Below are 57,671 nucleotides of genomic sequence, written 5' to 3'. Positions count from 1 at the left end.
ACGGTCCGAACCACCAGAATGCGGCCATGATGTACGCGGCGATCATGCAGGTCCACTGAACGATCGACGGAACGGTCGTAGTGGCGCCGTACCCGAACGAGAGCTCGAGTGTGACCACGACAGCCATCGACAGAGCTGCAACGGACACGATCCGCCTGACGAGGGTTGTAACAGCAAGCGACGTCATGACGCCCATGCCCCACTGGTAATGCTCGTTGGACCTCGTCAATGTGCGAGTCACAGTTCCCCCTCGTTCCACTTTGCACCCGATTGAAACACAGTTGAACGCGTGCACGGTCGAGTTCGACCGAGTTCGAGCCGACGAACGCTGATACTCAGCTGGTCAGCCGATGTAGCAGCTCGGGCAGTGTTTCGCCGATATCGTGTCGGCTGGCCACCCGGTACCGTGCTGCCTCACCGAGCAGACGTCGCCGGTCGGCGTCGTCCACGATCGCCGACACCGCGGCGGCGAGGGCCGCCGAGTTTCCGGGCTCGACCAGGATGCCGGCACCGTCGGCGAGAAACTCGTGCGTGCCGCCGTGGTCCGTTCCGATCACCGGCAGTCCATGCGACATAGCTTCCAGCACCGACAGCGGACCGGCCTCGGGAGACGTACTCGCCGATACGACGATATCCCACCTGCGCAGTGCGGACTCCGCGTCGGTGTGCCCGAGGAATTCGACGCGGCCGGCGAGATCCGGTTCGGCTGCCCGCGCGTGGAGCTCGTCGACGTACTCGCGATCGCCGGGAAAGCTGCCGCCCGCAAGTTCGACTCGGACGTCGGGGAGCGTGGCGACGGCGTCGAGCAGGACGCGATGACCCTTCCACGGCGTCAGCAGGGCCAACATCCCCACCACGGGCGGGGAATGCAGTGCACCGCCGAATCGCGGAACCGGCCACGGCACACCGTTGTGTGACACCACGACCGGCAGACCGGCTTTGCGGAGAGGCACCGCGGTGGCGTCGGACACGGAGACCGCAACACGCACCGCGGGGCGGGCCAATCGGACCACCGCACGCTGCTTCGTGGACGTCATCGTGTCGTGGACCAGCCACGATGCCCCGCGAGGGGGGCGCGCGAAACGAGCCACAGGGAGGGCGAAAAGTGAGTTGACGACCGTCGCGGTGCCCGGTGCGCGGGCTACGGTGCGCACCGCCCGCGCCGCGCGCAACCACCGAGCGACCATCCGGACGGCCGCGATCCCACGAGCGGCTCCCCGTTGGCCCCCCAACCCGAGCTCGTCGATTTCGATGTGCCGCGCCTCGTCGGGAAGGCGTTCTGCCAGCGGGCCTGCGGGGCAAGCGATCACCGTGGCATGACCTCGACGCGTCGCCTCGCCGATCAAATCCAACAGCACTTTCTCGGCACCGGAAACCTGTCCGGTGTGGGCGAGAAAAAGAACCGTCGACTCCTCGGTCATACGTTTGCCCGTCTGTGCGGTGAAGAAATTCCGGCTTCTCAGTACGCGTCGCGCAGCAGTGCAACGGGGTCGTCGCACATTCTCTGCAGTGCGGCGTCCATGACGGCCTCCTCGATCATCTTGTTGCAGAACGAGGCCGTGTACGTTCTACCCCCGTTGATCTCGGCGATGAGCACGGTGCAGCCGTCCGGACCGTCCGGTTCGAGGGACGCGGCCATCTGTGGGGGTCTGCCGTCGTCGATCCACTCGAGATGATCGAACACTCGGACGCGCCCGAGGTCGCTGATGGCCAGTCGCAACGTCGTCGGAACTTCGACGACCGACTCGGTGTCTCGCGCCCGAGATGAGGGACGAATTCGAGATGCCACGTCGCGCAGGTGCGACATGCCGAGAACCGCTATGGGCCAACCGGATTCGATCACCTCGCGCATGATCGCAGCGATGCCGACGGGCGTGGTGGACGCAGGCAGGTGCAGCGGAATGCCGACGGCAAAGTTGCCGTGCGAACTCTGTTGCGCAGGATCGAGATAACGCCTGCTGTTGAACAGGACCATGATGTGGTCGTCGATGTCGACGGACTCGGCCCGCAGCGCCGCGGACCACAGCGCGATGGAGACCGACGCAGCGGTCGCTCCGGGCATGTTCTCGGCCGTCCAGCGTTTGAGTTCTTCGACTTCGGTTCGGTTCATGTACCCGGCGCGGCTGACTTTCCCGGATTCCCAGTTCTCGATACGACGACGGGGATTGGACGTGCTGTCGGCCTCGACCCGATGGCGTGCGCGTAACTTCCAGAAGTCCGCCAAGGTCCTGGGCTTGCGGGAGTAGTGTCGCCACAGTCCCTTCCAGGTGGTGCTAGACGGTAATCCGGCAGCGAGCCCGGGTACCAAAGCGCCGTCGGCATCATCACAGAAGGCCGCCAGCATCATGACGCCGATCTGGCCGTCTCCGATACCGTGCGAGTAGTCCACCGCGAGGTGGTCGTCGAACACGACCACCTCGAGTGGGCTTCGTGAGCCGTCCCCCGAGCGCATCTCGGTCAGTAGCCGGCCCAGGTCGTCGGTGGGACCGGTGCCCGCCATGACATTCTTGCCGGCGATGTCGTTGCGATACCGCCATTGTCGAGCATCTGCCCGTGGTTCCAGCGCTACATGCGGTGCCTCGTCGATGTGCTCGGCGGCGACGAGCGTCGCTCGTGTGCGCTCGATGTCGAGAGCCTTGATGGGGCCCACGACGGTGACTATTCGAGTATCGGCGAAGACGCGATCCAAGGCAGTCGAGCGGTAGGTGCGCTCAGCGGACGGCATCGACAACCTCCTGCATACGACTGCGAAAGTTGGCCCGGGAGAAGCCCTCTGCCCACGTGCGGATGGCGGATCGATCGAAGTCTGCAGGATCGAACGAACGCATCGCCTCGGCGAACCCGGCAACCACGGCATCGTCCGAGCCCGGGGGTACGTGCACCCCGGTCTTGCCCGGCACCACCGAATCCATGGCACCGCCGTCTCCGAGAGCGATGACCGGTGTTCCCGTGGCCATGGATTCCACCGGAACGATGCCGAAGTCCTCGACTCCCGGCATCAACAGGGCTCGCGTCTTTCGGTGTAGTTCGAGAAGCTTCTCGTGCGAAACACGGCCCAGGAAAGTCGTTTTCGGTCCAGCCAGTGCCCGACATGCATCCATCGCGCGTCCGTCACCAGCCACCACCAGCGGAACGTCGGCCTCGGCGGCGGCGCGCACTGCGATGTCCGGGCGCTTGTAGGGGACCAGACGGCCGGCGAGCAGGAAGAAATCCTCCCGCTCGATCGACGGATCCGGAGTGAAGCCCTCGGTATCGACGGGAGGGTGAACCACCACGGCGTCGTCTCGGCCCCACCAGTCTTCGATCCGACGTGCGACTGCGGTGGAGTTGGCCACCACCGTGGTCAGTTTCGGTGCGGCACCGATCTCGCATCGACGGGCCACCGCCGACAGCGCCGTCAGAATTGCCGCTCCCGCTGCCCCGCCGCCTTCGCCGGCGCGCAGTTCGGGATCCCAGGCCCACCGGGCGGGACTGTGCACGTAGGCAATCACGGGGGAGTCGGTCGCGTGGACGGCCTGGGTCGCGAATGCGTGATGGCTCACGACGACAGCGTCGTAGCCGCGGAGGGGCATGCGACGGAACGCCAGCGGCATCATCGGTAGAACGGGTGCGTACGACCGTTGGCCCAGCGCGTTGTACAGCCGGTTGAGGCCGGATACGTGCGGTCCGCGGCTAATGCCGGCAGGAACCCCGGACGGCCGCGAGATGGGCGCGAACACCTCGGCCTCGGGCCAATGCAGGGCAAGTTGTTCGATGACGTGTTCGGATCCGGCGATCTCGGTGAACCGTTCGTGTACGACGGCAATTCTGTCAGCTGGCATGGCGTTGGCCTTCCGGCGCAATCTGCTGCGCGGTCTGTTCCACGCGTCTGGACGAGTTCTTGTTCTGCAACACCAGGTGAACTGGAATGTCGAAGTCGTCCAGCCGACGTAGTGCCGCAGTTGCTGCCTTCTTGTCTCGTCCACGCTTGGACACCAGCACCACGACCGTTTCGACCTCTCCCACGTCGGTGTACTGCCACCACTGTTCGGACAAGCCGAATTCTGCGGTAGCGCGCCGATGTCCGGTGGCCTGACCCTCGCCGTGTGCCGACTCGAAGGCTGCACCCTCACCCACCAAGAGAAGGACAACGCTGTCGCCCTTGGGTACAGCGTGCCGCGCACCCCGCGAGGCAGGGCGGTCCCCACGCTCGAGCGCGGCGATCCGTGACGCAACGGCGGGCGGAACCGCATCGCCGGTTGCCGGGTCGAAGTGTGCGCCGTATTTGCGGGACACCCGACGGGCCCAGGAGCGGGAAGGCTTGCGGCCGAATCGTCCTCGGAGCAGCACGATCAGTTCGGCGGCGACGATGAGCGCAGCGAGAGCCGCGACGAGGGCTTCGGACACCGGTTTCGGCGATACCGGAGTGCTGCTCTGCTCGGGGTTCGACAACACGACCAGTTGGTCACCGCCGGCAGTGGCCTGGAGTTCGCTCTGGCGCGTGCGCAGTTCGGCCAGCTCGGACAGCGAGGCCGGCCGGCTCGGATCATCGGCAGGCAACGCGTCGACCTGCGACTGCTGCGCGTCGATCGCGGATTGTCCTTCGTCCGTGCGCGCACTCGAGTCGCGGAGTGCGTTGGCAGTCGAGGTGCGTGCCATAGCCGACACCATTGCCTGAGCCAGATCTGCTGCGAGCTGGGGAGATCGGGTCGTCACCGTCACGGTCAGCAGGGCGGGTGACGTACCGGGTGAGAGCTCCACGCTCGATGCCAGTTCGCTCGCGTCCATGTCGGTATCGACTTCGGTGAGGACCTGCTCGAGCACGCCGCTGTCCGTTGCCAACTCGATGAACGGCGCGCGCATCTGCTCGATGAACGCGTCTCCCGGTACCAGAGTCTGGGCCGGCTTGACCTCGGCGACGATCGACGCAGCGTACTGCTTGTCGGTGAGTTCACTCCTGACGTAGAACACGCCTGCACCCACCAACAGTGCAACGATCAGGGCAGGGAGCAGGGCGCGGCCGAGTTCGCGCATGTGACCCGCCAGATCGATCGGTGGTGGCACATCGCCTCGGTGCACGGCATCGTGGACGGACATCAACCGCTTATCCTTCCGTCGTTGATGCGAGCGGACGTACCGCTTCGGTGATTCGTGGAGCCGACGGGATCGATGATAGCCGGGGGAGGGCACGGTTCGCGTAACCGTGCCGGTCGTGAATGAAACTGCACATCAACAACTTTGACAGAACGAGTGAGTCGGTTTGTTATCCCCGCGTAAGCGAACTCCGACTCCTCGAGCCGGGGTCCGAATCGGTCATTGTGTCCGTTCTGCCCGGTGTCTTCACTCGGAGCGTGCACGGTGTCGTCCTTTCTCTGCCGATCCGGGTAGAGGCGACTCGACGAGTCCGATGGCGACGAACGCATACAGCGACGTCGCGACCAGCATCGCCGCCGCTACCGACACGAGCAGCCACAGGTCGGGGTAGTGCTGCACCAGTGACCAACCGCCGACCGTGGTGGCCGCGGTGATCACGACAACGATCGAAAGTGACTGCACCGGAAGCAGTCTGGATACGGGCATGCTGCGTCCGATCACGATCCACAGCAGGACGAGGGTGGTTCCGATTGTCGCGACTGTCGAGATTGCAGCTCCGTCGTACGACAGTCGAGGGATCAAGAAGAGGTTCAATCCGATGTTCAGGGCCAGACCGACCAGCGCGACCACCGGGTAGTGTCGCTGCATTCCGGCCGATGCGAGCAGAAAAATGCCGAGCATCACCAGCGACATCAGTGCCGCACCGATCACGAGTAAACGTGCTGCATGAGCGCCGTCGACGAATGTGTCGCCGTAGAGCAGGCCGATCAACGGCTCCGCCGACGGAACGAATGCCGCGACGGCCATCGCGCCGAAAAGCGCGAACAGCAATGCGGCCGAACGTGAACGCGCGCGGAATGCTGCGGTGTCGTGCGGCCACGATGCCACGAGCAGAGTGCTGATCGGAGCTACCGCTGCCATGACGAAGGTGTCGATCATGTCGGAGAACTTGTAGCCGATCGAATACAGTCCGACGGCCTCGAACGTGTCGAGCAGGCTGAGCATCAGCATGTCGATCTTCAGCATGGCGATGGTGAGGGCGAAGCCGATGGCGAGTGGAATGGCCTCACGCAGGTACGGCCCCCAACGGCGTACCTCGATGTGCCGCGAGGGCCGCAGACCCATCGACCGGTTGCCGATGCCGAAGCCCTTGGTCACCAGTTTGAACACTTCGTTGACCACTGCCGGCAGAACGAAGATCAACAGGGTCGGGGCAAAGACGGCCGCGAGCACGGTCAAGGCCAGTTGGATTGCCTGACCGGCGCTTTCGGCGACGGCCACCAGAATCAGGCGGTGACGACTCTGATAAAGCACGCTCAAAGCGTGACCCGGTGTGGCGAACACGACCACCAGCCCGCCCAGCACCGTCGCGAGGATCACCTCGCTCGGATACTGCAACAACAGAACGTACGCGACGGCCAGTACGTACCCCACCAGTCCGAGGGCGGTGCGCAGGGCCAGGAACGACGATGCAGTGCGACCGATTTCCTCGGGGTCATCGTCCATCAACTTCGCCAGCACGACGCGTCCGACTCCCAGATCGGTCACGACGGACATCAAACCGAGCAGCGCGAAGACGAAGCTGAACTGACCCCAGTCCTCCGCTCCGAGTGACCTTGCGATGATGACGCTGCCGACCCAGCCGAGCGCAGCAATGATCACTCGGCTGATGAGAACGGCGACAGTGGCTTTGGCGGCCGCTTTCGGATCGGCTGCGATCGCGCGGTAGTCCGGGGGTTGTTCGGTGCCGTCGAGCGCGAGCTCGTCGGACATCAGGCCACGCCCGCAGCGCGATACGCGTCGGCAGTGAGCTCCGCAGTGCGGCGCCAACTGATCTCGCGAGAGGCGGCGGCCGCCGCGTCGACCAGAGCGGCCCGCGCATCGGCGTCGAAAGCGATGGGCTTCATGGCGCTTACCCAATCGTCCACGTTCTCGGATCGGACGAGAACGGCACCGTCGCCGACCACGTCGGGAAGAGCGCCGACGGCGCTGGCGACAACCGCTCCGCCCGAAGCCATGGCCTCGACGGGCGGAAGACCGTAGCCCTCGTAACGGGAGGCATACGCGGTGATGGTCGCGGCGGCGTAGAGGGCCGGCAGGTCTTCGACGTCGACGTATCCGAGGCCTCGGGAATTGCGGGGAGCATCGGGCCCGGTCGAGCCTGCTCCGGCCAATAGGCAAGGGATTCCGAGGCTCTCGGCCGCATCGGCCACCAGCTGAACATTCTTTCGGGGCTCGACCGTTCCGACCTGAATGACGAACCGATCCGGTAGGTCGTATTTCGACCGAACGGCTTCGATACGAGCCTCGGTGGGCACGGTGGCCCATGCAGCGGGTGCCAAGCCGACCACGGTGGCGTTGCGTCCGCTGATCGCGTGGATCCGATCGGCGGTGAACTGGGACACCGCCACGAGCAGATCGGCGCGGCGAAGGGCGCGCCGCACCAATCGCTGTTCACCCAGAGCCCGAAACCGGCTCGATGCAGAGGGCATGTCGATGACCGAAAGGTCGTGCACTGTCGCAACGGTGAACGCTTTGGTGAGAAACGGTAGGTCGACGTCGAGGCCGTGCACGACGTCGCACTGCTCGACCGGCAGGGCACCGAGCACCGCACGAGCCGCACCACTGGTGACCGGGCGCTCGATCGCGCGAACCGAGGACGGCAGCTCTCCGACGGCGTCGCGCTGTACCACCGCAGCAAGTTCTGCTCCGGGCAGACAGTGCGGTAGTTCGTTCAGGAGCTCGCGAATGTAGGTCTGTACTCCGCTTCCGCCCGGCCGGAGGGCGAGCGCCCCGAAAACGATTCGTGTTGCGCTGCTGCGCATCCCACCACTCCTAACAAGAGCCAGAAATAGACATCGATCGGAAAGATCTCGAAATACGTGGAGACGAGGCTGGCGAACATGGCGGCGACGATCGAGGCTCCGACACCGAGTGCAAGGGCTCCGTCTCCACCCGGCAGCGCACGAGAGAGGCGCGTGCACCACAGCAGTGCCGTCACGAGCAACGCAACGACTGCCCACAAGCCGATCGGCCCGAGCTCGAGCAGAGCCTTCACGTAGTAGTTGTCGGGTTGATAGTTGGTGGAGAGACCGGATTGGGTGAACGCGGCACCTTCTGCGGTGGAAATGCGGTCTGCCGCCGACCCACTCGATCCCAGCCCGGTTCCGACCGGATGGATCAGGATGCTGGCGATGATGTTGGCCCACCCGTCACCGCGTTGGCCCAGGCTGCTCGACGAGAAGAAGACCGACGTTATCTTCGGCACGAAGGGGACCGCGACCGCCACGACCGATGCCACCAGTGCGAGCGGTGCAGCGAGGTAACGAAAGCGCACCGCGATCAAGTAGATCGCCCCGACCGCGAGCCCGAGAATGGCACCGCGCACGATCGAACTGGACATTGCGACGACCATCATCGGAGTCGCGCAGAGGAACAACATGTTGCGACGACGGCGTGGATCGGCCAGTGCGACGGCACCGCCTACGAGCAACGCCAACATCACGTACAGCCCGAACGGGAACGGCAGGTTGAACGTGCTGAACGTGCGCAGCAGTCCACCCGAGGTTCGGACCTGCGTGCCGTATTCGTAACCCAGCGAGACCAGTGCCGCCGGCCCGGCCACCAACTGTGCGATGCCGACCACCGAGGTGAAGACACCCATACCCATCAGGAGGGACACGAGATTGTCGCGGTCGCCGGCGTCGAACGGCGCGAGCCACATCACGACCACCAGCAGCATGTAGAAGAAGGTCACCTTGATGCCGAACACGCCGACGATTCCGAAGGTGGCGAACGCAGAGACACTGCCGAACACGAGGAAGACCGCGGCTGCCGGCCACCACGGCATGAACACCCGCGGCGTCGAACCCCGGACGTGTCGTGGTCGACGCATCCAGGCACAGAGCACCGTGAAGACGACGAGGCCTTCCTTCCAGCCGGACACCACGCCGGGAAGCGGAACCAGAACGAGCAGTCCGTGCAAGGGAACCAGCGCCGCCAACAGCAACACCCCGCGCTGCGGTCGACGGTAGATCGCCCGTGCCACCACACACCCGAGTACGAGCACCAGCACCCCGCCGAAAGCAAGTGCTGCGTACGCGATCACGGGGTGACTCGGACATGGCCGTGCTCGGCGTCGACCACGATCAGTCCTCGGCGCGCTTCAGAACAGCCAGAACGGTCAGGAACAGAATCTTCACGTCGAGCCAGATCGACCAGTTCTCGATGTAGTAGTTGTCCCACTCCGCGCGGTCGGCAATCGATGTCTGGCCGCGAAGACCGTGAACCTGAGCCCATCCCGTCACGCCGGCCTTCACCCGATGGCGCTCGCCGTACCGGCGGATCTGCATCTCGAACAGATCGACGTATTCCGGGCGCTCGGGACGCGGCCCGACCAAACTCATGTCACCCCGAAGGACGTTGAGCAGCTGGGGTAGCTCGTCCAGGGAGGTCTGACGCATAATCTTGCCGATGCGTGTTCGTCTGTCGACACCCTCCACACCACCGGGCGCGTCCCCGGCCTTGCGCTCGAATTCGGCGTCCGAAGCCCGGGGAGGGCGCATGGACCGAAACTTGAGGCAACCGAAAGGTAGGCCGTCGCGGCCGATCCGCTCCTGCTTGAAGAAGATTGGTCCGGGCGAGCTGAGCCGTACGAGCAGCATCAGAGTCAGGAATACAGGGGAGAGCAAGAGCAGACCGAACGCGGTCAGAACCCGATCGAGAATGCCCTTCACGGCGAACTGCCATCCCTTGGGGTTCACGTGGGGAAGGACCATCAGTGGGAGGCCACCGATGTGCTCGACACGGGTGTTGCCACCGACCGCGTCGTACAGCCGGGGCACCACCCATACGCGCATGCCGAGTCGGTGCGCAATTCTGATGGCACCGACCAGCTCTCGGTCCTCGGTCGGCGCGAATGCGACTATCAATTCCTCGGCACCGGTTCTGCGGGCGACCGTCTCGAAATCGCCGGGTAGTCCGAGGTACGGAAGATCGGGCACTTCACCACTCGGTAGGGCGTCGGCGACCGGGGCCTCGCCGACATAACCGACCGGTGCCAGACCGTACTCGGGGAATTGCCGTGTCCGCGCGACGAGTTGGTGCGCAATCGGATCGTTGCCCAGAACGATGGTCGGTGCCGCGGAGCCGAACTTCGCTCGAATCAAGCGCTGGATAACGACACGAATCAAGCGAGCGAGAGCGATGGTGAACGCGGTCAGCAACCACAGGCGCAGCACGACGGCGCTGGGCCGGTACTCGGTGCCGGCCGAGTACATCACGACCAGCAGGGCGAGCGACGCGAAGGCAACGGCCGTCTCTGCCGGCCCGATCTCGTCGAGAAAATTGCGACGGAGGCTACGGCGGTACATGGCCTTGCCGGCGAGAATGACGATCAACAACGGCAGATACAGCCAGGGCAGCCAACCGGTCTCGGTGAGGCTGCCCGAGTACCACAGCAAAGCGCCTACGAGCGCGACGATGCAGGCGAGCACATCGACGGCGACGGTGACGGCGGTGTTCAGCGGATCGACGCGGAGCCGGTCCACCAAGGTGCGAGCGGCAACAGTGTCGGGCTCGTCAGCCCGCGGGCGAGTGTGCGGTGATTCCAGTGTTTTGGGCACAGCTACTTCCGGTGGCTAGTCAAGATCGGTTGGTCCCGAATATCCCAATTAATGTATACCGCTGGGAAAGGGACAACTCGGTCGACTGACGAAAAAAACCCGAAGTTCGGTAAGTGGTCGATAAAGCTGATATCGGCTGGTCGAATGCGCCTATTCGAATACTCTTTCACGAATTATCCACGCCAAATCCTGCAAAATCTGGATATGCCCGGTGGTCCACTGACGCGGCTTCTGATCCCACACGCAGAGAGTGCCGACGGAGTGGCCGTCGTTGTCGGTCAACGGAACTCCGAGGTAGGAGACCAAGAGGTTGCCCTGGACCGACGGGTGGTCCTTGAGTATGTCGTTGAGCCGAGCATCCTCGACAACGAGGGGTTGACCGAGGTCGATTGCATAGCGGCAGATGGAACCGTCGAGGGGAACTTCCTGCGCGCCATCGAGTTCCACCGGAAGGCCCAATGCGCTTTTGAAGAACTGGCGTTTGTCGTCCAGTAACGAGAATGCTGCCGACGGGGCACTCAAGGCGTCGGCGACCATGGCGACTATTCGGTCGTAGCCGGCGTCCGAGCCGGTGTCCATCAAGCCGGTTCGGGCGACCGCGGCCAGACGGTCGGGGTCGTCGATGGGGGTGCCGAAGGCTCTGGTCACGTCGATCGGATCGACGCCCTTCTCCGCGCCGTCCTGAAGGGCCCGCAACAGAGCGCCCACATCGGAATCCTGATCTTCGGACAGTTCTCGGACGAGCCGATCCACTACCGCCCGCCGAATGAATTCCTCGGTGGAAAGCCCGGATTTCTCCGCCTGCCGGGCGAGTAACTCGTTCAGACGATCGTCGAAACCGGGAAATCCTGTAGTCATTGGGCTTATGGTAGTACAGAGAAAGTTCTCCCAACGATGCAAACTGCGAGCCGACTCCGCCTCGGGGAATTTCCGCTCGACTGTGTCACGGCAGGTGCAACGACGCGATCCGGGTGATCGATCGTCGATAGTTGCTAGCATCTGCAAATGACAGCCAAGGTCGCCCTGCGCACGATCGCGGTTCTGACCGCTCTGATGTTGTCGTGTGCGGCCACACCGGCAGCGGGAGCCACTGACGTCGGGCGGGCGCAGGCCGGTTCGGCGACGTGTGGAGGACAGTCGAACGCAATGCGAATCGGGGTATCGCCCGGGGCAGGAATCGCCACCCTGTCGACCGCGGACCTCGATCGTGAGCTCACCCTCGCGAAGGACGCGGGTTCTTTCGCTGTGCGCCTCGATCTGGACTGGGGATCGATCGAGCCCAACCGGGGCACTTTCGACTGGACACTGAGTGACCGAGTGATCGACGCCGTTGTGGCCCACGGAATGTGCCCGTACGGCATCGTCGGATACACACCGAGGTGGGCTCGGGTTCCTGCGGCAGTGGACAACCCGCACTCCCGTCCTGCCGACCCTGCCGAGTTCGCGTCGTTCGCTGCGACAGTGGTGCAGCGATATCAGAACCGAATGAACCTGTGGGAGGTATGGAACGAGCCGAATCTCGTCTCGTTCTTCGCGCCGGCGCCGGACGTGGCAGCGTATTCGGCTCTGCTGCGTGCCACCTACCAAGCGATCAAACAGGTTCAGCCCGGCTCCACTGTGCTCGCGGGCGGAATGGCACCGGCCGAGACCACCCAGGGCAACATCACCGGAACGACGTTCCTGTCTCGGATGTACGAGCAGGGGGCCAACCAGTATTTCGATGCGTTCAACGTTCACCCGTACACCTGGCCGTATCTGCCCAACGATCCCGGAACGGCGTCCTGGAACACCGCGATGAAGATGTGGTCGATGCGTGACGTCATGGTTGCGGGGGGTGACGCGGACAAACAGATCTGGATCACCGAGTTCGGTGCACCGACCGGAACCAACCCGAACAGCGTCACCGAACAAGTTCAGTCCGACACCATAGGGATAGTGCTCGACGCAGTCCTCGGCACCGACTGGCTCGGTCCGGCGTTCGTGTACTCGCTCCGCGACTCCGGAACCGATACTTCGGACGTCGAGCAGAACTTCGGGTTGCTGCACCGCGATTGGACACCGAAATTGGCGTACGCCCGCGTCGATGCCTATGCCGCCGAGCATTCGGCGCAGTAGACGATCGACTCCGGCACCGGCCTTCGTCGGCTATGGTCTGCTCATGAATTCGCAGCCGGGGGGCGCGGTACCCGACCGTAAGGACATCACCTTCGATTCGAACGGCGTCGACTGCGCCGCGTGGCTGTACCTGCCCGAGAGTGACGCCCCGGCACCGGTGATCGTCATGGCCCACGGGCTCGGGGGAACCCGACGGATGCGACTGGACGCCTATGCAGAACGATTCCGGGCCGAGGGCTACGCGTGTCTGGTGTTCGACTACCGGTACTTCGGAGACAGCGGTGGTACACCCCGTCAACTGCTGGACATCGAATCGCAGTTGCAGGACTGGGCGGCAGCGATTGCGTGCGCTCGGTCTCGACCCGAAGTGGATACATCGCGAATCGTGTTGTGGGGGTCCTCGTTCGGCGGCGGCCACGTCATCGTGGCAGCGGCGAGAGACCAGCGGGTGGCCGCGGTGGTCGCGCAGTGCCCGTTCACCGACGGCATCGCCTCCGGCCTGGCATCGAACACGTGGACGTCGGTCAAATTGTCGGTGCGCGCGGTACGCGATCTGGTGGGATCGGTGATCGGGCGGCCGCCGGTGATGGTCGCGACCGCCGGACGGCCGGGGACGACGGCGCTGATGACCTCACCCGACAGCTACGACGGTTACCTAGCGCTGGCGCCGGACTCGGACGAATCGTTCCACAATCGGGTCGCCGCGCGGTTCGCACTGCAGATCGTGCGGCATCGGCCCGGCCGTCGGGCGAAGGACGTCTCCTGCCCCATCCTGTTCGTCGTGTGCAACACCGACTCCGTTGCCCCGGCGAAGGCGACCTTGCGCTATGCCCGGACCGCGTCACTGGGCGAGATCGAAACCTACGATGCGGGCCACTTCGACATCTATCTAGGTGCTGCGTTCGAGCGAGTGGTGGTGGATCAAATCGACTTTCTCCTGCGTACGGTTCCGCCGCGGGTGCCTGCAGATCAGTAGACGTCGCGGACGTAGCGTTTTTCCGCGGCCAGCGCTTTGACGTAGGCCTCGGCACTGCTCGGGGCCAGTTTTCCGTGTTGAGCGACCACGCCCTTCAGCGCAGAATCCACGTCCTTCGCCATTCTGGACGCGTCGCCGCAGACATAGAAGTGCGCACCTCGGTGAATCCAGCTCCACAGTTCGCTGCCGTGCTCACGCATGCGATCCTGCACGTAGACCTTGTCCTTCTGATCACGGGAGAACGCGACGTCGAGGCGATCGAGCGATCCGTCGCGCAGCATCGCCGTCAATTCGTCCCGGTAGTAGAAGTCGGTGGCCGCATGCTGCTCACCGAAGAACAACCAGTTCGGCCCAGTGTGACCGAGCGCGCGACGCTCGTGCAGAAATGCTCGGAACGGAGCGATTCCGGTCCCCGGCCCGACCATGATCATCGGTGTCGTGGGGTCCTCGGGCGGCTTGAAATGGGCCGACTTCTGGACGAATATCCCGACGTCGTGGTTGGCGGCATGATCGGCCAGGTACGTCGAACACACTCCGCGTCGAGCGACGCCGTGCACGTTGTAGCGCACGGCCGAGACGGTCACCTGTACTTCTTCGGGATTCTCCTTCGGGCTCGACGAGATGGAATACAGCCGCGGCTGCAGGGGCTTCAGGACGTCCAACCAGTCGTCCACGGATGCTCGAACCGGATGGGAGGCGAGTACATCGATCGATTGACGTCCCCACATCCACTCGGACAGCGTGTGCCTGTTGTCCGGATGCAACATGGCTTCGAGGTCGTCGTCTGCCGTGCGTCGGTGCACGAACTTCAACAGATCCGGTGTTGCACGCGCGATCTCGAGATGACCGGTCAACGCTGTGCGAAGCGGCATCGCGCCGTGGTCGGACAGCTCGACGACGGCATCGCCCTCGAGCCCGGTTGCCTCGAGCCACTCCTGCACGAAGCGGTCGCTGTTGCGTGGCCAGACTCCGAGTGCGTCGCCGACTTCGTAATCGATTGTGCCAGAGGGGACGTGGAATCCGAGTTGGCGGACGTCCTTGAGAGAACCGCGTGCGGTCAGTACCCGATTGCGTACGAGCGTCGTCATCAGCGGTGACTTCTTGCTGTATCTCGACCCCTCGGTATCGTTCGATCGAGTGACGGTCCTTGTCACCGGCTCGGCTGACGAACTATCGGAGTGACCGGTGTGCTTCGTCGGCGTGGTGTCTCGAATGAGCGCGGTCACCGAATCGAGCCAATCGGCGGCCTCGTTCTCGTAGTCGGGTTCGAGGTCGACCCTGTCGAGCAGTCGCCGAGCACCGAGTTCTCCGAGTCGTTCGTCGACCTTCCGTCCGTGTCCGCAGAAGTCTGCGTAGCTCGAGTCTCCGAATGCGAGGACGGCGTAACGAATTCCGTTCAGATCGGGTGCGGAGTCGGCGGACACGCTCTCCCAGAACGTGGCTCCGTTGTCGGGCGCTTCGCCGTCGCCGGTGGTGCTGCTGACGATCAAGACATCTGCCTCGCTCGGTAGTCGATCGACGGTGAACGAATCCATCGAATGCTCGGTAACCACCGACCCTGCTGCTCGCAGGTGGGCCACGCACGACTGGGCGAACTCCTCGGCAGTTCCTGTTTGCGAGGCCCACAGTAAGAGCAACGGTCGCCCCGATGACGACGGGTCCCCAGCCGGCGCATCATTGTCCGACGCAGGTCTCCGTGAGAACAGGCCTGCAAGAACACCATCGAGCCAGGCATGCGTCTCGGGACTCAACGGTGTCTGCGAGGGCAGCGTGGGGGTTCCAGGTGCAGACCGGCCCGCCGCGCTGCCCAGACCTTCGAGCAGCCCGGCGATGTAGCTCTGTTCGACCGCGGTCAAGGGTGCCGCTGGGCGGGCGGGTCGGCCGACTATCGCGGCGAGTGCATCGATCGGGTCGTCGTCAGGGTTATCGATCACCGGCGACAGTGGTTTCACTGCAGCAACTTTGGTGAGTGTGACAGCGCATGCCTTGAATTCGGGCTGTCGAGAGTACGGGTCGACGGCGTCGTTGGTCACCGCATTGATGGCCAGAAGTTCGCCGAACTCGTCGCTCCAGTGGAACGGCGCGAAGCATCCTCCTGGTAGTACTCGATCGGTGATCACCGCAGGCAGTACTGCACGGCCGCGTCGGGAGGACACTTCGACGGTATCGACGTCGGACAGATCGAGCCGATCCGCGTCGGACGGGTGAATTTCGACGAACGGGCCGGGATCGAGTTTGTTGAGCTTGGCGACTTTGCCGGTCTTGGTCATGGTGTGCCACTGATGGGGCAGCCGACCGGTATTGAGCACGAACGGGTACTCGTCGTCGGGCATCTCGGCAGGTGCCATGCTCGGCCTGGCGAAGAACTGTGCTCGCCCGCTCGCGGTGGGGAAGGACAGTGCCGGAATCGAACCGTCCTCGCCTACACGCTGCTGTTGGCTGATTCCGTTGTTCAGGTATCGGATCGGGTTTCTGGCGGTGGCTGCATCGGGCGGGCACGGCCACTGGAGGGGGCTCTCGCGCAGGCGCTCGTAGGTGACACCCCGGATGTCGTAGCCGGTGTTGGGGTTCCAGAACTGCTTGATCTCCTCGAACACGTCCTCGGCGCTCGAGTAGGTGAACGCATCGGAATATCCGAGCGCGCAGGCCATGTCGGCGATGATCTTCCAGTCCGGCAGAGCCCCGCCCGGTGCCTGGACTGCTGGTTGGAACAGCGTGAGAGTGCGTTCGGAATTGACCATCACGCCCTCGGCCTCGGTCCACAGCGCCGCGGGAAGTACGACGTCGGCGTACCCGTTGGTTTCCGTATCGGCGAAGGCATCTTGGGTGATCACCAACTCGGCGCGTTCCAGACCGTCGATCACTGTCGTTCGATTGGCAACCGACGCAACCGGATTGGTGCAGATGATCCAGCAGGCCTTGATCTCACCGGCGGCCAGCTTGGTGAACATCTCGATGGTTCCGCCGCCGACGTCGGTGCGCAGAGTGCCGCGGGGTACACCCCACTGTTCCTCGACGAAGTCACGGTCTGCGTCGTCCAGCACCGACCGCTGACCCGGAAGTCCCGGGCCCATGTAGCCCATCTCTCGACCGCCCATGGCGTTCGGCTGTCCGGTCAGAGAGAACGGGCCGCTCCCGGTCCGGCAGAGGGCACCGGTGGCCAGATGAAGGTTGCACAGCGCGTTGGTGTTCCAGGTTCCGTGGGTCGACTGGTTCAGGCCCATGGTCCAACAGCTCATCCAGTTCTTCGCAGTGCCGATCATCGCAGCCGCTGCGCGTAGGTCTCTCTCGTTCAGACCTGTTGCAGCACAGACAGTCTCCGGAGTGTAGTCGCCGAGAAAATCGGGCATCGCGTCCCACCCGTCGGTGAACTCCGCGATGAAACCGGGGTCGGTGTTCCCGTCCTCGACGATGAGCGCCAGCAGTCCGTTGAGCAGGGCCAGATCCGATCCCGGCTCGACCTGCAGGTGTAGGTGGGCCTTGGCTGCGGTGGCAGTACGTCGGGGATCGACGACGATCAACTTCGCACCGGCTTTGACGCGGTCCATCATCCGCAGGAACAGGATGGGGTGGCAGTCGGCCATGTTGGAGCCGATGACGAAGAAGACGTCCGCGTGATCGAAGTCTTCGTAGGACCCGGGCGGGCCGTCGGCACCGAGCGACTGCTTGTATCCGGTGCCCGCGCTTGCCATACACAATCGGGAGTTGGATTCGATCTGATTGGTACCGATGAATCCCTTGGCCAACTTGTTCGACAGATACTGAGCTTCGATCGACATCTGCCCCGAGACGTACAGCGCAACCGAGTCGGGGCCGTGCTCGTCGAGGATCGTGCGGAGTCTGCGAGCAGTGTCGGCGATGGCCACCGATGTGTCCGTACTCTCCGGGCGCTCACCGCGCCGGTGGCGAATCTGCGCTTTGTCCAGCCGCCCGGGCCCGGCCAGCATGTCCGCGGTAGTGCTGCCCTTGGTGCACAAGCGGCCGAAGTTGGCCGGATGCGCCTTGTCTCCGACGGACTTGGTGACTACAGGCAGGATAGGGAGCACGGACGTGGTGGCCGACGGCCCACCGACTTCGAGCACCATCCCGCATCCCACACCGCAATACGCGCAGAGTGTCTTCACCGTCGTGACCATGGGTTCCACAGTGCCCGGTCCAGGGTGCGCGGCCATTACACGTCAGTTAGCCGGATATGACGTTGTCCTCACCGGGCCGAGGCGACAACGGTGATGCGGGGGTTCTCGCCGTTGATCCAGCAGGGAGGTAACACCAACTTTCCGTGGCGCGATTGGTACTCGAACGTTATTCGTCGAACGGGCTGTCGAGTGGAATGTGAGGATTCTCCGCTGGCAGAATCGTCGGCGTCGGGCTCGAAGTGGGAAGTGGTGTGTTCATGAGGGTGTCTCGCGGATTCGTACTCGCCGCGGTGGGAGTTGTCGCTTCGGTGGCGGTCCTGTCCGGATGTGGCTCGTCCACGAACATCTCCGAACCCTCGGTTCCGATCGACTCCAACCCGATGACCGAACTGATGAAGCCGAAACTGACGGCGAACGTGCTCGACGGCGCGGTCGGATTTTCGCCGGCGGACCCGGTGACCGTCTCGGTGGCCGACGGCAAGTTGTCCTCGGTGACGATGCTCAATCCGGCCGGAAAGCCGGTCTCGGGGGCAATCTCGCCCGATGGCTTGTCGTGGACCAACACCGAGCCACTCGGCTACGACCGCGAATATCGCGTACAGGCCGACGCCTACGGGCTCGGGGGAGCGTCGAGCACCATCACCAGCTTCACCACCAGCCAGCCAGGCAACTTCACCAAGCCGTACGTTCTACCGAATCCCGGTGACATCGTGGGAATCGGTCAGCCCGTCGCGGTGCAGTTCGACGAAGCGATCACCGACAAGCTCGCCGCACAGAACGCGATCACGGTGACCACGACGCCGGCCGTCGAAGGCGCGTTCTACTGGGTCAACAACAAAGAGGTTCGCTGGCGACCGCAGAACTACTGGGCACCGGGAACGAAGGTGGACGTGGCGGTGAACGTGTACGGACGCAACCTCGGTGACGACATCTACGGTCAGGAGAACGCCACGACGTCGTTCACGATCGGCGACGCCGTCATCGCCACCGCGGACGACAACACCAAGCAGGTGACATTCAACGTCAACGGCCAGGACGTCATCACGATGCCGACGTCGATGGGTAAGGACTCCACGCCGACGGACAACGGCGTCTACATCATCGGTGATCGTTTCGAGCATCTCGTCATGGATTCGTCGACCTACGGCGTACCGGTCAACTCGTCGACCGGATACCGCACCCCGGTCGACTGGGCGACGCGAATGTCCTACAGCGGCATCTTTTTCCACTCTGCACCGTGGTCGGTGGGGCAGCAGGGTTACTCGAACGCCTCGCACGGTTGCCTGAATCTGAGCCCGACCAATGCCAAGTGGGTCTACGACAACACCAAACGCGGCGACATCGTCGTGGTGAAGAACACCGTGGGCGGAACGCTGTCGGGTACCGACGGCCTCGGTGATTGGAACATCCCGTGGGACGAGTGGAAAGCGGGCAACGCCACCACGGTCTGATCGGATTCGATCAGCTGCGGTCGCGGGTCTGGTACAGCGACGGGTCGATGCCCAGCGTCTTCAGATACGCCACCGGTTCGATACTCGACCCGTTGTTGCGGACCTCGAAGTGCAGATGTGGTCCGGTCGAATTTCCGGTGCTGCCGACCGCGCCGAGTACGTCTCCCGGTGCCACCTCTTCGCCGACGGACACCGCGATGCTGGACTGATGGCCGTAGTAGGTCTCGGTATTACCGCTCTTGATCCGGACGAGCTTGCCGTACCCGTCGCCTGCGTCTCCGGCCTGCACGACTGTTCCGCCGGTCACCGCGTGGATCGGGGTTCCGCTGTCGGCCGCCAGGTCCACGCCCTGGTGATACTGCGCGCCGTTGCCGGTCGGGTTGTTGCGTCCGCCGTAGCCCGAGGTGATGCGGTACTTGCCTGCGTCGATCGGGAGCACCGCGCCGCCGAGTCCCACGGTGGGCGGTGCGGTCGGTAGCTCGATCTCGGGGAGGTCCGACGTACTCGGGGCGTCGGATGTATCCGGCACCGACAGCACGTCACCGTCGAGCACGATGGCCGCGACCTGGTTGATCAGTACGCCGGTGGCGTCGAGTACGGCCGCGAGGATGGCGGCGCGTTGCTGGGCATCGGGCTGGGGGATCGGGATCTGAGGTAGTTCGATCGTGGGTTGAGCGGTGGCCACCGCTGGGCTGAGCAAGCCGGTTGTGCCGATGCACAGTGCTGCCGACAAGATCGAACCCGCTATGACTCTGTGCATTCTTCGACCCACGAAAAGCCTCCTCGTCTGCGTCCTGTGCGCACCGTCGGATGGGTGTGCGCAGGGCGTAAGAACATGTTCGGTGACGCTTCGGGGCACGCTGAACTCACGTAGCAGAAAACACATGAATCACATTGGTACTTTTCTTCCCCAAAAGTGCCAGTAGTAACCGTACGTCACATCAACCCCACAGGAAACCTGAAAAGTGAATTACACCAACGTAATTCGAGGTCAGGGTGGGTGCGTCGCGTCCACGACCACCCCGCAACGGGTGACATGAACGCACGAAAAAGGCCGGTCTCACGAGGAGACCGGCCTTCTTCGTATGGGGTGAGCGACGGGACTCGAACCCGCGACATCCAGGATCACAACCTGGTGCTCTACCAGCTGAACTACGCCCACCATTGCACGCGTCCGCAGAACCGTTTCGGGCTCTGCATCAGCAGCGTCGACAATACTAGCGGGTTGAATCCGCGGTTGCTAATCCGCCCCTGATTGCGTGTCGAGATCCTGAACAACGGCCGCGATGTCGCTGGTAGACGGCCCCGGAGGAGCCACGAAAGCTGTCCGGCGGTAGTACTGCAGCTCTTTGATCGACTCCTTGATGTCCGCCAGGGCGCGGTGCGCAAGGCCCTTGGCCGGCTGTCCGTAGTAGATCCGTGGGTACCACCGTCGGGACAGTTCCTTGATCGAGCTGACGTCGATCATGCGGTAGTGGAGGTAGGTGTCGAGCGCGGTCATGTCGCGAGAGATGAAACCGCGATCGGTCCCGATCGAGTTGCCTGCGAGTGGAACCGTCCCGGCGACCGGGACGTGCTCCTTGATGTACGCCAGTACGCGCTGCTCGGCTTCCTCGAGAGTCACCGTCGATGCGCGTACTTCGTCGGTCAAGCCGGACTTGGCGTGCATGTCCGTGACGACGGGAGGCATGTTCGCCAATGCGTCGTCGTCGGCATGGATGACGATGTCCACACCCTCCCCGAGGATGTTGAGCTCGCTGTCGGTCACCAGCGCCGCAATTTCGATCAGCTTGTCCTTGCTCAGATCCAAGCCGGTCATTTCACAGTCGATCCACACGAGTTTGTCCTGCACGCGCTCCACACTAGTGCGAGCCGCGATGCCACTAGGGTTTGCGGTGGCGATCGAACCAGTTCAGTACCAGCACACGTTCACGAAAGGACGCGGGATGACAGTCGACCCGACGCAGCCGGCACCCACCCTCAGTCCCGCGGAGCGGGCGAAGGCAGCCAAGGCTGCCGCAGTGGAAGCCGCGCGGGTGGCAGCCGAAGCATTGGCTGCAGCCGACGCCGCCGAAGCCGAGGCTCTCGCGGCCGAACAAGGCCAGGCATCGCCGGTAACCGGTAAGGCTGCCGAGATTGCGGCCGGATACGTCTCTTCGGGTGCCGCTTTGGAGCTCGGAACCGTGATCCTGGACGGCGTCACCGACACCGCCGCCCGCATTCGAATTCCGTTGGCGACATTGAACCGGCACGGTCTCGTTGCCGGGGCCACGGGCACCGGCAAGACCAAAACGCTGCAGGGAATTGCCGAACAGCTCTCTGCAGCAGGGGTTCCGGTCGTCATGGCCGATGTGAAAGGTGATTTGTCCGGGCTGTCTCGGCCGGGGGAGGACAACGAGAAGATTCGCAGCCGCGCTGCCGACACCGGCCTCACGGACTGGGGTCCGGCCGGATATCCGGTCGAGTTCCTTTCGCTCGGCACCGAAGGAATCGGGGTACCGGTTCGCGCCACCATCACCGCGTTCGGGCCGATCTTGCTCAGTAAAGTGTTGGGATTGAACAATACTCAGGAGTCCACGCTCGGTCTGATATTTCACTGGGCCGACTCTCAGGGGCTCGCCCTGCTGGACCTCAAAGACCTCCGGTCGGTGATCATGCACCTGACGAGTGACGAGGGGAAAGCGGATCTCAAAGGTATCGGCGGGGTTTCCTCGGCAACCGCGGGCGTCATTCTGCGCGCGCTGGTCAATCTCGAAGCAGACGGGGGCGACACGTTCTTCGGTGAGCCGGAACTCGAGACCGAGGACCTGCTGCGCGTCGGATCCGACGGCCGAGGCGTCATCACTCTGTTCGAACTCGGAGCGCAGGCATCGCGGCCGGTGATGTTCTCGACGTTCTTGATGTGGGTGCTCGCCGACCTGTTTCAGACGCTTCCCGAGGTCGGCGATATCGACAAGCCCAAACTGGTCTTCATCTTCGACGAAGCACACCTGCTGTTCGCCGACGCGTCCAAAGCGTTTCTGCAGCAGGTGGAACAGACCGTCAAGCTCATCCGCTCGAAGGGCGTCGGCGTCTTCTTCTGCACGCAGCTGCCCACCGACGTTCCCAACGACGTGCTCTCGCAATTGGGCGCACGTATTCAGCATGCTCTGCGCGCCTTCACGCCCGATGACCAGAAGGCGTTGAACAAGACGGTGCGCACCTACCCCAAGACCGACGCATACGACCTCGAAAAGGCACTGACGTCGCTGGGGACCGGTGAAGCCATCGTGACGGTGCTCTCGGAGAAGGGCGCGCCGACACCGGTGGCGTGGACGAAGATTCGTCCGCCCCGATCACTGATGGACACCATCGGAAACGACGCCATCACTGCTGCCGCGTCGTCGAGCACCCTGTCCGCGAAGTACCGCGAGACCGTCGATCGCGACTCCGCCTACGAGCGCATGAACGCACGGGTGGCGGATGTGCCTGCTCCGCAGGAAAAGTTCGATATCCCGCCGTTGCCCGCAGGCTTGCCGGACCTGCCTCCGAGTGAGCCGGACGGGCCGTCGGCCGCGGAGCGCATCATGGGCAACCCGGCGGTCAAGAGCTTCCTGCGATCGGCTGCCTCGGCGGCCGGCCGAGAGATCTCACGCAGCATCTTCGGGACCGGACGACGTCGTCGGCGCTGAGCTTGCTCAGTCGGGAGTGGAGCCCGCGGAACGACCAGGATTCGGGTACTAGTTGCCGAGTTTCTTGTAGAAGCTGCCGATGATCGGTGCGGAGAGTGCGCGCGGACTGTACTGCCCGGCAACCGACATGCCTTTGCTCAGCAGGCCCGGTACGACGCGCATCTTGTTTTTCGCCAGGCCGTCCAGCGACAATTTCGCGGTGTAGGCGCTGTCGATCCACAAGAAGTCGGGGACCATCTTGTCCACGATCGACGCGTCGGCCGGGTCCGGAGTCTCGGTACGGACCGGGCCCGGAGCGAGCAGCGTGACGTTGACGCCCGTGCCCTCGAGCTCGCCGCGCAGTGATTCCGAGAACGTGTTGACGAAGGCTTTCGTCGCGGCGTAGGTCGCATTGTTGGGGATGGCCATGTTGCCCGCCGCCGATCCCGTGATCAGGATGCCGCCGGCTCCGCGGCCGATCATGCCTGGCATGACCGCCAACGTGAGGTCATGTACCGCAACGGCATTGAGCTCCACCTGATCGCGCTCGTAGGCGGGATCGAGCCCGGCCAACGGCCCGAATGTGGCAATTCCCGCGTTGTTGCACAGGATGGAGATCTCGCGCTCGGACAGCTCGGTCACCAGCTCCTGGCGCTGCTCGCGATTCGACAGATCGGACTGCCGCACCTCGACGGTGACGCCGTGCTCGGCAGTGAGCTTCGCGGCCAGCGCCTCGAGCAGCTCGCCGCGTCGGGCCACCACGATGAGCGAGTGGCCGCGGGCGGCGAGTTCGGTGGCCAGGGCTTCACCGATACCGGAGGAGGCTCCGGTGACGACGGCGCGGGCATCGGGGTTGGGCTTGGGCAGGCTCACGGTGAGACAGGCTAGCGGACAGATCAGATCGTGGCCGCGAGCCGGGTACCTTGCTCGATCGCCCGTTTGGCGTCCAGCTCGGCTGCGACGTCTGCACCGCCGATGATGTGCGTGGTGGTACCGGCGGCCTTCAGCTCGTCGAGCAGATCGCGAACCGACTCCTGCCCTGCGCAGATCACGATGGTGTCGACCTCGAGCAGACGCGCGCGCTCGTGCTTCTCACCGAACGAAATGTGCAGGCCCGCATCGTCGATACGCTCGTAATTGACGCCCGAAAGTTGCTGCACACCTTTGGCTTTCAGTGCTGCACGGTGCACCCAGCCGGTGGTCTTGGCCAGGCCTGCGCCGATGCGTCCCGGTTTGCGCTGCAGCAGGTACACCTCACGCGGTGACTGCGCGGGCACCGGAGTCGTCAAAGCCCCCGGGGCGGCCTCGGGTTCGGTCACTCCCCACTCCTGCTTCCATTCCTTCAGATCCAGGGTGGGGGAGGCGTCGGTGGTCAGGAACTCGGAGATGTCGATGCCGATTCCGCCGGCTCCGATGACTGCAACCCGATCACCGACCGGCTTGGCGTCTCGAACCAGTTCTGCGTAAGACAGCACCGAGGGGTGTTCGATGCCGGGGATGCTCGGAATGCGAGGAGTGACGCCGGTAGCGAGCACCACCTCGTCGAACTCACCTGCGATCAGCTCGGCGGCCGAGACCCGGCTGCCCAAGTGGACTGTGACGTCGGCGGTGCGGAGGGCGCTGGAGAAATAGCGGATTGTCTCCGCGAACTCCTCCTTGCCGGGAATCAGCCTGGCGATACCGAACTGACCGCCGATTTCTTCCCTGGCCTCGAACAGGCTGACGGCATGGCCGCGTTGCGCAAGGTTGAGGGCTGCCGCCAAGCCTGCGGGCCCGGCTCCGACGACGGCAACCTTCTTCGTCTTCTTCGTCGGCAGCAATTGCAGGTCGATCTCGCGACCTGCGCGGGGATTGACCAGGCAGGAGACCTTCTTGTGGACGAAAGCGTGGTCGAGGCAGGCCTGATTGCAGGCGATGCAGGTGTTGATCAGATCCGCGGAGTCGGTGGCTGCCTTCTCGACCCAGAACGGATCGGCCAGCATCGGCCTGGCCATCGCGATCAGCTGCGCGTCGCCGCGGGCGAGAATGTTCTCGGCGATCTCGGGCATGTTGATGCGGTTGGATGCCGCAACGGGGATGGTGACGTACTTCTCCAGCTTGCCGGTGATGTCCGCAAATGCTGCTCGCGGAACCGAGGTGACGATGGTCGGCACCCGCGATTCGTGCCAGCCGATGTCGGTGTTGATGATGTTCGCGCCTGCGGACTCGACGTCCTCGGCCAGGGCGACGATGTCGTTCCAGCTCTGGCCCTGTTCCACGAGGTCGGCCATCGACAACCGGAACACGATGAGGAAGTCCTGGCCCACCGCCGCCCGCGTCTGTCGCACGATCTTCACGGCCATCCGACGGCGATTCTCCGCCGAACCGCCCCACTCGTCACGCCGTTTGTTGGTGCGCTCGGAGAGGAACTGGTTGATGAAGTATCCCTCGCCGCCCATGATCTCGACGCCGTCGTAGCCGGCGCTCTGAGCGAGACGGGCACAGCGCACGTAGTTTCGGATCTGCCAGCGCACGCCTCTCGACGTCAATCGCCGCGGCCGAAAAGGGTTGATGGGAGCCTTGATCGACGAGGCCGACACGCTCAGCGGTTGATACGAGTAGCGCCCGGCGTGCAGGATCTGCAGCGCGATCTTGCCGCCCTCGCGGTGCACTGCGGTCGTGATCCGGCGGTGCCGACGGGCCTCGAGCCGATTGGTCAGTTTGGCTCCGAACGGCAGGAGCCAACCGGTGCGATTGGGGGCATAGCCGCCGGTGATGATGAGTGCGACGCCGCCGCGGGCTCGTTCGGCGAAGTAGGACGCCAGACGGCCGGTGTCGCGGGCGCGATCTTCGAGGCCGGTGTGGATCGAGCCCATGATCACCCGGTTCTTCAGCGTGGTAGCGCCGACGTCCAACGGCGACAACAGAATCGGATACGGGCCTGCGGTGTGCTCGGTCTTCACAGCTTCTCCAATACTTCGGTGCACCACTCGGTGAATCCTTCTTCGACGCGAATCCCGCCGCGCAGCACCAGGTATTGATGCAGCGCGGTCCCGGAGAGGGCTGCGGGGTCCGGAAAATCCTGCTTTTCGATCAGTCGGTAGACGTCGAGGCGGGAGGCATGAACATCGCGATGGCGGGCGACTTCGACCTTCAGCGCGTCGATGTCACCGTTGGCGGCACCGCGAATCTTGACCGCGAGCTCCTCGCGTAGCTGCGAGGGATCGGTCGGCGCGGCGATCCAGCGATCGAGCTCGGCGCGTCCTGCGGCGCTGACCGAGTAGACCTTCTTGTCGGGACGGCCGTCCTGCGCGACAGCCTCACCGGTGATCCAGCCGGCCTCGTCCATCCGCGTCAGCGTTCGGTAGATCTGCTGATGCGTTGCGCTCCAGAAGAACCCGATCGACTTGTCGAACCGGCGGGCGAGCTCGTACCCCGAGCCACTGAGCTCGGCGAGAGAAACCAGAATTGCGTGTTCCAAAGCCACCACCGCAGTATGTATGCAACGTGGTGACTATGCAACTAGGTGCACCAGAGATATACGGTTCCGCGGTCTAGTCTTGGCAACCATGGGAACCCAGCCGGAGGCCGCTGTCGTCGGAGTCGCAACCACTCGCAAACAGGTCACCGCCTGGGGGTTCTGGGATTGGGGCTCGGCTGCGTTCAACGCCGTGATTCTCACGTTCGTGTTCTCGGTGTATCTCACCGACGCCGTCGGCGACGACCTGCCCGGCTCGATCTCGGCCACCACCTGGTTCAGCTGGTCCATCGCGCTGTCGAGCGTCGTCATCGCGCTGTTGGCACCGGTCTGCGGACAGTATTTCGATGCGCGCGGCAAACGCAGGTGGTTGCTGGGGGTGTTGACCGCACTGACCGTCGTGGCCATGGCCGGCCTGTTCTTCGTGAAGGACGACTACCACTACCTCTGGCTCGGCCTGGTGCTGCTCGGACTCGGCTCCATCATGTTCGAGTTGGCCAGCATCCCGTACAACTCGATGCTGCGACAGGTGTCCACTCCGGAGAACATCGGCCGAGTGTCCGGATTCGGTTGGGCCATGGGCTATTTCGGCGGCATAGTGCTGCTTCTGCTGTGCTACCTGGGCTTCATCGTGGGTGACGGCGACACTCGGGGCGTCCTGGGACTGACCACCGACGGTGGCCTGAACATCAGACTCGTCGCCGTACTCGCGGCGGTATGGTTCGCGGTCTCGGCCATCCCGGTGATGCTGGCAGTTCCCGAAGTGCCCAAGGCCGTTGCCGATCCCCAGGCAGCACAGGCCGGGTTCGCAGAGTCCTATCGCGTTCTCTTCCGCGACGTGCGCGAGTTGTGGAGCGCAGACCGGCGGGCCGTCTACTACTTGATCGCGAGCGCGCTGTTCCGGGACGGGCTGGCGGGTGTCTTCACCTTCGGGGCCGTCCTCGCCGTCAGTGTCTACGGCATCGGCGCGGCGGACGTACTGCTGTTCGGCGTGGCCGCCAACGTCATCGCAGGCCTCGGGGCCATCGTCGCCGGACGGTTCGACGACAGAATCGGCCCCAAGAAGGTCATCGTCTTCTCGCTCACGTCCATGATCGCGGCCGGAACAATTCTGCTGTTCGTGTCGGGACCGACGATGTTCTGGATCTTCGGCCTGATCCTGTGTCTGTTCGTGGGTCCCGCGCAATCGTCCGCGCGTACCTTCCTGGCCCGGCTGGCACCTCCCGGGCGCGAAGGTCAGTTCTTCGGACTGTTCGCGACGACGGGTCGTGCCGCGTCGTTCCTCGCGCCGTCCCTGTTCGGTCTGTTCGTGTGGATGTTCGACGCCGACCGCGCGGGGATCGCCGGGCTGATCATCGTCCTGGCCGCCGGACTGCTGGCGCTGCTGAAGGTGCGGGCTCCCGAACGCGTCTAGACGGACTCGATACGGGCGAGGATCTCCGCTGTCAGTTCCCCCGGGGCTTCCTCCGGAATCCAATGGGAGACGCCGTCGAGTTCGACGAATCGGTACGGCGCATCGACGAATTCGCCGCAACGCTCGGCACCTGCTCGGCCGATGGCGGTGTCGCCGTTGCTCCAGACATAGGTAGTGGGGACGGTGACCGGCGGTAGGTTCGCGAACTCCCTGGTCATGGCGGCGTACCAACTCGATGCAGCCGTCAGCGCCCCGGGGACGGCGAGATGCCGAACGTACTCGTCGTCCAGGCTCTCGGCACCGAACATCGCGCGCAGACGCTGCGCGTCGTTCTCCACCAGGACTCGCTCGGCCTTCTCCGGCTCCCGAAGCAGACCGAAGTACTGCGACCGCTTCTGCTGATCCGGATCCTCGCGGATCGCCCAGTTGAACGCCGCCGAGTGCGAAACCGAGGCGGCCGTGAGCGTACGGACGCGGTCGGGGTGTTCGGCCGCGACATGCCAGGCGACCACCGCGCCCCAATCGTGTCCGACCAGGTGCGCCGACGGTAGATCGAGCGCGTCGAGCAGGCCGAGGACGTCACCGGTGAGATGTTCGATGCGGTAGTGCTCGACGCCGACAGGGCGGGCACCGGGGGAGTAGCCCCGCTGATTCGGGGCGATCACGCGACAACCTGCGTCGACCAAGCCCGGTGTCACCGCGGTCCACGACGCGTTGGTCTGTGGAAAGCCATGCAGCGCAAGCACCGGAATGCCGTCCGCCGGCCCCGACGTCGCAACCTCGAACACGTACTCGCCGATACTCACCTCGGTCATGAACATCCCTTCGTAGTCGTCGTGTCGGCCGGTCAGGCCCGTCGCGGTTCCCATCGGCTCATCCCGAGCATGATCATGCGGATCTGTTTCTCGGTCCGCTCGATCAGATCTTTTTCGTTCTGGCTCCCCGGCCTGTCCACTTCCAGCAGACCGACCACGGCAGTGAGCATCGTCGAGACGAGCAGATCTGCGGTCATTTCCAGATCCACGATGTCCCAGCGTTCGAGTCCCGGCATACGCGAGAGGTCGATGGTCAGTTCGCTGACGAACAGTCGTAGTTCGGTGGCGAAGGCGCGCCGTACCTCGGTGACGCCGCCGTAGCGTTCACGACTGAGAAAGCGGAACTGATCCTCGTGGCTGCGAACCTGCCGCACCAGGATTCCGAAGGATTCGGTGGCCGTCCTGGCGCTCGGATTGCGTCGTGCGTCGCGCAACATCTGCCGCAGCATGCGCATGCTGTCCTCGACGAGCGCGACGCCCAAATCCTCCATCGAGGCGAAGTGGCGGTAGAACGCCGTGGGCACTATGCCGGCCGATCTGGCTACCTCACGCAGGCTGACACTGGCGAAGGATCGTTCACGAAGCAGGTCGAGGGTGCCTTCGATGAGGGCTTGGCGCGTGCGCTCCTTGCGCTCGGCGCGAGTCCCCGGTTCTGTCACGACGTCCAGTTTATGGGCGCGCATTCTGTGACCTTCCTCCCGGTTCCACCCCGGCACCGGTCGTCGGTCGCTTTTGCTCTGTAACGACGGTCACATAAACGTTGACAGGTACCGGTGTCGCTCTGTCACACTCATGTTAGTGCACAATCGTTCACTGAATGGGTCGTTGGTTTCGATCCGGTTAGGGAGGATGGAATGACGCTGCAAGAACGTCCGTCGCGAACCTCGGGTTCACGCAGGTTCTCGCTTCTTTCCCTGTTCGAGGCCATGGCCACGCCCCACGCGCTCGATCGGTATCTCGAACTCGTCGATCCTATGACGACAGTTCGCGACTTGCGCGGAGAAGTGACCGAGATACACCGGTCCACCGAGGACTCGTTGACGCTCACCATCCGCCCGACGCGTCAGTGGAAAGGCTTCAAGGCGGGTCAGTTCGTTCAGGTCGGCGTCGTCATCGACGGAGTTCGTCAGACGCGCTGCTACTCGCCGGCCTGCTCGCAGCACCGCAAGGACGGCCGTATCGAACTGACGATCAAGGCTCATCCCGAGGGCTTGGTGTCGCAGTATCTGCACAAGAACGCGCACGTCGGCCTCGTGGTCAGCCTGTCGCAGGCGGACGGAACCTTCGAGCTTCCCCAGCCCCGTCCGGCCAAGACTCTGCTGATCAGCGGAGGCAGCGGGATCACGCCGGTGCTGTCGATGCTCAGGTCGCTGCTGGACGAGGGGTACAGCAGCGACCTGACCTTCCTGCACTACGCGTTCACCGAGAACGACGTCGCGTACAAGAAGGACCTGGAGAAGATCGCCGCCGAGCACGAGAACGTCAACATCGTGTTCGCGTACACCGAACAGAAGACCGGCGGAGACCTGTACGGGTTCTTCGGTCGAGAACACCTCGAGGCCGTGGCCCCGTGGTTCGAAGACGCAGACACGTTCCTCTGTGGCCCTCCCGGGCTGATGAAGGGCGTGCGGTCCTTCTTCGACGAGGCAGGCCTCGGCGAGCGGTTGCACCTCGAGGAGTTCACGCCGTCGTTCGCCACCGTGGGCGACGACGTCACCGGAACCACTACCTTCTCCGGCAGCGACGTGTCCTCGGAGAACGACGGCGAGACGCTGCTCGAGCAGGCCGAGGCCGCCGGTCTCTCGCCGGCCAACGGCTGCCGCATGGGGATCTGCTTCACCTGCACCTCGGTGAAGAAATCCGGTTGCACCAAGAACATCAAGACCGGTGAGACCGACACCGAGTCAGACAAGAAGATCCAGCTCTGCGTGTCCGTCGCCGTAGGCGACGTCGACATCGACATCTAGGTCCGCTCGACACCTTTCGACACACAGCCATCTCGACCCGATCGAATTGGAGATCATCAGATGCTCGGAACGATTCTCTCGATCCTGCCCACCGCGGTCCTGCCGTTTCGCCGCAACGAGACGTTGCCGGACGAGCCCACCGTGCTGACCTACGAAGAGGTCGAGGAGCTCGGCCGCGAGCTCGACGCCCTGCGTGCCCGCACCGTCGCCAAGCTCGGTGACGAGGACCGCGAATACATCTACAAGATCATCAAGGCGCAGCGCGGCCTGGAAATCACCGGACGCGCCCTGATGTACCTGCCGTTCCTCCCGCCGGCGTGGCTCGCCGGTGTCGGGGCCCTCGGCGTCGCGAAAATTCTCGACAACATGGAAATCGGCCACAACGTCATGCACGGCCAGTACGACTGGATGCGCGAGCCCGGCCTCAACTCCGAGGTGTTCGAGTGGGACACCGTCTGCCCGGCAGATCAGTGGAAGCACTCGCACAACTACATGCACCACACGTTCACCAACATCGTCGGCATGGACCGCGACATCGGTTACGGCGTCCTGCGTATGGACCAGGAACAGAAGTGGAACCCGTACTACCTGGGCAACCCGGTCTACGCATTCCTGCTGATGACGTTCTTCGAGTGGGGCGTCATGCTGCACGACCTCGAGACGGAGAACATCGTCGCGGGCAAGCGAAAGTGGCACGACGTGAAGCCGCTGCTTCAGGGCATGTGGCGCAAGGCCGGCAAGCAGGCGCTCAAGGACTACGTCATCTTCCCCGCGCTGACCGGACCGTTCTTCGCCTCCACCGTGGTCGGTAACGTCGCGGCCAACCTGATCCGCAATGTGTGGACGTACTCGATCATCTTCTGTGGCCACTTCCCGACGGGAGTGCAGACGTTCAGCCAGGAAGAGACCGCCGACGAAAGCCGCGGTGAGTGGTACGTGCGTCAGATGCTGGGGTCGGCAAACATCGAGGGTAGCCCGCTCTTCCACATCATGTCCGGCAACCTCTCGCACCAGATCGAGCATCACCTCTTCCCCGACCTGCCCGCGCACCGCTACCCGCAGATCGCGCCCGAGGTGAAGGCGCTGTGCGAGAAGTACGACCTCCCGTACAACACCGGCGGCTTCTTCCATCAGATCGGCACCGTCTGGGGCAAGATCTTCAAGCTCGCCCTGCCCAACTCGCTCACGGGGTCGGCAGCTCCAGCCCCTGTTATCGTCGAGCGTAAGAAGACCAGCGCAGCGTGACGACTACGAAGGGGGCGGTCCTGTTGGTGGGAAAGTTCGAGCGCAACAAGGACACCGTGCAGGAGTTCACCGAATCCGCCGCCACTCACGTCGGCCGGATCGTGGTGATCATCACCGGAGCCGTCCGCGACGTGACCCGTGAAATCGGAGACCTGATCACCGACGGCATCGAGATGCGCGAAGCCGCGAAGAAGGCAGAACGTGACGCGCCTCTGGGCACCGTGATCAACGGAGAATTCGAGACCCGCGACCGTCGCTGACCGACCGTACGATCGACTACGCCGCCCGAGCAATGCTCGGGCGGCGTAGTCGTGTCTCGGACGTAGAACCTAGCGTCGGCGCAGTCGCCACAGCGACGTGGTCTCGCGAGCGCGAGCCTCGTGCAACACGTCGGAGGCATCGGTCACTCGTGGATGCGACGGCACGGTATCGAGCCGATCGACGACGGTCAGGCCGGCTTTGTCGATCGACGCGAGCAGTTCTGTGCGCGTTGCCAATCCGAGCAACTCGGCGAGGTCCGACAACACCAGCCAGGCCTCGCCGTCGGGCGTGAGGTGTCCGCCGAGGCGGCTGAGAAACGACTTCAGCATGCGAGAACCGGGATCGTAGACGGCATGCTCGATCCCCGACGTCGGCTTGGTGGGGATCCACGGCGGGTTGCAGACGATCAATCCCGCGCGGCCGCTCGGGAAGATGTCGGTCTGGACCACCTCGACGCGATCGGAGTACCCGAGGGCGTCGATGTTCGCCTGTGCGCAGGCGACCGATCGCGGGTCCTTGTCGGTAGCGACCACGGCAGGCACGCCCCGGCGCGCGAGTACCGCCGCGAGCACACCAGAGCCCGTCCCGATGTCGAAAGCCCGGTCCACGGCTGGCAACGGCGCATCGGCGACGAGCTGGATGTACTCGCCGCGGACAGGGGAGAAGACCCCGTAGTGCGGGAGGATCGAGGCGTCCAGAGCCGGTACGAACACGCCCCTGCGGCGCCACTCGTGCGCGCCGATGATGCCGAGCAATTCCCGCAGCGACAGCACACACGGCGACGCGTCCGGACCCAGCGCTTCCGAAACGGCCGCTCGCACATCCGGTGCTCGGCCGAGATTTAGACGCAGATCCGAATCGAGTTGCACCAGAAGCATTCCCAATACCCGGGCACGACGCGCCTGGTACTGACGATGCAGGTGAAACTGTTCGGTGGGAGACGCGTTCTCGGGCGGTGTGGCCGGGGGTAGCCGCCGCGTCATCGCAGACAGGAGCTGCCGCGCGTTGTTGTAATCGCCACGCCACAGCAGTGACTCGCCGATCGTCGCCAGCTTGTAGGCCACATCCGCCGTGGTGGCGTCATCGACGATGCGGACCACGCGCGGTGGTGGTGCACCGTTCTCGGACTGCCATCGCGCGGACCGTTCGGTACCGTCCTCGACCCACGTGACGTTCATGCTGCGACGTGCGGGTACTCCGCACTGCGGTGTTGGAAGGCAAGGATATTGGGGTTGACGATGACGCCCTCCTTGATTTCGATCGATCGCTCGATGGTGGAATCCGCGCTCCACGCCGAGGGGCCGTCGAGCACGATCCGCAGGTACGGCAACAGCGATTCGCTGATCTCCCAGGTGGCCGAATTCCACAGGTAGGACGGACTGTGGTCGACGGCGTAGTACCGGACGTTGTTGCCCACGGTGAACATGGGATCGGCGAACGACGTGGGCTTGGCCCACTCGAATCCCATACCCTCGTCGCAGGAGACATCTACCACGAGGGTGCCGGGTGCGAGGGTGGGTAGGTCCTGGTTCGTCAGGAACGTCAACGGCGAATTGGTATCCTGCAGAACACAATTGACGATTACGTCGTGGTCGGCCAAGAAGCGTGACAGCGGTACTCGACCGTCCGGAGTGAGTGCTCGACTCTGGCGAGGATCGGCGTCGTCGAGATCGAAATTGACGATGTTGGCCGAATGGATCGGAGAACTCACCGCAGTGACTCCGCGTTGCGTGAGCACGTCCACATCGTGAATGCCGTGGGCGTTGAGGGCCGTGACCGCACCGCGAGCGGTGGCACCGAATCCGATGACCGCAGCACGCAACCGGCGGCCGTAGTCCCCGGTGGATCCGATCAATTGCAGCGCGTGCAGCACCGAGCAGTAGCCGGCCAACTCGTTGTTCTTGTGGAAGACATGCAGATTGAACGAGCCCTCGTTGGTCCAGTGGTTCATGGCCTCGAACGCGATCAGTGTCAGCCTGCGATCGACGGCGATCTGGGTGAGCTTTTCGTCCTGTACACAGTGCGGCCAGCCCCAGAGTGTCTGCCCCGGCCGTAAGGATGCAAGATCTTCCGCCTGCGGCTTGGGCAACAGAATCACGTCGCACTCGGCGACGAGTTGGTCGCGGGTGCGAATACCGGCTACCTGCGTAGCCAGCTGATCGTCCGAAATTCCGAACGGTTCACCGTAGCCGGACTCGAGAAACATGCGACCCCGAATATCGGCATCGATTCGATCGAAGTGAAGTGGATGGATCGGAAGTCGACGCTCATCGGGCTTGCGCGAACGTGAGAGGACTCCGAGAGTGAGCTGATGCACGTATGACCCTTCGTTACCTCCAAGTCAACCACAGCGAGCTGGGGCAGATTACGTTCGCGCTGGTCAGCACATGGCTATCGTTCGTGGGTCAGCTCGGGTACCTCGGCTGCCTCGGCAATATGCGCTGATGCCGCACGCAACGTCGGGATGAACCCGGCCAGAACGAGGGAGAGGACGGCGGCACCGGCGGCTACACCCATCGTGACGTGGAAAGCGGCTTCCGACGGAATCTCTCGGCCGCCTGCGCTGACGGTGAGCTGAGCCAGGATGACGCCGGCGACCGCGCTGGCGAACGACGTTCCGAGAGAACGCATGAGCGTGTTGAAGCTGTTGGCCGCTCCGGTTTCCGACGCCGGAACCGCGCCCATGATGAGTGCAGGCATCGCGCCGTACGCAAGGCCGATGCCTGCGCCGATCACCAACGAGATCAAGACCAGTAGCCAGACGGCATCCAAGGTGACGGCACCGATGAGGTAGCCGACCGCAATGACCGCGGCACCCAGCATCAGTGTCGTTTTCGGGCCGCGTGTGGTGGTGATACGGGCCGACAGTGGGGCGACGAACATCATGACGATGCCCGAGGGGGCCATGACCACACCAGCGGCGAGGATCGACTGGCCCAATCCGTATCCGGTCTCGGTGGGCAGTTGCAGAACCTGCGGGAAGACCAAAGACATTGCGAACAAGGCGAATCCGATGGCGATCGAAGAGAGGTTGGTGAACAGGATCTGGCGCCGCATGGTCACTCGAAGGTCCACGAGGGGTAGCGGTGTGCGTAGTTCCCACCAACCCCAGAACAGAAACGCAGCGGCGGACAGCGCCAACAGCCCTATCGTCGTTCCGCCGGTCCAGCCCCAACTCGAACCCTTCGAGATCGCGAGAAGCAACGACACGAGCGCGATCGACAGTGCGGCGGCACCAGGGAAGTCGAAGCTGCCCCCTGCTCGTACCGTCGATTCGGGGACGACGACTACGACGAGCACGGTGACGACGACGCCCAGAGCGGCCGACGTCCAGAAAAGAAAGTGCCAGTCTGCGTACTCGGCGATCAATGCGGCGGCCGGCAGGCCGAGCGCTCCGCCGATTCCGAGCGAGGCACTCATGAGTGCGACGGAACCGGCGAGTTTCTCGCGGGGCAGGACGTCGCGCATCACGCTGATACCGAGGGGGATGACACCCGATGCCAGGCCTTGGAGGACGCGGCCGACGATCAGCGGCATGACGGTGTCACTGAGTGCGCCGACAACGGAACCGAGAATGAGAAGTGCGAGCCCGACCAGGAGTAAGCGTCGTTTGCCGAACATGTCGCCGAGGCGACCCATCACCGGGACGGCAACCGCGCCGGCCAGAAGTGTTGCCGTCACGACCCACGCGGTGTCCGATGCAGGGGCGTTCAGCAGGGTCGGCAACTGCGGGATGATCGGAATGACCAGTGTCTGCATCAATGAGACGACGATGCCGGCGAACGCCAGAACTGCGACGATGCCGTTGGTGCCGAGTGCTTTCGGTGCCGCGCCGTCCGGTGAAAGTGCAGGCATGCCACTCCTCTGGTAATCGGTTGGTAAAGTATTTAAATCGACTGACTTAAACAAGTTAAGTCATATGATTGAACGTGGCAAACGGAGGGTGTAGATGCACAGCGACGACACGCGCGACGTGATCTTGGTGGCCGCTGAACGGCTGTTCGCCGAGCGTGGTGTGCTCGCGGTGTCCAATCGTCAGGTCAGCGAGGGTGCGGGACAGCGAAACAGTTCGGCTGTCGGCTACCACTTCGGCACCAAGAACGACCTGGTACTGGCGATCGTCGAGAAACATGCGCGGCTCATCGAAGATCACCGCACCCGGATGGTGGCGGACGTCGAGGGGTCTACCGATCTCCGTCTCTGGATATCGTGCCTCGTTCTTCCCTACATCGAGCATCTTGCATCGATCGGTGAATCCTCGTCGTACGCCCGGTTCAGTGCGCAGGTCATGACGGATCCCACACTGCGCGGACTGATCTACGAGACGGCTCTGGAATCGCCCGCCCTACGCCGAATTCTGGAGGGAGTGCGCAGTTGCGTCGGCGATCTTCCGGAATCTGTACGCAGGACGCGCGGCGACATGGTTCGGCAGTTGATCGTGCACATGAGCGCCGAGCGAGAAAGACACAATCCCGAGGGTTGGACGGACTTCGGAACGGATCTCGTGGACGCCATGGTCGGGTTGTGGAGTGCGCCGGTCACCCGGTGACATCGCCGGTCTCGGTGAGCGCGAACCTAACGTGCCATGTGCATTGTGCCTGGTCTCGAGTGTGCCCCCGGCAGGATTCGAACCTGCGACCAAGGGATTAGAAGGCCCTTGCTCTATCCCCTGAGCTACGGAGGCTGGCGCGTGCGGGCAAGCCCGCTCGAGCACGGTTGACGAGTGTACCTTTCCTTACACGCCGATCGCGCAGGCATGGGTTGGGCGACGGCACCAGCGGGAAAGCGATGATCTCGAACATCGCTCGTACCCAGGTGAGGGAGATCGAATGCAGGACGTGCTCGACGACGCGCTGCACTCGTGGCGCTCCGGCGACATCGCGGCAGTGGCAACGGTGATCCGGACCTTCGATTCCGCGCCGCGTCCGGTGGGAGCGTCGATGGTGGTCGGCTCGGACGGTGCGGTTGCCGGTTCGGTGTCGGGCGGCTGTGTGGAAGGGGCCGTCTACGAGCTCGCGCAGGACGTCCTGCGCACCGGCCTTCCGGTTCTCACTCGATACGGAGTGTCCGACGACGAGGCGTTCGCCGTGGGGCTCACATGCGGCGGAACGCTCGACGTTTTCGTCGAGGCACTCTCGCAGCACACGTTCCCCGAGTTCGGCTCTGTCGTGGAGGACGTGCGCAACAACGTTCCCGTCGCGGTGGCGACCGTGATTTCGCACACCGATCCGGAACGCATCGGCCGGAGAATGGTCGTCGGAGAAGGAGGTACCCGCGGTTCACTCGGCAGTGCGCGGGCCGACGCGGCCATCGCCGACGACGCGAAAGGGCTTCTGGCAGCCGGCCGTTCGGCGGTCGTGACGTACGGGCCCGACGGTCAGCGACGAGGTGAGGGCATGGAAGTGTTCGTGTCCAGCCACGCACCGCCGGCTCGAATGTTGGTGTTCGGGGCCATCGATTTCGCCGCGGCAGTGGCGCAACAGGGTGCTTTTCTCGGCTATCGCGTCACCGTTTGCGATGCGCGTGCAGTGTTCGCTACCCCGCAGCGATTTCCCGCCGCCGAGCAGGTCGTCGTCGCCTGGCCGCACGACTATCTGGCGGCGCAGTGGTCGGCGGGGGAGTTGGACGAGCGAACTGTCGTCTGTGTGCTCACCCACGACCCGAAATTCGACGTTCCACTGCTCGAGGTGGCATTGCGCCTGCCGACTCTGGCGTTCGTCGGTGCGATGGGCTCCCGCCGTACTCACGACGACCGCACAGCTCGATTGCGGGCAGCGGGGCTGACGGAGATCGAACTCTCCCGGCTCGCCAGCCCGATCGGGCTCGACCTCGGCGCTCGTACCCCTCAGGAGACCGCGGTGTCGATCGCGGCCGAGATCATCGCGAGTCGCTGGGGCGGCACCGGTGAGCCATTACGCGCCCGACCCGGTCGCATCCACCACGACTCCGACGAGAAGGCACACGAGGGCGAGTACGACGCTGTGTAGGACTCGCCTTTCGGGTATTGCCGATCACCTCCTACTCTGGAGGTATGGCCACACCGGATCTCGACAAGACCGAACCGTCGACCGCTGCACCGTCGGCGGACGATGTGCGGACGAACCCGGATCCACGTTCGGCCTCGACGACGGTGTTCGTCACGGCCGGCGTCATCGCCGGTGTGGTTGCCGCCCTCATCGTCATGCTCTCCGCTTCCGACGCATTGGTGTTGCTCGGAATCCCGGACCCGGGCCCGGCCACCACCTACGGTCTGCCCGCCCTGCGGGCGATCGGAGAGATCGCCGCCGTCATAGCCATCGGTTCCTTCCTGCTGGCCGCGTTTCTCGTGCCGCCGCAGAAGAACGGCGTCCTCGACGTCGATGGCTACCGGGCAGTGCGCACGGGCTCGGTCGCATCCATTGTGTGGGCCGTGTGCGCGCTTCTTCTCGTTCCACTGACCTTGTCCGATACCTCCGGTCAGCCGTTCGCAGAGGCCATCAAGCCGGCAAACCTGTGGATCGCGCTCGATCAGGTGGAGATTGCCGGTGCGTGGCGTTGGACGGCGATCATGGCCGTGGTGCTGGCGATAATCTCGCGCACGGTGTTGCGATGGTGCTGGACCCCGGCGCTGCTCGCACTCTCGCTGGCGACGCTGCTGCCGATCGCGTTGAGCGGCCACTCGGCGGCGGGCGGTTCGCACGATGTCGCGACCAACAGCCTGATCCTGCACCTCGGAGCTGCATCACTGTGGGCAGGCGGCCTGTTCGCGCTGCTGGCGCACGTACGCAGGTCGGGCGCGCACACCGACGTCGCGGCGCGCAGGTTCTCCACCATCGCCGGAATCTGCTTCGTCGTCATGGGTATCAGCGGCGTCATCAACGCGTTGGTGCGGGTGTCTCCGGCCGACCTGTTCACCACCACCTACGGCCTGTTGATCGTGGGAAAGATCGTCGCATTGATCGTGCTCGGTGGATTCGGGTGGATGCAGCGACGCAACTCACTGCCGGCCCTGGCCGCCGACCCCACTGCCCGCGGGCCGTTGCTCCGCTTCGCCGGGGCCGAGGTCCTTGTGCTCGCCGCGACCATCGGCCTCGCCGTCGGGCTCGGGCGCACACCTCCGCCGGCCGCGGTCGATCCCGATCTCACACCCGCCGAGGCAGAACTCGGATACGACCTGAGCGGCCCGCCCACCTTTGCGCGCATGGCATTCGACTGGCGCTTCGACCTGATATTCGGCACCGCCGCAATCGTCATGGCCGTGGTGTATCTGATCGGCGTCCGCCGTCTGCGGTTGCGCGGCGACGCGTGGCCGATGGGCCGCACCGTTGCGTGGCTCCTGGGCTGCCTCACGCTGTTGGTCAGCACGTCCTCGGGTATCGGACGTTATTCCACGGCCGTGTTCAGCGTCCACATGACCGGACACATGATGCTCTCGATGCTGGCACCGGTCCTCCTTGCGCTCGGCGGGGCGCTGACGCTGGCGCTGCGAGTTCTACCCGCTGCGGGTAAGAACGGTGTCCCCGGTATGCGGGAATGGTTGTTGATCGGTCTGCACAGTCGCCTCTCGCAGTTCGTCACTCACCCACTCGTCGCGGCACTGATCTTCGTCGGCGGCTTCTACGTGCTGTACCTCGGCGGGATATTCGGTGCCGTGCTGGACAGCCACGGCGCGCACCTGCTGATGAATCTGCATTTCGTGCTCAGCGGCTACCTGTTCTACTGGACCGTCATCGGGGTCGATCCGTCGCCGCGCAAGATCGCCCCGGTCACCAAGTTGGCCGTGGTATTCGGTTCGCTGCCGTTCCACGCATTCTTCGGCGTGGCCCTGATGAGCATGAACACCGTCATGGGTGCGTGGTTCTACAGGACGCTCGGATTGGATTGGAACACCGATCTCCTGGGAGACCAGAAGCTCGGCGGCGGCATCGCGTGGGCAACCGGAGAGGTGCCACTGGTGCTCGTCATGCTCGCACTGCTCATCCAGTGGTCCCGCAGCGACGATCGCGACGCCAGGCGCGGTGACCGAGCTGCCGAACGAGATCACGATGCCGACCTGGCCGCACACAATGCGATGTTCGCCGAGCTGGCCCGCCGGGACCGCGCCGGCGGGCAGTAGAGCCCGCTCAGTCGCTGCCGGCGATCTTGTGCAGAAGCCGAGCCAGCTCGGTGCGTTCGGCAGGCGTGAGGTCGTCGAACATGTCCGCAGACACCTGACGTCGGGCGTCGTCGACGCGGTCGAGCAGGGCGCGGCCGGCATCGGTCAGCTGCACCAGAACTGCGCGTCGGTCGCTCGGGTCGGGAACACGGGTCACCAGATCTACCGCTTCGAGTGAGTCGACGATGTCGGTGGCCGACCGCGCAACGATGCGTAGATGCTCGGCCAGGTCGCGTAATCGAACCGAGTCCCGTTCGCGGGCCAGGACGTGCAGTGCTCGGCTCTGCGACGGGTTGAGTCCGAACGGTTCCAGGGCGGTCATGTGGCTTCGTCGGATTCTTCGGGCGACGGCCATGAACGAATCGCTCAGGTTGGGCGAGTGTCCGGTGTTCATGAGACGGATCATAGCGAGGCTTGCTAGTTACCTCATAGTGAGGTAACCTCTGCATATCGCATCAGCGATCATCACTTCGAATTCTCCGGAGACCTACTTGGAAAGCCGACCCGAACGTTCTCTTCCCGTATCCGATCCAGCACCCGTCAGCCGAGTCCTGGCTCTGTTCACGCCGTATCGGCGCAAGATTGCCCTTGTCAGCGCAATCATCGTGGCCAGCGCGGTCATCGCGCTCGCCTCTCCCTTACTTCTTCGCGAACTCCTCGATCATGCGATCCCCGACCGTGACGTCACCCTCGTCACCCTCATCGCGCTCGGCATGATCGCAGTTGCAGTCGCCACCAACACTCTCGGCGTCGTCCAGACCTGGATGTCCAACGGCGTCGGTCAGCAACTCATGCACGACCTCCGCGTACAGGTCTACTCGCACCTGCAGCGGCAGTCCCTCGGATTTTTCGCACGTACGCGCACCGGCGAGGTGCAGTCACGCATCGCCAACGACATCGGCGGTATGCAATCCGTCGTCACCAACACCGCGACGTCCATCGCGCAGAACGCGACGACCGTCGTAGCTACGGTGATCGCACTCTTTCTGCTGGACTGGAAGCTCGCGATCTTCTCGTTGATCATCCTTCCCGTCTTCGTTCGCGTCGCCCGCCGCATCGGCGACGAGCGCCGCAAGATTTCGACCAAGCGGCAGAAGTTGCTCAGCGACCTCTCTGTTCAGATCGAGGAATCTCTCTCTGTCAGCGGCATTCTGCTCGGCAAGACCACCGGTTCTGCGAAAGTGTTGACCGAGAAGTTCGCCGACCGATCTCACGAAGTGGCCGGGGTCGAACTCGCAGCCATGATGGCCGGAAAGTGGCGGATGGCCACCATCCAGATCAGCTTCGCCGTGATGCCTGCCCTGGTGTACTGGTTCGCCGGCATCACCATCGGGCAGGGGAGTGCCCTGACGATCGGCACGCTGGTCGCCTTCACTGCCCTGCAAACTCAATTGTTCCGCCCCACCATGCAATTGCTCAACACCGGTGTCGAGGTGCAGGCCTCACTCGCCCTGTTCGGGCGGGTGTTCGAGTACCTCGATCTGCCGATCGACGTTGCCGAGCCGGCACATCCGGTAGCGCTGCCTCGCGAGGCCGTACACGGCGACGTCGCCTTTCGTAGCGTCGACTTCACCTACGCCGCGGCAACTGTTCCGACTCTGAGCAATATCGACCTCGAGGTTCCGGCCGGAAGCACTCTGGCTCTGGTCGGAGCCACCGGCTCGGGTAAGACCACTCTCGGTTACCTTGTTGCGCGACTGCATGATCCGACATCCGGATCGGTGACCATCGACGGCATCGACCTGCGAGAGATGGCGTCGGAGAACATCGCCGATCTGGTCGGCGTCGTGTCGCAGGAGACCTACCTGTTCCACGCCACGATTCGAGAGAACCTTCGATTCGCCAAACCCGATGCCACCGACGAGGAGATCGTCGCAGCCGCCCGAACGGCGCAGATTCATGACTTCATCGTCGGACTCGACGAGGGTTACGACACGATGGTCGGTGAGCGAGGATACCGATTCTCCGGTGGCGAGAAGCAACGGATCGCGATCGCGCGAACCGTACTGCGGAACCCGCCGATTCTGGTACTCGACGAAGCGACCAGTGCCCTCGACAACCGCACCGAACGTGCAGTGCAAACGGCGCTGGACGGTCTGATGCACGGCCGTACGACCATCCTCATCGCGCACCGGTTGTCCACGGTGCGCGGCGCGGACCGGATCGCCGTACTCGACCACGGGGTCGTTCGCGAGGTAGGAACTCACGAATCCCTGTTGGAGCAGGGCGGCATGTACGCCCAATTGGTCAAAGCCGCAGACGATGTCGTGAACACCGTGGCAGCGTGAGTGAGACCGGGTGATGCCACTGCGGACCATCGCGGGCCGCGTCGAGTGCGAGATCGAGATCAAGAAGTCTCGCTTCGTCGCGGTTGTCGATCGCGCGGCCACCGAAGCAGATGCGCGAGCGATGATCGAGGCCGCCCGTAGATCGGAACCGGCTGCTGGACATCACTGTTCGGCGTTCATCGTCGACTTCTCGCTCGACGATCCCCGCATCGAGCGATCCAACGACGACGGTGAACCCAGTGGTACAGCAGGGATGCCGATGCTCGACGTGCTGCGGGGGCATTGCCTGACGAACGTCGTCGCGGTGGTCAGCAGATATTTCGGTGGAACCAAGCTCGGCACCGGTGGCCTGGCCCGCGCATACTCCGGTGCGGTGGCCGAAGCTCTGTCCGGAGCGTCATTTCTGACCCGGCAGCGACGCGAGATCATGACGCTCGAACTCGACCACGCCGAGGTGGGGCGAATCGAAGCAGAACTGCGAGGGCACGGCGTCGTCGTGCTGGGGACGTCCTATGCGGTTCGTGCAGTTCTGACCGTCGCGGCAGTCGACTCCGATTCGGTTGCAGCACTTGTCGCCTCGCTCACCGCCGGTCGCGTGGCTCCAGTGCCTGGCGGGCACATGTACGCGGAGATTGCGGACTAGCACAACCCCCCGACACAGCAGGGTCCGACGAGGTTCGATTCGGGCCGTTCATCCACAGGGCGTGCGTTCGTCCACATTTTGCGAACACGTTCACCACGGACGTCGTGGGCGTAGCACTCTCGAATTCGATCGCAACCACGCGATACGAATCGAGAGGCACAAGACCAATGTACGAAGCACAATGCGCCGTGATCGGCACAGTCATCACCAACCCCGTCAAGCGGTCCACCCCGACCGGCGACGAAGTCCTCAGCTTTCGGATGGCCAGCAACGCTCGGCGTCAGGACCGAAACACCGGCGAATGGACGGACGGCGGAACCCTTTACCTGACGGTCACGTGCTGGCGTCGTCTCGTTCGCGGCGTCGGAGCCTCGCTGATGAAAGGCGATCCCATCATTGCCTACGGGCAGCTGCGAACCAACGAATACACCAATCGGGACGGACTCGAACGCGCCGATCTCGAGATGAGCGCCAGTGCGGTGGGTCCGGACCTGGCGCGGTGCAACGTCTCGATCCATCGGGCGAAGGCAATGGTGCCCGACGCGGCGACGGACTCGGACCCGGGAACGGCGGAACCCTTCGACGTCGAGCGGGAATCGATCGAGGATCGTGAATCGATCGACGAGGACCTTCGAGAGTCGGTACCGGCCTGAACCACTCCCGGCGTCCGCCGTCCACGCTGCATCGGAACCTTCGATCGAGTGTGGACGGCGGATGCGGGCCGGGCGCCTTCTCGGGCGATGGTGTTCGGATGCACTCGCACCGATAAGCTGGCACCCATGGCTGAATTCATTTACACCATGAAGAAGGTGCGCAAGGCGCACGGCGACAAAGTCATCCTCGACGACGTGACGATGAGCTTCTATCCGGGAGCCAAGATCGGCGTCGTCGGCCCCAACGGCGCCGGCAAGTCCAGCATCCTCAAGATCATGGCGGGAATCGATCAGCCCGGAAACGGTGAGGCGTTCCTCGCTCCCGGTGCCTCGGTCGGCATCCTGATGCAGGAACCGATCCTCGACGACACCAAGACCGTGCGCGAGAACGTCGAAGACGGACTCGGCGAGACGATGGTCCAGCTCAAGCGGTACAACGAGATCGCCGAGCTGATGGCTACCGATTACTCCGACGAGCTGATGGAAGAGATGGGCGAGCTGCAGGAAAAGCTCGACCACGCCGACGCCTGGGAGATCGACTCGCAGCTCGAACAGGCGATGGACGCGCTTCGTTGCCCGCCGCCCGAGTCCCCGGTCACCAACCTCTCCGGCGGTGAGAAGCGCCGCGTTGCTCTGTGCAAGCTGCTGCTCAGCAAGCCGGACCTGCTACTGCTCGACGAACCGACCAACCACCTCGACGCCGAAAGCGTCCTCTGGCTCGAGCAGCACTTGGCCGCGTACTCCGGCGCAATTCTCGCCGTGACTCACGACCGGTACTTCCTCGATCATGTCGCTCAGTGGATTGCCGAGGTCGACCGCGGACATCTGTACCCGTACGAGGGCAACTACTCGACGTACCTGGAGAAGAAGGCAGAGCGCCTCGAGGTCTCGGGCAAGAAGGATCAGAAGCTGCAGAAGCGGCTCAAGGACGAACTCGCCTGGGTTCGCTCCGGTGCCAAGGCCCGTCAGGCCAAGAGCAAGTCGCGTCTGGCTCGCTACGACGAGATGGTGGCCGAGGCGGAGAAGACGAGGAAGCTCGACTTCGACGAGATTCAGATCCCCAACCCGCCGCGCCTCGGCGACGTCGTGGTCGAGGTGAAGAGCCTGGACAAGGGATTCGACGGCCGCGTCCTGATCAAGGATCTGTCGTTCACGTTGCCCCGCAACGGCATCGTCGGCGTCATCGGACCCAACGGTGTGGGTAAGACGACGTTGTTCAAGACCATCGTCGGGCTCGAGGAGCCGGACGGCGGCGAGGTCAAGATCGGCCAGACCGTCAAGCTCAGCTACGTCGACCAGAACCGCTCGGGTATCGACTCGAAGAAGACGGTCTGGGAAACGGTCTCCGACGGCCTGGACTTCATCACCGTGGGCAATTCTGAATTCCCGTCCCGCGCGTACATCAGTTCGTTCGGATTCAAGGGCCACGATCAGCAGAAGCCTGCCGGAGTGCTCTCCGGTGGTGAGCGCAATCGCCTGAACCTGGCGATGACCCTCAAGCAGGGCGGCAACCTGATCCTGCTCGACGAGCCGACCAACGACCTCGACGTCGAAACACTCGGATCGCTCGAGAACGCACTCGAAGAATTCCCCGGTTGCGCTGTGGTGATCTCCCACGATCGCTGGTTCCTCGACCGAACCTGCACACACATCCTGGCGTGGGAAGGTGGCTTCGGCGACAACGAGGCAGCCTGGTACTGGTACGAGGGCAACTTCGAGGGCTACGAGGCCAACAAGGTCGAGCGTCTCGGGCCCGACGCAGCACGTCCACACCGCGTCACTCACCGGAAGCTGACCAGGGACTGACATGCCGGGAAAAACCTTCACCTGCACACTCCAGGTGCGGTGGGGAGATTCCGATCGCCTCGGGCATGTCAACAACACTCGGTTCGTGGAGTACGTCCAGGAAGGCCGCGTTCAGTTTCTGAACGCGGCCCTCGGGGGATCCACTGGTCGCGGTGCGGTGGTGGTGCGCAGGCTCGTCACCGATTTTCTGCATCCGATTCTCGACGACTCCGGTCCGCTGACGATCGAGCTCTGGGTCACCCACGTAGGAACCACCTCGTACGGCGTCCGGCACGTGGTCAGCGATCGGGACGGAACGGTGTGTGCGGATGCCGAGGCGCTGATGGTTGCCTTCGATCTCGAGACGTCGGCGAAAAGGCCTCTGAGCGATTCCGAACGTGCCGCGCTCGGCGAATATCTCCACTCGTAGTCCCCGCGCCGTGTGAATCGGGCCTGACTCGCTGGTTCGCGAGATCCCTGCGGTTACAGGGTCTTCCACACTAGGGTCGAGGGGTCATCGACGACCGGCGATCGGCGGGCGTCGTGGAAATCCTCACGAGGGAGTACTCGAAAACCATGTCACGCTCGCTGGACCTGACCGACAACGACTGGGCCGACGGGCTCGACGACAGGCTCGTGGCCGAGATGGCCACATTGCGTGCGGAGTATTTCGAGCACACCGACGCCACCGCAGTCGGTGTGTCGGCGCACAGCCCCGACATCACGTCCTTCCGGCGGCACGTGCGACTCGCGGCCGTGCGGGCGCCGCATGTTGCGAACGTCGCCGTTCATCGCCCGAGCGAGTCGGGCTCTGCCGCCCATCAGGCGGCGGGAAGCTACGTGCAGATCGTCACCGACGACATGCCGCTGCTCGTCGAATCGATCATGTCCCTGCTCTCACGGCTCGGTATCGAATACACCGACGTGGTGCATCCCATCCTCTCGGTCCAACGAAACGACGACGGAGTACTCGTCGGCATCGATTCCGACGGTATGGCGGAATCCTGGATACACGTACAGCTGCATCCGTCCACACCCGAGGATGCCGTGGCTCGGCTGGAAGAGGAGACGAAGCGGGTACTGGCCGATGTACGACAGGTAGTCGAGGACACCAACGAGATGCGTCGGGTACAGGGTGCCGTCGCCGACCGATTGGACTCCGGGGGAATCGGCGATCCGAAGTCGGGCGTGGAGCGCCGTGATGCGGCTGCACTGCTGCGCTGGCTCGGCGACGGCCATTACACGTTGCTCGGCTATCGCCGATACGCGATTTCCGGCGAGGGCGATCGATCGGCGACCGGCGTGGCCTCGAGCAGCCTGGGTGTCATGCGCGATGCAGGTCAGCACGGAGACGGACCGGAGCCGGTGGGTGAGCGTGATCTGGTCGCTCTGACTCAAGGTGCATATCCGGCCACCGTCCACCGTGCGGTCTACCCGTACTTCGTCAGTGTGATCGACACCGAGGACTCGGCGGAGCATCGGTTCGTCGGCGTCTTCACTGTCACGGCCCTGCACGAGAACGTTCTCGACATCCCGGTGATCGAGCGGCGAGTGAGGTCGGTGATCGCCAGGTCCGGCCACGATCTCGGTTCCTTCTCCGGTCAGGCCATGCTCGAGGTGTTGCAGTCGATGCCGCGATCGGAACTGTTCGCCACGTCGGCGTCGTGGTTGTTCGACACTGCGAGTGCCGTCCTGGCGCTCGGTCGTCGACGCAAGGTGAAGCTCTTCGTACGGCCCGACGCGAGCGGGTCCTTCGTCAGTGCACTGGTGTACCTGCCTCGAGACAGATACACCACCCGTGTGCGCCTGGCCATTCAGGATCGACTGTTCCGCGAATTGGGCGGAACCTCACTCGATTACACTGCGCGCGTCACGGAATCGGATCTTGCCCTGCTGCACGTGACCGTGCGCCGTGCACCCGGGACCGCGGGGACGGAGTTGTCGGCCGAGGACATCACGCGGATCGAAGAGGCCCTCACCGACACCACCAGAACCTGGGAAGATTCGCTCGGCGACGCCGTCTCTCTCGACCGTGCTGTAGATCCGCTGCGAATCCAGCGCTACACCGACGCGTTCCCGGAGGCGTACAAGCAGGACTTCAGCCCGGCCAGGGCCGTGACCGACATCGCTCGCCTCGAAGCGCTCGGCGACGAGTCGATCGACATGCAGCTCTACCGCAATGAGCAGTCCGCGGTGGGTAGCTGGCGCTTCTCGCTGTACATCGGCGGCGCGGGTGTGTCGTTGTCTCAGGTGTTGCCCATCCTGCAGAGCCTCGGTGTCGAGGTCGACGACGAACGGCCGTACCCGGTGGTCCGACCGGACGGAATGTCTTGCTGGATATACGATTTCGGACTGTCTGCCTCGCGCGAAATGCTGCGATCGGCGATCGACGGAGACATCGACGCAGAGCTGTCCGAGGCGGGTACGGCCGACCGTGAGAGCCGCGTTCAGCACCGCTTCACCGATGCCTTCGCAGCGGTGTGGAGCGGGCGAGCCGAGGCGGACCGGTTCAACGAGCTGGTGATGCGCGCCGGCCTGCACTGGCGGCAGGCAGTGGTGCTGCGCGCGTACGCGAAGTACTTGCGCCAGGCCGGTTTTCCCTACAGTCAGTTCAATATCGAGGGGGTACTGCTGACGCATCCGCGCACGGCGCGGTTACTCGTCGGTCTGTTCGAGGCGCAGTTCGACCCCGAGGTGAGCTCGGAGGAGAACGCGCAGGCGATCGGCATCCAGCTGGGGGAGCTGATCGATCAGGTCGTCAGCCTCGACGCAGACCGCATTCTGCGCAGCATGTTCGAGTTGATTCGCGCGACGCTACGCACCAACCACTTCGTGCTCGGTGCCGACGGCGAACGTCGCGAGTACCTCTCGCTCAAGTTCGACCCGCAATCGATCGCCGAATTGCCCAAGCCGAAGCCGAAATTCGAGATCTTCGTGTACTCACCGCGTGTCGAGGGAGTGCACCTGCGTTTCGGTGACGTGGCCCGCGGCGGCCTGCGCTGGTCGGATCGACGTGAGGATTTCCGTACGGAGATTCTCGGGTTGGCGAAAGCACAGATGGTGAAGAATGCCGTCATCGTCCCGGTCGGGGCCAAGGGCGGATTCGTCGTCAAACGGCCGCCGGTGGTCACCGGCGATGCCGATCGAGATCGCCAGGCCTACGCGGAGGAAGGCAAAGCCTGCTATCGGCTGTTCATCGCCGGGTTGCTCGACATCACCGACAATCTCGATCGCGCAACAGGTTCGGTGTCGGTACCCGCAGGCGTCGTGCGCCGCGACGGAGACGACACCTACCTCGTCGTGGCCGCAGACAAGGGCACCGCGACGTTCTCCGACATGGCCAACGGCGTCGCCGCGCAGTACGGTTTCTGGCTCGGCGACGCGTTCGCCTCCGGTGGGTCGGCGGGGTACGACCACAAGGCCATGGGCATCACGGCCAAGGGTGCGTGGGAAAGTGTCAAACGGCACTTCCGCGAGCTCGGAATCGACACGCAGAGTCAGGATTTCACCGTCGTCGGCGTCGGCGACATGAGCGGAGACGTCTTCGGTAACGGAATGCTGCTCAGCCCACACATTCGTTTGCTCGCCGCCTTCGATCATCGGCACATCTTTCTCGACCCTGACCCGGCGCGGGAGTCGTCGTTCGCCGAGCGAGAGCGCCTGTTCGCGCTGCCGAGGTCGTCGTGGGCGGACTACGACACCTCGCTGATCAGCGAGGGCGGCGGAGTGTGGGAGCGGACGCGTAAATCGGTTCCCATCAGCGCAGCAGCACGCGCGGCGCTCGGCCTGGGCGATTCGGTCGAGTCGTTGTCTCCGCCGGAACTGGTGAACGCGATCCTGAAGGCTCCGGCAGATCTGCTGTGGAACGGCGGAATCGGCACCTACATCAAGGCGTCCACCGAGACCAATGCCGAGGTGGGAGACAAGGCCAACGATGCGGTTCGTGTCGACGGGATCGACGTACGGGCGGCTGTGGTGGGGGAGGGCGGCAACCTCGGTGCCACCGCACTGGGCCGCATCGAATATGCGGCAGCCGGGGGCAAGATCAATACCGACGCCGTCGACAATTCCGCAGGCGTCGACTGCTCCGACCACGAGGTCAACATCAAGATCCTGTTGGAAACGGCCATCACCAACGGCAACCTGGCCCGCGAGGATCGAGACGAGCTACTCGCATCCATGACCGACGAGGTAGGCCGACTGGTGTTGTGGGACAACATCATGCAGAACGAACTGCTCGGCACCTCACGGTTCGATGCGCCGAATCTCGTCACCGTGCACAGTCGGGTGATCGAAGACCTGGAAGTACGGCGTGGACTCGACCGTGAGCTCGAGGCTCTGCCGACCGAGGCCGATCTACGACGACGAAAGCAGGACGGCCGAGGACTCACGTCGCCCGAACTTGCCACGTTGATGGCCCACGTGAAGCTTGCATTGGAGGCGGAACTGCTCGACAGCGAGCTTCCCGACAGCGACGTCTTCGCCCCACGGCTGCCCAAATATTTCCCCGAGCCGCTGCGGGAGCCGTACGCAGACGCGATCAAGGCTCATCCGCTCCGGCGTCAGTTGGTGGCGACGACACTGGCGAACGAGGCCATCGACTGTGGTGGAATCACGTTCCCCTACAGACTGACCGAGGACTCCGGTGCGGCGGGCACCGACGCCATTCGTGCGTTCGCCGCCGCCACCGAGATATTCGGACTCGACGAAGTGTGGAACACCATCCGTGCGGCGGATGTGCCGACCGCTGTCTCGGCCGAATTACTGCTCGAATCGCGTCGCATGCTGGACCGTGTGTCGCGATGGCTGCTGGCCAACCGCCCTCAACCACTGGCTGTCGGTGCGGAGATCAGTCGATACGCCGATCAGGTTCGAGCTCTGCAACCGTCGATGACCCAGTGGATCTCCGGGCACCAGGCGAGTGATCTGGACGCGCGGTCGGGAGCCGCGATCGAACGGGGTGCACCGGCCGGGCTCGCCCGGCGCATCTACGGCCTGCTCGACGTGTACTGCCTACTCGACATCATCGATATCGCAGACATTGTCGATCGAGACGGAGCCGAGGTGGCCGAGCTGTATTTCGCGCTCGACGCACACATCGGAATCGACTGGCTGCTCACCGCCGTCTCCAAGTTGGCCCGTGGGGATCGTTGGCACTCGTTGGCGCGCTTGGCCCTTCGCGACGATCTGTATTCCTCGCTGAGAGGGATCACGCAAGCCGTGCTGGCGGGCGGCGAACCGGACGAGTCGGTGGCAGAGAAGATCGCGGAGTGGGAATCGACCAATTCCTCCCGACTGGCGAGATCGCGTGCGGCGCTGACCGAGATTGCCGAGTCCGGCACCCTGGACTTGGCAACGCTGTCGGTGGCCGCCCGCCAGGTGCGCAACATGATGCCCTGAATCATGCCGCCCCACAATCGGAATTCGTGACACCCGATCGAGAAGAGGAATCGACCACGTGAGTGTGCCTGCAGACCATCTGTCCGACAATCGACCCGCTGCCCAGCGAGTGGGCTTTCACGCCGACGTGGACGTGCGGTGGTCGGACATGGACGCCTATCAACACATCAATCATGCCCGGATGGTGACCCTTCTCGAAGAGGCGCGCATCCCATGGCTTTTGGTGGACGGCAGGCCGACGGCAAATCTGCGGCACGGGGCAGTGATCGCAGATCTGCACGTGAAGTATCGGGGTCAGCTTCGGCACGAGGACGGTCCTCTGGACGTGTTCATGTGGATCGACGCGGTTCGTGCGGTGGACTTCGTCGTGGGATACGAGGTACGAGCGCGAGGGGCATCGCTCGACACTCCGGCGGCGGTGGTGGCCTCGACGCAGATCGCAGCCTTCGATATCGATGCACAGCGGCTGCGCCGACTCACCCCGGACGAGCGCGCGTACCTGGTGAGCTGGCAGCGTGTATGAGCGCGTACTGACCGTTCCCGACGCGGTCGATCGAGAGAACTTGGTGACCTTCTGCACCAGGGCACTGCGGTTGGACGAGGCAGCGGTGATACGCATGAGAACCCGTGAAGGCGGCCGCGTGTCCTGTTGGGCCGGCACCGGATTCGACGCGCTGGCGGCGCGGGTGGTCAGCGGCACGGTGGTGCCCGACGACACGTCCGCTGGTGCCGACGTGCTGGCCGCCGCACTGCAGCGCGCCGAAGAGGGGATGGTCGACCCGGGATTCTCGATGGACTCTGCCTGGCGTGGAGCACTACCGCCGGACGGCGGATTCGAGCACCTCGACGACGTGCCCGCCCGGATACTCGTGGGGCTTGCGCAACGCGGCGCGGCGCTGGCCAAGGAACACGGCAGCAGCCACGGCCCGCCGAGTTCACTGCTCGAGCAGGAGGTTCTGCACGTCGCCAACGGAGCGGACGAAGTGTCGATTTCCATGCGCACCGTATTTGCTTTGACCGCAATGGGATTCGTGCCTCACAGCGGAACCGACCCCTTGACGATCGACGTCGATCCGGACCGGATCGCCGTCGACGAGGTGGTTCGGGTACGCGTTTCCCGGGTGTGGTTACGCCTGGACGCCCGCTACGGGTCGGTGTACGTTCGCCGCGCGGGGCACCAGTTGTCGCTGACTGTCGAGCGCTAGACGAGCCAGGCGGCGGCGTTGGCGTCGAGTCGGCCGTTCACCAGAGGTGCACTGACGAGCAGGATCTCGCCGGGAGGCAGGGGTATCGGCTCGTCGGATGCGTTCAAAGCGCAGATGAGACCGCCGCGTCGGCGAAACGCCAGGCAACCGGGAGGTGCTCCGTACCAATCGATCCCGGCACCGGTGAATTCCGGACGCAGAGCTCGCAACTCGAAGGCCGTGCGGTACAGACTGAGCATCGAATGGACGTCTTCGAGTTGCGCTTCTGCGGTGTGACCGTCCCACTCCGGCGGCATCGGCAACCACGTTCTATCGGTGGAGGAGAACCCGAACGGCGGCTCGTGCCCTTCCCAGGGCATCGGCACTCGGCAGCCGTCACGCCCACGTTCGGCGTGCCCGGATCGCTCCCACACCGGATCCTGCAACACCTCATCGGGCAGTTGTACGTTGGGAAGCCCCAGCTCGGCACCGTTGTAGACGAATATGGTTCCGGGAAGTGCCAATTCGACCAGAATCATGGCGCGGGCGCGGGCGTACCCGACGTCTCCTCCGCCGTACCTGGTGACCTCACGTTCGACGTCGTGGTTCGACAGCGTCCACGTCGGTGTGCCGTCGACGAGTTCGACGGCGGCCAGTGAGTTGGAGATGGCGTCGCGGATTGTCTCGGCGTCGAAATCGACACTGGCCAGACGGAAGTTGAATCCCAGGTGCAGCTCGTCCGGCCTGATGTACTCGGAGAACCGGACATTGTCCTGAACCCAGATCTCGCCGACGGTCACCGTTCCCGGATATTCGTCCATGACGGTTCTGATTCGTCGGTGCAGGTTGTGCACGCGAGGATTGTTGAAGCGCGGATCGTCGTCGTCGTTCTTCATCAGCGCATTGAGTTCGAGACTCATGTCGGCCAGGTCTGCTGGTTTGGCCATGCCGTGTGCCACGTCGAGCCGGAATCCATCCACCCCGCGGTCGAGCCAGAATCTCAGAGTGCGCGCGAAATCGTCGAACACCTCGGGGTTGTCCCAGTTCAGGTCCGGCTGCTCGGGCGCGAAGATGTGCAGATACCACTGACCGGGGGTGCCGTCGGGTTCGGTGACGCGGGTCCAGGCCGGTCCGCCGAAGATGCTCGGCCAATTGTTCGGCGGTTGCGCACCGTCGTCCCCGCGGCCGTCCCGAAAGATGTAGCGAGCGCGCTCGGCGCTGCCCCGCTGCGCGCGCAGAGCCGACCGAAACCACGGGTGCTCGATGCTGGTGTGATTGGGCACCAGATCCATCGTGACCTTGATGTCGCGAGCGTGCGCTTCGTCGACCAGCGCATCGAAGATCTCCAGGCTTCCGAACAGGGGGTCGATGTCGCGGGGATCGGAGACGTCGTACCCGTGATCGGCCATGGGCGATCGGGTGATGGGTCCGATCCAGATCGCGTCGATCCCCAGCAATTCGAGGTATCCGAGCTTGTCCCGAATGCCGTCGAGGTCACCGACCCCGTCGCCGTTGGAGTCCGCGAAAGATCGGGGATAGATCTGGTAGAACACGGCGTCCTGCCACCACAACAACTCGGGGCTTTCGATCGGATCGGTCACAAGTGGCAATAGTGCCAAACGAACGGCCGCGGAACGATTCAGGGGCGTCGAGGGTCAGGTGGGCAGGTTGCCCGCGGTCAACGCCGAGTAAAGCTTTGTGCTCATTCACATGACCGACACGTGCCTGCGGCTTTGGAAAGTGTTGTATGTTCTGGATCGGAAACCAGCAGCGGTGGAAGCCGCGCCCGACGGTGAGGACGCGACCCACGCCATGAATACGTCGACCATCGAAGCCGTACGGCTCGGAGACATTGCACTTGCCGACAGCCCCATCGAACCGACCTGGATTCTCGAAGGAGACCCACACGCGCGGGTTGCCGAGTGGTCCAAGAGCACGGACGGCACCACGACCACCAATGTGTGGGACTGCACCGCCGGCCGCTTCCGTTGGTTCTTCGCGGTGGACGAAATCGTGCACATCATGGACGGTTCGGTGACCGTGTCGAGTGACGATCACCCACCGCGCACCCTGGTCGCCGGCGATGCCGCGCTGTTTCGCGCGGGCAGCTGGACCGAATGGCACGTGGAGAACTACGTGCGCAAGCACGCCATCCTCCGGCAGCACCTGCCGCGGCCGGTGAGCTTCGCCCTCAAGGTCGCCGGAGGTCTGCGTGCCCGGTTGAGCAATCGCTCCAAGGGCGCGAACGCGCAACGCGTCGGATCGCTGTAGCGGGACGCGTCCTCTACAGCGCCGAGTTCACCATCGAATTCGCGGCCATCTCCATGTAATCGGTGAGCTGCGCACGGTGCGCTGCGTCCAACACCGACGCGTCGATGGACGCGATCGCGATGTGCATGCATCGAAGCCATGCATCGCGTTCTATTGGCCCGATGCGAAAAGGGTTGTGACGCATCCGCAATCGCGGATGGCCGCGTTCGTCCGAGTAGGTTCGTGGACCGCCCCAGTACTGCTCGAGGAACATCCGCATCCGCCGTTCGGCCGGTCCGAGGTCCTCCTCGGGGTACAGCGGCCGGACGATCTCGTCCTTGGCGACTTCCTCGTAGAACTTCGCCGTGAGCAACCGAAACGTCTCGGCACCGCCGACCGCGTCGTAGAACGTCTGCTGCGGTTCGGTCATCACACTCTCTCTCGCGTTCATCTGGTCGTTCCTGCAGACCCTCGATCGGCGTCGCTACCGATCATTGTCCCTCAGGAGCCGGACTCGGCCACGACCCCGCCCGGCCTTCCCAATGCGTACGGTGCCTTCACGCCTGCATCGTCGAACGCTTCGAGGATGTCCTGATGGAGGCGGCGCTGGACGGCCCACTGGCGTCCTGGACGCGTTTTGATCGTGATTCGGATGGTGACGGTGTCTGCGCTGACTGCGTTGACCCCGAGCATCTCCGGCGGCTCGAGAATGTCGTTCTCGAAATCGCCGGACTGCACCAGCGACGCAGTGGTGCGTTCGGCAACCTCGAGGGCGTGCTCGATGTTGGCCGTGTGGGAGATGGGCAGATCCAGAACGGCGACCGCGAAGCCCTGGCTCATGTTGCCCACGCGAAGAACTTCGCCGTTGCGGCAGTACCACACCGTGCCGTTGATGTCTCTGATGGTGGTCACCCGCAACCCCACGCTTTCGACGGTGCCGGTGGCCTCACCGAGGTCGACGATGTCGCCGACTCCGTACTGATCCTCGAGCAGCATGAAGATTCCCGACAGGAAGTCTCGCACCAGGTTCTGAGCACCGAATCCGAGTGCGACGCCGACGATTCCCGCGGAGGCGATGAACGGAGCGACATTGACGCCCACCACGTCGAGCACCGACAGAACGAACCAGGTCAGGATCATGACCGAGACGGCCGACTTGAGTACCGAGCCGATCGTGCTGGCGCGCTGCTTGCGGCGTTCGTTGAGGATTGCGCCCTTGACGGTGCTGGACGAGCGGTCGCGAAGCGGGCGCAGAAGAATAGGCGACTTTCCGCCGCTGTTGCTGGTGAAACGGTTGATCATCCGGTGCAGAACCAGGCGCAGCACAACGGCGAGCAGCAGATAGCCGAGGACCTGCAGCGGACGGTGGACCAACCAGTCGCGTCCGGTGTCGGTCAACTCGAAGGCGCGAATGTCGAGGTCCTGTAGCAGCGACAGTTCGGGTAGTGGTGATACGGACAGAAGGGTTGATACAGCCACCCGAAAAGTCTACGGAGAGACAGAAATCTTGCCAGTCTCGCTGCGCATGGCGCGTCGTGCGGCCGTCGCGAGCGCGACGACGCGAAATGTTCACCCATCGGCAACAGGAAATGCGGAGAAAAAGCCTGTGCGCGGGCGGTGCATTCGTGTTCCACTGTGAATCGTGTTCCACGCAAGCCATGCGCGGACGCCGACTGGTTCTGGAGTAACGCATGAAGAACTCGCAACACCGCCATCGACAACTTCCGCCCACTGCGGGCCGCATCGCGCACGACCAGCGTGAGACGGCCTCGGGGGCTTCTCCGCTGCGCGTGGTGCCGACGGCCCACGATGCCACGGGCGACGACGCCGTTCCGGCGTGGGTCAAGCGCCGTGTGCTGCTCCTCAACGCCACCTTCGAGCCACTGACCGCGCTTCCCATGCGCCGGGCGGTGGTTCTTCTCGTTTGTGGGAAGGCCGACGTGGTGCACGACGATCCGGAAGGACCGTTCATTCGATCGGCCGGATTCTCGGTGCAGGTGCCGTCGGTGATCAGGCTGCGGACCTTCGTTCGCGTTCCGTATCGGGCCCGAGTGCCGATGACGCGTGCGGCGCTGATGCATCGTGACCGGTTCCGGTGCGCGTACTGCGGAAGCAAGGCAGAGACGGTCGACCACGTGGTTCCGCGAAGCCGCGGAGGAGGCCATTCGTGGGAGAACTGCGTTGCATGTTGCGCGTCGTGCAATCACCGCAAGGCCGACAAGCTGCTCAGCGAGATCGGGTGGACGTTGCGCGCGCAGCTGGTGCCACCGAAGGGGCCGCACTGGCGTCTGCTCGCAACGACGAAGGAATTGGACCCGAGTTGGCTGGCCTATCTCGGGGAGGGTGCGGCCTGACGGCTGATGTCTGCGGGTAATTCGGTCACAACACCGGCCCCGACGTGGTCCTACGCGCAATTGTCGACTAACGTCACACCCTGTGAGCATTTTAGAGACCACGCTGATTTTCGGGGTGATTCCGGTTGCCATCATCGGAATCGTCGGCGCGTTGTCCTTCTTGACCGACAAGCAGCCCGGTATGGATGTTCCTCCTTACCGACTGACGGACGAGTGGACGCGCGGGCCATTGCTGTGGAGCGCAACGGACGAGGTGACTCCCTTCGGAGGCCACGGATCGCACGATGCCGACGCAGCCGACTCGATCGGAGGTGCTGCAAGTGGCAAGTGGTGAACTCGTCCGCAGCGACATCAAGGAAGAAGATCTGCCGTTCGGCGCTGCGCTGACCTCGAGCGGTCGCGTCTCGGTTGCTCACGAGTTCGGGACGACCAATCCGGAACACCTGCCGTTTGCGACGCAGGAACTGGTGGCTCTCGACGACGCCCTGACCGAGGCCACTCGACAGACGAAGATCAGGTTCAACGTCTACGTCGGCGACCTCGGGGACGATCCCGCCGTCGGTGTCGAGTCGGTCTTTCCCGGCACACCCGACGCCGTTCGATCCATTCTGATCGCCGTCGACCCCAATCGTCACGCCCTCGAGATCCGCAGTGGTAAGCGAGTGTCGAACCGAGCAACCGACCGGGTTGCGCAGTTGGGTGTGACCGCCGCTCTCGGCCCGTTCCGCGACGGCAACCTCATCGACGGTCTCGTCGCCTCCGTGCGAGTGATGGCTGCATCCATCCTCAGTCCGTA

Annotated in this window: 48 protein-coding genes and 2 tRNA genes (1 of these 50 running past the window's edge); 23 read left to right on the top strand and 27 right to left on the bottom strand. The window is 64.0% G+C overall.

Annotated elements, in window-relative coordinates:
• From ACFI9K_RS23680 to ACFI9K_RS23635, 10 genes are all read right to left on the bottom strand, one after another.
• Nucleotides 1-241: the 5' end (the start) of a giguanylate cyclase gene (locus ACFI9K_RS23680; RefSeq protein WP_407726614.1), read on the bottom strand. The gene continues 344 nt to the left of window position 1, outside the view; only the first 241 of its 585 coding nucleotides appear in the window; the start codon lies at nt 239-241; the stop codon falls past the left edge of the window.
• A gap of 94 nt (nt 242-335) precedes the next feature.
• Nucleotides 336-1,421, bottom strand: a complete 1,086-nt coding sequence (locus ACFI9K_RS23675) for a glycosyltransferase family 4 protein (RefSeq protein ID WP_462665776.1) — start codon at nt 1,419-1,421, stop codon at nt 336-338.
• 38 nt (nt 1,422-1,459) lie between these two features.
• Complete coding sequence (locus ACFI9K_RS23670) at nt 1,460-2,725, bottom strand: hypothetical protein (RefSeq protein ID WP_462665775.1); 1,266 nt, start codon at nt 2,723-2,725, stop codon at nt 1,460-1,462.
• A complete protein-coding gene (locus tag ACFI9K_RS23665) occupies nt 2,712-3,821 on the bottom strand; it encodes a glycosyltransferase (RefSeq protein WP_462665774.1) in 1,110 nt (369 codons plus the stop codon). Before ACFI9K_RS23665 ends, ACFI9K_RS23670 begins: the two co-directional genes overlap by 14 nt.
• Nucleotides 3,811-5,076, bottom strand: a complete 1,266-nt coding sequence (locus tag ACFI9K_RS23660; RefSeq protein ID WP_462665773.1) for a YveK family protein — start codon at nt 5,074-5,076, stop codon at nt 3,811-3,813. The genes ACFI9K_RS23665 and ACFI9K_RS23660 overlap by 11 nt, the downstream gene beginning before the upstream one ends.
• A 243-nt stretch (nt 5,077-5,319) precedes the next feature.
• Nucleotides 5,320-6,846, bottom strand: a complete 1,527-nt coding sequence (locus ACFI9K_RS23655; protein ID WP_462665772.1) for a flippase — start codon at nt 6,844-6,846, stop codon at nt 5,320-5,322.
• Nucleotides 6,846-7,898 (bottom strand): glycosyltransferase, encoded by a 1,053-nt coding sequence (locus ACFI9K_RS23650; protein WP_462665771.1) that lies wholly within the window; start codon nt 7,896-7,898, stop codon nt 6,846-6,848. The genes ACFI9K_RS23655 and ACFI9K_RS23650 overlap by 1 nt, the downstream gene beginning before the upstream one ends.
• Nucleotides 7,808-9,181 carry an O-antigen ligase family protein gene (locus ACFI9K_RS23645; RefSeq protein ID WP_462665770.1) on the bottom strand — a complete coding sequence of 458 codons (1,374 nt, stop codon included), beginning with the start codon at nt 9,179-9,181 and terminating at the stop codon, nt 7,808-7,810. The genes ACFI9K_RS23650 and ACFI9K_RS23645 overlap by 91 nt, the downstream gene beginning before the upstream one ends.
• Before the next feature lie 40 nt (nt 9,182-9,221).
• A complete protein-coding gene (locus ACFI9K_RS23640) occupies nt 9,222-10,697 on the bottom strand; it encodes a sugar transferase (protein WP_462665769.1) in 1,476 nt (491 codons plus the stop codon).
• A gap of 150 nt (nt 10,698-10,847) precedes the next feature.
• Nucleotides 10,848-11,555 (bottom strand): GAF domain-containing protein, encoded by a 708-nt coding sequence (locus ACFI9K_RS23635; protein ID WP_462665768.1) that lies wholly within the window; start codon nt 11,553-11,555, stop codon nt 10,848-10,850.
• A 147-nt stretch (nt 11,556-11,702) separates the two neighbouring features.
• Here ACFI9K_RS23635 and ACFI9K_RS23630 point away from each other — a divergent pair, with 147 nt between their 5' ends.
• Both ACFI9K_RS23630 and ACFI9K_RS23625 read left to right on the top strand, forming a co-directional pair.
• Nucleotides 11,703-12,812 (top strand): endo-1,4-beta-xylanase, encoded by a 1,110-nt coding sequence (locus ACFI9K_RS23630; RefSeq protein ID WP_462665767.1) that lies wholly within the window; start codon nt 11,703-11,705, stop codon nt 12,810-12,812.
• A 43-nt stretch (nt 12,813-12,855) separates the two neighbouring features.
• On the top strand, nt 12,856-13,788 hold the full coding sequence (locus tag ACFI9K_RS23625; protein ID WP_462665766.1) for an alpha/beta hydrolase: 933 nt from the start codon (nt 12,856-12,858) through the stop codon (nt 13,786-13,788).
• Here ACFI9K_RS23625 and ACFI9K_RS23620 read toward each other — a convergent pair.
• Entirely contained in the window at nt 13,782-17,924 is a 4,143-nt protein-coding gene (locus ACFI9K_RS23620; RefSeq protein WP_462665765.1) for a molybdopterin-dependent oxidoreductase, read from the bottom strand. The genes ACFI9K_RS23625 and ACFI9K_RS23620 overlap by 7 nt on opposite strands.
• A 257-nt stretch (nt 17,925-18,181) precedes the next feature.
• Here ACFI9K_RS23620 and ACFI9K_RS23615 point away from each other — a divergent pair, with 257 nt between their 5' ends.
• Nucleotides 18,182-19,375 (top strand): L,D-transpeptidase, encoded by a 1,194-nt coding sequence (locus ACFI9K_RS23615; RefSeq protein WP_462665764.1) that lies wholly within the window; start codon nt 18,182-18,184, stop codon nt 19,373-19,375.
• A 10-nt stretch (nt 19,376-19,385) separates the two neighbouring features.
• Here the strand turns inward: ACFI9K_RS23615 and ACFI9K_RS23610 are convergent, their stop codons facing one another.
• The 3 genes from ACFI9K_RS23610 to orn all read right to left on the bottom strand — a co-directional run bounded on the left by ACFI9K_RS23610 (nt 19,386) and on the right by orn (nt 21,227).
• Nucleotides 19,386-20,135 carry a M23 family metallopeptidase gene (locus tag ACFI9K_RS23610; protein ID WP_462665763.1) on the bottom strand — a complete coding sequence of 250 codons (750 nt, stop codon included), beginning with the start codon at nt 20,133-20,135 and terminating at the stop codon, nt 19,386-19,388.
• A 326-nt stretch (nt 20,136-20,461) separates the two neighbouring features.
• Nucleotides 20,462-20,537: transfer RNA gene (locus tag ACFI9K_RS23605), tRNA-His, on the bottom strand.
• A gap of 78 nt (nt 20,538-20,615) precedes the next feature.
• Nucleotides 20,616-21,227: an oligoribonuclease gene (orn, locus tag ACFI9K_RS23600; RefSeq protein WP_462665762.1), complete on the bottom strand. Its 612-nt coding sequence runs from the start codon at nt 21,225-21,227 to the stop codon at nt 20,616-20,618.
• Nucleotides 21,228-21,321: 94 nt separating this feature from the next.
• On the opposite strand from orn, the gene ACFI9K_RS23595 reads away from it, so the two are divergent.
• Entirely contained in the window at nt 21,322-23,046 is a 1,725-nt protein-coding gene (locus tag ACFI9K_RS23595) for a helicase HerA-like domain-containing protein (protein ID WP_462665761.1), read from the top strand.
• Nucleotides 23,047-23,094: 48 nt separating this feature from the next.
• Here the strand turns inward: ACFI9K_RS23595 and cmrA are convergent, their stop codons facing one another.
• Genes cmrA through ACFI9K_RS23580 form a run of 3 tightly spaced genes read right to left on the bottom strand, consistent with a single transcriptional unit; the run spans nt 23,095 to nt 26,491 of the window.
• Nucleotides 23,095-23,898 carry a mycolate reductase gene (gene cmrA / locus ACFI9K_RS23590; protein ID WP_462665760.1) on the bottom strand — a complete coding sequence of 268 codons (804 nt, stop codon included), beginning with the start codon at nt 23,896-23,898 and terminating at the stop codon, nt 23,095-23,097.
• Nucleotides 23,899-23,921: 23 nt separating this feature from the next.
• Nucleotides 23,922-25,967, bottom strand: a complete 2,046-nt coding sequence (locus tag ACFI9K_RS23585) for an FAD-dependent oxidoreductase (protein WP_462665759.1) — start codon at nt 25,965-25,967, stop codon at nt 23,922-23,924.
• Nucleotides 25,964-26,491, bottom strand: coding sequence for a PadR family transcriptional regulator (locus ACFI9K_RS23580; protein ID WP_462665758.1), 528 nt, complete (start codon nt 26,489-26,491; stop codon nt 25,964-25,966). Before ACFI9K_RS23580 ends, ACFI9K_RS23585 begins: the two co-directional genes overlap by 4 nt.
• 82 nt (nt 26,492-26,573) lie before the next feature.
• On the opposite strand from ACFI9K_RS23580, the gene ACFI9K_RS23575 reads away from it, so the two are divergent.
• On the top strand, nt 26,574-27,896 hold the full coding sequence (locus tag ACFI9K_RS23575) for an MFS transporter (protein ID WP_462665757.1): 1,323 nt from the start codon (nt 26,574-26,576) through the stop codon (nt 27,894-27,896).
• On the opposite strand, the gene ACFI9K_RS23570 is transcribed toward ACFI9K_RS23575, so the two are convergent.
• The gene (locus tag ACFI9K_RS23570; RefSeq protein WP_462665819.1) at nt 27,893-28,717 is read right to left on the bottom strand and encodes an alpha/beta fold hydrolase; all 825 of its coding nucleotides are present in this window, start codon (nt 28,715-28,717) and stop codon (nt 27,893-27,895) included. The two genes, ACFI9K_RS23575 and ACFI9K_RS23570, sit on opposite strands and share 4 nt — an antisense overlap.
• Before the next feature lie 26 nt (nt 28,718-28,743).
• The gene (locus tag ACFI9K_RS23565; RefSeq protein ID WP_462665756.1) at nt 28,744-29,394 is read right to left on the bottom strand and encodes a TetR family transcriptional regulator; all 651 of its coding nucleotides are present in this window, start codon (nt 29,392-29,394) and stop codon (nt 28,744-28,746) included.
• Nucleotides 29,395-29,565: 171 nt separating this feature from the next.
• On the opposite strand from ACFI9K_RS23565, the gene ACFI9K_RS23560 reads away from it, so the two are divergent.
• Genes ACFI9K_RS23560 through ACFI9K_RS23550 form a run of 3 tightly spaced genes read left to right on the top strand, consistent with a single transcriptional unit; the run spans nt 29,566 to nt 32,183 of the window.
• Nucleotides 29,566-30,678 (top strand): ferredoxin reductase, encoded by a 1,113-nt coding sequence (locus tag ACFI9K_RS23560; protein ID WP_462665755.1) that lies wholly within the window; start codon nt 29,566-29,568, stop codon nt 30,676-30,678.
• A 60-nt stretch (nt 30,679-30,738) separates the two neighbouring features.
• Nucleotides 30,739-31,923, top strand: a complete 1,185-nt coding sequence (locus ACFI9K_RS23555) for a fatty acid desaturase family protein (RefSeq protein WP_462665754.1) — start codon at nt 30,739-30,741, stop codon at nt 31,921-31,923.
• 23 nt (nt 31,924-31,946) lie between these two features.
• Nucleotides 31,947-32,183: a hypothetical protein gene (locus ACFI9K_RS23550; protein WP_462665818.1), complete on the top strand. Its 237-nt coding sequence runs from the start codon at nt 31,947-31,949 to the stop codon at nt 32,181-32,183.
• Between the two features lie 69 nt (nt 32,184-32,252).
• Here the strand turns inward: ACFI9K_RS23550 and ACFI9K_RS23545 are convergent, their stop codons facing one another.
• From ACFI9K_RS23545 to ACFI9K_RS23535, 3 genes are all read right to left on the bottom strand, one after another.
• Nucleotides 32,253-33,362, bottom strand: coding sequence for a methyltransferase (locus tag ACFI9K_RS23545; protein ID WP_462665753.1), 1,110 nt, complete (start codon nt 33,360-33,362; stop codon nt 32,253-32,255).
• Entirely contained in the window at nt 33,359-34,501 is a 1,143-nt protein-coding gene (locus ACFI9K_RS23540) for a N(5)-(carboxyethyl)ornithine synthase (RefSeq protein ID WP_462665752.1), read from the bottom strand. The genes ACFI9K_RS23545 and ACFI9K_RS23540 overlap by 4 nt, the downstream gene beginning before the upstream one ends.
• A 74-nt stretch (nt 34,502-34,575) precedes the next feature.
• Nucleotides 34,576-36,039 (bottom strand): MFS transporter, encoded by a 1,464-nt coding sequence (locus tag ACFI9K_RS23535; protein ID WP_462665751.1) that lies wholly within the window; start codon nt 36,037-36,039, stop codon nt 34,576-34,578.
• A 94-nt stretch (nt 36,040-36,133) separates the two neighbouring features.
• On the opposite strand from ACFI9K_RS23535, the gene ACFI9K_RS23530 reads away from it, so the two are divergent.
• Complete coding sequence (locus ACFI9K_RS23530) at nt 36,134-36,733, top strand: TetR/AcrR family transcriptional regulator (protein ID WP_462665750.1); 600 nt, start codon at nt 36,134-36,136, stop codon at nt 36,731-36,733.
• A gap of 62 nt (nt 36,734-36,795) precedes the next feature.
• Here ACFI9K_RS23530 and ACFI9K_RS23525 read toward each other — a convergent pair.
• Nucleotides 36,796-36,868: transfer RNA gene (locus tag ACFI9K_RS23525), tRNA-Arg, on the bottom strand.
• Between the two features lie 145 nt (nt 36,869-37,013).
• Between ACFI9K_RS23525 and ACFI9K_RS23520 the strand changes: the two genes are divergently transcribed.
• Both ACFI9K_RS23520 and ACFI9K_RS23515 read left to right on the top strand, forming a co-directional pair.
• Nucleotides 37,014-38,171 carry an XdhC family protein gene (locus ACFI9K_RS23520; RefSeq protein ID WP_462665749.1) on the top strand — a complete coding sequence of 386 codons (1,158 nt, stop codon included), beginning with the start codon at nt 37,014-37,016 and terminating at the stop codon, nt 38,169-38,171.
• Nucleotides 38,172-38,215: 44 nt separating this feature from the next.
• Nucleotides 38,216-40,279 (top strand): cytochrome c oxidase assembly protein, encoded by a 2,064-nt coding sequence (locus ACFI9K_RS23515; RefSeq protein WP_462665748.1) that lies wholly within the window; start codon nt 38,216-38,218, stop codon nt 40,277-40,279.
• A gap of 7 nt (nt 40,280-40,286) precedes the next feature.
• On the opposite strand, the gene ACFI9K_RS23510 is transcribed toward ACFI9K_RS23515, so the two are convergent.
• Entirely contained in the window at nt 40,287-40,712 is a 426-nt protein-coding gene (locus ACFI9K_RS23510) for a MarR family winged helix-turn-helix transcriptional regulator (protein WP_462665747.1), read from the bottom strand.
• Nucleotides 40,713-40,809: 97 nt separating this feature from the next.
• Here ACFI9K_RS23510 and ACFI9K_RS23505 point away from each other — a divergent pair, with 97 nt between their 5' ends.
• The 8 genes from ACFI9K_RS23505 (at nt 40,810) to ACFI9K_RS23470 (ending at nt 52,292) form a co-directional block, all read left to right on the top strand.
• Nucleotides 40,810-42,606 (top strand): ABC transporter ATP-binding protein, encoded by a 1,797-nt coding sequence (locus tag ACFI9K_RS23505; RefSeq protein WP_462665746.1) that lies wholly within the window; start codon nt 40,810-40,812, stop codon nt 42,604-42,606.
• A 13-nt stretch (nt 42,607-42,619) separates the two neighbouring features.
• A complete protein-coding gene (locus tag ACFI9K_RS23500; RefSeq protein ID WP_462665745.1) occupies nt 42,620-43,249 on the top strand; it encodes an IMPACT family protein in 630 nt (209 codons plus the stop codon).
• Between the two features lie 167 nt (nt 43,250-43,416).
• Nucleotides 43,417-43,902 carry a single-stranded DNA-binding protein gene (locus ACFI9K_RS23495; protein WP_462665744.1) on the top strand — a complete coding sequence of 162 codons (486 nt, stop codon included), beginning with the start codon at nt 43,417-43,419 and terminating at the stop codon, nt 43,900-43,902.
• A 126-nt stretch (nt 43,903-44,028) separates the two neighbouring features.
• Complete coding sequence (gene ettA / locus ACFI9K_RS23490) at nt 44,029-45,708, top strand: energy-dependent translational throttle protein EttA (RefSeq protein ID WP_135042139.1); 1,680 nt, start codon at nt 44,029-44,031, stop codon at nt 45,706-45,708.
• Nucleotide 45,709: 1 nt separating this feature from the next.
• Complete coding sequence (locus ACFI9K_RS23485) at nt 45,710-46,117, top strand: acyl-CoA thioesterase (protein ID WP_222094413.1); 408 nt, start codon at nt 45,710-45,712, stop codon at nt 46,115-46,117.
• Nucleotides 46,118-46,263: 146 nt separating this feature from the next.
• A complete protein-coding gene (locus ACFI9K_RS23480; protein ID WP_462665743.1) occupies nt 46,264-51,087 on the top strand; it encodes an NAD-glutamate dehydrogenase in 4,824 nt (1,607 codons plus the stop codon).
• Between the two features lie 58 nt (nt 51,088-51,145).
• The gene (locus ACFI9K_RS23475) at nt 51,146-51,610 is read left to right on the top strand and encodes an acyl-CoA thioesterase (protein ID WP_462665742.1); all 465 of its coding nucleotides are present in this window, start codon (nt 51,146-51,148) and stop codon (nt 51,608-51,610) included.
• Nucleotides 51,603-52,292 carry a hypothetical protein gene (locus tag ACFI9K_RS23470; protein ID WP_462665741.1) on the top strand — a complete coding sequence of 230 codons (690 nt, stop codon included), beginning with the start codon at nt 51,603-51,605 and terminating at the stop codon, nt 52,290-52,292. The genes ACFI9K_RS23475 and ACFI9K_RS23470 overlap by 8 nt, the downstream gene beginning before the upstream one ends.
• Here the strand turns inward: ACFI9K_RS23470 and ACFI9K_RS23465 are convergent.
• Entirely contained in the window at nt 52,289-53,872 is a 1,584-nt protein-coding gene (locus ACFI9K_RS23465) for a glycoside hydrolase family 13 protein (RefSeq protein WP_462665740.1), read from the bottom strand. The genes ACFI9K_RS23470 and ACFI9K_RS23465 overlap by 4 nt on opposite strands.
• 109 nt (nt 53,873-53,981) lie before the next feature.
• Between ACFI9K_RS23465 and ACFI9K_RS23460 the strand changes: the two genes are divergently transcribed.
• The gene (locus tag ACFI9K_RS23460) at nt 53,982-54,542 is read left to right on the top strand and encodes a cupin domain-containing protein (RefSeq protein WP_462665739.1); all 561 of its coding nucleotides are present in this window, start codon (nt 53,982-53,984) and stop codon (nt 54,540-54,542) included.
• Nucleotides 54,543-54,555: 13 nt separating this feature from the next.
• Here ACFI9K_RS23460 and ACFI9K_RS23455 read toward each other — a convergent pair whose 3' ends face one another.
• Together ACFI9K_RS23455 and ACFI9K_RS23450 are read right to left on the bottom strand one after the other, a co-directional pair.
• Entirely contained in the window at nt 54,556-54,951 is a 396-nt protein-coding gene (locus tag ACFI9K_RS23455) for a globin (protein ID WP_462665817.1), read from the bottom strand.
• A 71-nt stretch (nt 54,952-55,022) separates the two neighbouring features.
• Entirely contained in the window at nt 55,023-55,982 is a 960-nt protein-coding gene (locus ACFI9K_RS23450) for a mechanosensitive ion channel family protein (RefSeq protein WP_462665816.1), read from the bottom strand.
• Nucleotides 55,983-56,212: 230 nt separating this feature from the next.
• Between ACFI9K_RS23450 and ACFI9K_RS23445 the strand changes: the two genes are divergently transcribed.
• The 3 genes from ACFI9K_RS23445 to ACFI9K_RS23435 form a co-directional block, all read left to right on the top strand.
• Nucleotides 56,213-56,875, top strand: coding sequence for an HNH endonuclease (locus tag ACFI9K_RS23445; protein ID WP_462665738.1), 663 nt, complete (start codon nt 56,213-56,215; stop codon nt 56,873-56,875).
• Between the two features lie 82 nt (nt 56,876-56,957).
• Nucleotides 56,958-57,209 carry an aa3-type cytochrome oxidase subunit CtaJ gene (ctaJ, locus tag ACFI9K_RS23440; protein WP_462665737.1) on the top strand — a complete coding sequence of 84 codons (252 nt, stop codon included), beginning with the start codon at nt 56,958-56,960 and terminating at the stop codon, nt 57,207-57,209.
• Nucleotides 57,196-57,671: DUF5130 family protein (locus ACFI9K_RS23435; protein ID WP_222094613.1), on the top strand; the 476-nt coding region annotated here is incomplete at its 3' end. The genes ctaJ and ACFI9K_RS23435, both read left to right, overlap by 14 nt.

Source organism: Rhodococcus sp. PSi06, from assembly GCF_054960675.1.
Note: the sequence above shows the minus strand (reverse complement) of the source record. Positions and strands in the feature narration are given on the sequence as shown.

Bases quoted from the DNA above. Each gene is read 5' to 3' on its own strand.
- ACFI9K_RS23675 (WP_462665776.1), bottom strand. From the start codon at position 1,421: ATGACCGAGGAGTCGACGGTTCTTTTTCTCGCCCACACCGGACAGGTT.
- ACFI9K_RS23670 (WP_462665775.1), bottom strand. From the start codon at position 2,725: ATGCCGTCCGCTGAGCGCACCTACCGCTCGACTGCCTTGGATCGCGTC.
- ACFI9K_RS23665 (WP_462665774.1), bottom strand. From the start codon at position 3,821: ATGCCAGCTGACAGAATTGCCGTCGTACACGAACGGTTCACCGAGATC.
- ACFI9K_RS23660 (WP_462665773.1), bottom strand. From the start codon at position 5,076: ATGTCCGTCCACGATGCCGTGCACCGAGGCGATGTGCCACCACCGATC.
- ACFI9K_RS23655 (WP_462665772.1), bottom strand. From the start codon at position 6,846: ATGTCCGACGAGCTCGCGCTCGACGGCACCGAACAACCCCCGGACTAC.
- ACFI9K_RS23650 (WP_462665771.1), bottom strand. From the start codon at position 7,898: ATGCGCAGCAGCGCAACACGAATCGTTTTCGGGGCGCTCGCCCTCCGG.
- ACFI9K_RS23635 (WP_462665768.1), bottom strand. From the start codon at position 11,555: ATGACTACAGGATTTCCCGGTTTCGACGATCGTCTGAACGAGTTACTC.
- ACFI9K_RS23630 (WP_462665767.1), top strand. From the start codon at position 11,703: ATGACAGCCAAGGTCGCCCTGCGCACGATCGCGGTTCTGACCGCTCTG.
- ACFI9K_RS23625 (WP_462665766.1), top strand. From the start codon at position 12,856: ATGAATTCGCAGCCGGGGGGCGCGGTACCCGACCGTAAGGACATCACC.
- ACFI9K_RS23620 (WP_462665765.1), bottom strand. From the start codon at position 17,924: ATGGTCACGACGGTGAAGACACTCTGCGCGTATTGCGGTGTGGGATGC.
- ACFI9K_RS23615 (WP_462665764.1), top strand. From the start codon at position 18,182: ATGAGGGTGTCTCGCGGATTCGTACTCGCCGCGGTGGGAGTTGTCGCT.
- ACFI9K_RS23610 (WP_462665763.1), bottom strand. From the start codon at position 20,135: ATGCACAGAGTCATAGCGGGTTCGATCTTGTCGGCAGCACTGTGCATC.
- ACFI9K_RS23595 (WP_462665761.1), top strand. From the start codon at position 21,322: ATGACAGTCGACCCGACGCAGCCGGCACCCACCCTCAGTCCCGCGGAG.
- ACFI9K_RS23575 (WP_462665757.1), top strand. From the start codon at position 26,574: ATGGGAACCCAGCCGGAGGCCGCTGTCGTCGGAGTCGCAACCACTCGC.
- ACFI9K_RS23570 (WP_462665819.1), bottom strand. From the start codon at position 28,717: ATGTTCATGACCGAGGTGAGTATCGGCGAGTACGTGTTCGAGGTTGCG.
- ACFI9K_RS23565 (WP_462665756.1), bottom strand. From the start codon at position 29,394: ATGCGCGCCCATAAACTGGACGTCGTGACAGAACCGGGGACTCGCGCC.
- ACFI9K_RS23560 (WP_462665755.1), top strand. From the start codon at position 29,566: ATGACGCTGCAAGAACGTCCGTCGCGAACCTCGGGTTCACGCAGGTTC.
- ACFI9K_RS23555 (WP_462665754.1), top strand. From the start codon at position 30,739: ATGCTCGGAACGATTCTCTCGATCCTGCCCACCGCGGTCCTGCCGTTT.
- ACFI9K_RS23545 (WP_462665753.1), bottom strand. From the start codon at position 33,362: ATGAACGTCACGTGGGTCGAGGACGGTACCGAACGGTCCGCGCGATGG.
- ACFI9K_RS23535 (WP_462665751.1), bottom strand. From the start codon at position 36,039: ATGCCTGCACTTTCACCGGACGGCGCGGCACCGAAAGCACTCGGCACC.
- ACFI9K_RS23530 (WP_462665750.1), top strand. From the start codon at position 36,134: ATGCACAGCGACGACACGCGCGACGTGATCTTGGTGGCCGCTGAACGG.
- ACFI9K_RS23520 (WP_462665749.1), top strand. From the start codon at position 37,014: ATGCAGGACGTGCTCGACGACGCGCTGCACTCGTGGCGCTCCGGCGAC.
- ACFI9K_RS23515 (WP_462665748.1), top strand. From the start codon at position 38,216: ATGGCCACACCGGATCTCGACAAGACCGAACCGTCGACCGCTGCACCG.
- ACFI9K_RS23510 (WP_462665747.1), bottom strand. From the start codon at position 40,712: ATGAACACCGGACACTCGCCCAACCTGAGCGATTCGTTCATGGCCGTC.
- ACFI9K_RS23500 (WP_462665745.1), top strand. From the start codon at position 42,620: ATGCCACTGCGGACCATCGCGGGCCGCGTCGAGTGCGAGATCGAGATC.
- ACFI9K_RS23495 (WP_462665744.1), top strand. From the start codon at position 43,417: ATGTACGAAGCACAATGCGCCGTGATCGGCACAGTCATCACCAACCCC.
- ettA (WP_135042139.1), top strand. From the start codon at position 44,029: ATGGCTGAATTCATTTACACCATGAAGAAGGTGCGCAAGGCGCACGGC.
- ACFI9K_RS23485 (WP_222094413.1), top strand. From the start codon at position 45,710: ATGCCGGGAAAAACCTTCACCTGCACACTCCAGGTGCGGTGGGGAGAT.
- ACFI9K_RS23480 (WP_462665743.1), top strand. From the start codon at position 46,264: ATGTCACGCTCGCTGGACCTGACCGACAACGACTGGGCCGACGGGCTC.
- ACFI9K_RS23460 (WP_462665739.1), top strand. From the start codon at position 53,982: ATGACCGACACGTGCCTGCGGCTTTGGAAAGTGTTGTATGTTCTGGAT.
- ACFI9K_RS23455 (WP_462665817.1), bottom strand. From the start codon at position 54,951: ATGACCGAACCGCAGCAGACGTTCTACGACGCGGTCGGCGGTGCCGAG.
- ACFI9K_RS23445 (WP_462665738.1), top strand. From the start codon at position 56,213: ATGAAGAACTCGCAACACCGCCATCGACAACTTCCGCCCACTGCGGGC.